Below are 57,671 nucleotides of genomic sequence, written 5' to 3' on the forward strand. Positions count from 1 at the left end.
GATGTAGAACGGAATCATCGGCAGATTGTTGGTGCTGTAAGAGGTCGCCGCTGCCAGCCAGGAACACCCTGCGCCCAGCTCGTTGATCCCTTCCTGCAGAATCTGACCTTTCTCGTCTTCTTTATAGTAAGCAACCTGCTCGCGGTCCTGCGGGATGTACTGCTGACCGTTCGGGCTGTAAATACCAATCTGACGGAACAGACCTTCCATACCGAAAGTACGCGCTTCGTCGGCGATGATCGGTACCAGACGATCTTTGATCGACTTGTTCTTCAGCATTACGTTCAGGGCACGAACGAAAGCGATAGTGGTAGAGATCTCTTTGCTCTGCTCTTCCAGCAGCGCGCCGAAGTCTTGCAGGCTCGGCAGCTCAAGCTTCTCGGTGAAGTTCGGCTGACGGCTTGGCAGATAACCGTGCAGTTTCTGACGCTGTGCGTGCAGATAGGTATGCTCTTCAGAACCTTCCGGGAAGGTGATGTACGGCAGTTTTTCGATATCTGCATCAGACACCGGCACATTGAAACGGTCGCGGATGTGACGCACGCCGTCCATGTTCATTTTCTTAACCTGGTGCGCGATGTTTTTACCTTCAGCCGCGTCGCCCATGCCGTAACCTTTAATGGTATGAGCAAGGATTACTGTCGCTTTGCCTTTGGTTTCCTGCGCTTTCTTGAATGCAGCGTAGATTTTCTTCGGATCGTGACCACCACGGTTCAGTGCCCAGATCTGCTCGTCAGTCCAGTCTGCAACCAGTGCTGCGGTTTCAGGATATTTACCGAAGAAGTGTTCACGAACGTACGCACCATCTTTCGATTTGAAGGTCTGGTAGTCGCCGTCAACGGTTTCGTTCATCAGCTGGATCAGTTTACCGCTGGTATCTTTACGCAGCAGTTCATCCCAACGGCTACCCCACATCACTTTGATAACGTTCCAGCCAGCACCTTCGAAGATGCCTTCCAGTTCGTTGATGATCTTGCCGTTACCGGTGACCGGGCCGTCAAGACGCTGCAGGTTACAGTTGATAACGAAGACCAGGTTATCCAGTTTTTCACGGGTAGCGATGGTGATCGCACCTTTGGATTCCGGTTCGTCCATTTCACCGTCGCCGAGGAACGCGTAAACGGTCTGTTTAGAGGTATCTTTCAGGCCACGGTGTTCCAGATATTTCAGGAATTTAGCCTGGTAAATAGCACCAATCGGCCCCAGACCCATAGATACGGTCGGGAACTGCCAGAATTCCGGCATCAGTTTCGGGTGCGGATAGGAAGAGAGGCCATTGCCGTGAACTTCCTGACGGAAGTTATCCAGCTGCTCTTGAGTCAGACGACCTTCCAGGAAAGCACGAGCGTACACGCCCGGGGAGATGTGGCCCTGGAAGTAAACCAGGTCGCCGCCATCCTGCTCGTTGCGTGCACGGAAGAAGTGGTTAAAGCACACATCATAAATGGTTGCGGAAGACTGGAAGGACGCCATATGGCCGCCCAGTTCGAGGTCTTTTTTCGACGCACGCAGCACCGTCATGATGGCGTTCCAGCGGATAGCTGAACGAATACGGCGTTCCAGTTCCAGATTACCCGGATACTCCGGTTGTTCTTCAACGGGGATGGTGTTGATGTAGTTGCTGATACCTGTGCCTGCGGCTACGTTTACACCGCCTTTGCGGGCTTCAGCAAGCAGTTGGTCGATCAGATACTGAGCACGCTCAACACCTTCTTCACGGATGACCGATTCGATCGCCTGGAGCCAGTCGCGAGTTTCGATCGGATCCACGTCATTTGGGAAACGTTCTGACATGGGTTATTCCTTATCTATCTAATAACGTTGAGTTTTCTGGAACCTGTCCCATTGAACTCTCGCCGGAAAGCTCAATAAGACAGGTTCTACGTTTAGTTGCCGCGCTTTTATATACGCTTGATTTACAACATCTTCTGGATAATTTTTACCAGAAAAATCACTAATTCTTTCGTTGCTCCAGACGACGCAGAGAACGCTCACGGCGGCTCTCTTCACGACTTCTGTCGAGCAAAATTTCTTCGATAAAGGCCAGATGGCGATGCGATGCTTCGCGCGCTTCTTCCGGCTTACCGGCCATAATCGCTTCAAATATGCGGGTGCGGTGACTACTCACCAGCGGCAGCATCTCGCGACGCGAATAGAGCAATTCGAAGTTCTGGCGGACATTCTGGGCCAACATCGGCTCCATACACCTTAGCAGATGAAGCAGAACCACATTGTGGGCCGCTTCGGTGACGGCAATCTGATACTGGAGTACGGCGTTTGATTCCGCGTCCAGATCGCCAGACTGCTGCGCCAGCTCTATGGCGTGGTGGAGTTCACGGATGCGTTCCTTGTCTTCATCGGTACTACGCAGCGCGGCGTAATAAGCGGCGATACCTTCCAGGGCGTGTCGTGTTTCGAGCAAGTCATACTGTGATTCAGGATGGTCGGAGAGCAGCTCCACCAGCGGATCGCTGAAGCTTTGCCATAGGCTGCTCTGGACAAAAGTGCCGCCACCCTGGCGACGAAGCAACAAGCCCTTCGCTTCGAGACGTTGAATCGCCTCACGCAAGGAGGGACGGGAGACGTCGAACTGTTTTGCCAGTTCGCGTTCCGGTGGGAGTTTTTCGCCCGGGCGGAGAGTGCCTTCGAGAATCAAAAACTCCAGTTGCTGCTCAATCACATCGGAGAGTTTTGGTTGGCGGATTTTGCTGTAGGCCATGAGTTCCTGTCTTAAGCCACTTGCCGAAGTCAATTGGTCTTACCAATTTCATGTCTGTGACGCTAAAGTAACAAAGTATTCACCTTATGTCCATACAGGTTTTGATTGAAATCATGAAACTGTGCACATTTTAACAACTTGACATATATAACGTTTCAAAATTGTAACTATGCACAAATGTAGACTTTACGTAGGAAAGGGATTTTTTAACGATTATTAAACTATAAAAATCCGAATTGAACCGATTCACTTACCAATTTTTTGATTTTTAAGTCAATAAAAACGAATTTAAATTCATTCTGCATATTGAGAGGGGTTGAGGCTGAGCTTTACAAACGGTTTCTTTTTAAGCAACTCATCTTCAACCATGCATAAAGCGGGTGCATTCGCTGCCGCATACCATTATTCTTGATCTGACGGAAGTCTTTTTGTAACAATTCAAACTTCTTTGATGTAAAAAAATTAATACAACAAACGGAATTGCAAACTTACACACGCATCACTGCGTAGATCAAAAAAACAATCACCGCACGAGGTTTCATGATGGAAGGTCAACAGCACGGCGAGCAGCTAAAGCGCGGCCTTAAAAACCGCCATATTCAGCTTATCGCGCTGGGTGGCGCGATAGGGACAGGGCTATTCCTGGGTAGCGCCTCCGTAATACAGTCCGCAGGGCCAGGGATTATCCTGGGTTACGCCATTGCTGGTTTTATCGCCTTTCTGATCATGCGTCAGCTGGGTGAAATGGTGGTCGAAGAACCTGTCGCAGGCTCCTTTAGCCACTTTGCTTATAAATACTGGGGCAGTTTTGCCGGTTTCGCCTCTGGCTGGAACTACTGGGTACTGTACGTTTTAGTTGCCATGGCAGAGCTGACTGCCGTGGGTAAATACATTCAGTTCTGGTATCCGGAAATCCCAACCTGGGTTTCTGCCGCCGTATTCTTTGTGGTGATTAACGCCATCAACCTGACCAACGTTAAAGTGTTTGGCGAGATGGAGTTCTGGTTTGCCATTATCAAAGTTATTGCGATAGTAGCGATGATCATCTTCGGCGGCTGGCTGCTGTTCAGTGGCAACGGCGGCCCGCAGGCGAGCGTTAGCAACCTGTGGGATCAAGGTGGTTTCCTGCCGCACGGCTTCACCGGACTGGTGATGATGATGGCGATTATCATGTTCTCGTTCGGTGGTCTGGAACTGGTGGGGATCACCGCAGCAGAAGCTGATAACCCGGAGCAAAGTATCCCGAAAGCGACTAACCAGGTTATCTACCGCATCCTGATTTTCTATATTGGTTCGTTAGCCGTTCTGCTCTCACTGATGCCGTGGACCCGCGTTACCGCCGATACCAGTCCGTTTGTGCTGATCTTCCACGAGTTAGGCGATACCTTTGTGGCGAATGCGCTGAACATCGTGGTACTGACTGCGGCGCTCTCCGTGTACAACAGCTGCGTATATTGCAACAGCCGTATGCTGTTTGGTCTGGCACAACAGGGTAATGCGCCAAAAGCGCTGGCGTCTGTCGATAAACGCGGCGTACCGGTTAACACCATTCTGGTGTCTGCGCTGGTTACAGCATTGTGCGTATTGATTAACTATCTTGCTCCGGAATCCGCATTTGGCCTGTTAATGGCACTGGTGGTATCCGCACTGGTGATCAACTGGGCGATGATCAGTCTGGCGCATATGAAGTTCCGTCGCGCCAAGCAGGAACAAGGCGTGGTAACTCGCTTCCCTGCTCTGCTTTATCCGCTGGGTAACTGGATCTGCCTGCTGTTTATGGCGGCGGTACTGGTGATTATGCTGATGACCCCAGGAATGGCGATTTCGGTATACCTGATCCCGGTATGGCTGATCGTGTTAGGTATCGGCTATCTGTTTAAAGAGAAAACCGCCAAAGCCGTAAAAGCGCATTAATCTCTCTACGCCCTCACCCATGCAGGGTGAGGGCAATAATCTTTACACCAACGCTCCGTAAATCGTCAGTAGCGCAATCACCACCACGACCACGAACGAGGTTTTCTTCGCCATTGAAACCGCTGCCTTCGGCGTCTCCACCTTATCGACATGCGGTTCACGCGCCAGAGAGAACTGCGCCAGACGCGTTAACACCTGATACTGCGAAGTATGGAAGTCACCCAGCGAAGCAAACCAGGCCGGTAACGCTTTCTCCCCATGACCGATCAAGGCATATACCACACCCGCAAGACGAACCGGCACCCAATCCAGTACATGAAGCACGGCATCAATGCCGGACTGTAAACGATGATGCGGCGTCTGGTATCGCGCCAGCCAGTATTGCCATGCACGCAAAAACGCATACCCCATCAGCGTAACGGGTCCCCAGGTTCCCCCCACAATCAACCAGAACAGCGGTGCAAGATAAAAACGAAAGTTAATCCACAGCAATGCATTTTGCAGCTCACGCAAATACTCACGTTCGTCGCAGCCTGCCGGGACGCCGTGAATCATGGTGAGTTCGCCAGCCATCGTGGCACGGGCATGGCTATCATTACGTGAAGCAGCTGTCAGATAAGCATGATAATGAAGACGAACTTTACCTGCGCCAATACACAGCAAACCAATCAGCAGCCACACCAGCAGCGTGGGAACGTTGAACAATACTCCCTGCAATGCGCGTAACAGTAAAAAAGTCACGCCCATCGCAATAATGGTCATGCCTAACGTGCGCCCGAGAGAAAAATGTTTCACCCGCCGAAAGAACGCTTCAAGACGATGATCAAGCTGCCAGTGCTCGCCCAACTTAAACAGGCGCTCGAAAATTAACACCAGTAAGGTTGTAAATAGCGTCATGTTGTCTCCTTGCTGACCAGCGCACGAAACCGTGCCCAATCAAATGCAGGACCGGGATCGGTTTTCCGATCCGGCGCAATATCACAATGGCCCGTCATGTTATTAGCGATATCGGGATAGCGATCTATCAGTGCCCGCGTAACCGCCGCAAGCTGTTGATACTGCGCATCGGTATACGCCAGAGTATCGGTGCCTTCAAGCTCAATCCCAATAGAAAAATCATTGCAGCGTTCACGCCCCTGATACTGAGAGACTCCCGCATGCCAAGCACGTTTATCGAAAGGAACATACTGGACTATTTCACCATCACGGCGAATCAAACAGTGAGCGGAGACGCGCAAATGGGCGATCTCAGCAAAGAAAGGATGTGCCTGCGGATCAATAGTTCCAGTGAATAATGCGTCGATCCACGGACCGCCAAACTCGCCTGGCGGCAGGCTAATATTGTGCACCACCAGCAGGGTGGGTGTTTCGTCATCCGGGCGGCAATCGTAATGTGGTGAGGGAACGCGGCGCGCGCCAACCAGCCACCCCTGTTCTAACAACATGCAGGATCTCCTTATATGTGGTGCTAATACCCGGTTCAGAGTAGCATGTTTCTACCTTATGATTCGTTAGCTATCTGGAGTTTTAACATGCCGCCTCGCCGCTATAACCCTGACACCCGACGTGACGAGCTGCTGGAACGCATTAATCTCGATATCCCCGGCGCGGTGGCCCAGGCGCTGCGGGAAGATTTAGGCGGAACAGTCGATGCCAACAATGACATTACGGCAAAACTTTTACCGGAAAACTCTCGCTCTCATGCCACGGTGAGCACCCGCGAGAATGGCGTATTTTGCGGCAAACGCTGGGTTGAAGAGGTGTTTATTCAACTGGCAGGCGACGATGTCACCATAATCTGGCATGTGGATGACGGCGATGTCATCAACGCCAATCAACCCTTGTTCGAACTTGAAGGCCCATCCCGCGTGCTGTTAACGGGCGAACGCACTGCGCTTAATTTTGTGCAAACCCTTTCAGGAGTTGCCAGTAAGGTACGCCACTATGTCGAATTACTGGAAGGCACCAACACGCAGTTGTTGGATACGCGCAAAACCTTACCTGGCCTGCGTTCAGCTCTGAAATACGCGGTACTTTGCGGCGGCGGAGCGAATCACCGTCTGGGGCTTTCTGATGCCTTCCTGATCAAAGAAAATCATATTATTGCCTCCGGCTCAGTGCGCCAGGCCGTCGAAAAAGCGTCCTGGCTGCACCCGGATGCGCCAGTAGAAGTCGAAGTAGAGAATCTGGAAGAACTTGATGAAGCCCTGAAAGCAGGAGCCGATATCATCATGCTGGATAACTTCGAAACAGAACAGATGCGCGAAGCCGTCAAACGCACCAACGGCAAGGCGCTACTGGAAGTGTCTGGCAACGTCACTGACAAAACACTGCGCGAATTTGCCGAAACGGGCGTGGACTTTATCTCCGTCGGTGCGCTAACTAAACACGTACAAGCACTCGACCTTTCAATGCGTTTTCGCTAATTGCTGACAGATTTATCCGCTCCATCGCGGGCGGATAATCTCCCCTTCCCCAACTTTCTTCGTAACGCCTCGCAAATTTCTTGTCTTTTGCTGCAACGAAATAAAAAACCTCGGAAGCTGCTTTCCCGTTTCGTTTTTTGCCCCTCGCTTGTGCTGATGGCGTTTGCCAAAGTAGCGCCAACCAAATCAAGGAGCGAAACAGATGGACAAGCAACGCGGTTTTACACTTATCGAACTGATGGTGGTTATTGGCATCATTGCCATTTTAAGCGCCATTGGTATTCCCGCTTATCAAAACTACCTGCGCAAAGCTGCACTCACCGACATGCTACAAACCTTTGTGCCTTACCGTACAGCCGTAGAGTTGTGCGCGCTGGAACATGGTGGATTAGATACCTGCGACGGTGGCAGCAATGGCATTCCCTCGCCTACCACCACCCGCTATGTTTCAGCCATGAGTGTGGCAAAAGGCGTGGTGTCGCTGACCGGGCAAGAAAGTCTCAATGGACTAAGCGTCGTCATGACACCGGGTTGGGATAACGCAAACGGCGTCACCGGCTGGGCGCGCAACTGCAATATTCAAAGTGACAGCGCATTGCAGCAAGCCTGCGAAGATGTCTTCCGCTTTGATGACGCCAACTAAGGAGCGGCAATGAATATTCCACAGCTCACCGCCCTGTGTCTGCGTTATCAGGGAGTCTTGCTGGATGCCAGCGAAGAGGTGGTTCATGTTGCGGTAGTCGATGCACCTTCGCATGAGTTGCTGGACGCATTGCATTTCGCTACCACCAAACGTATTGAGATCACCTGCTGGACGCGCCAACAAATGGAAGGCCACGCCAGTCGCACACAACAGACATTGCCCGTAGCTGTTCAGGAGAAGCATCAGCCCAAAGCAGAGTTGCTGACTCGAACGTTACAATCTGCGCTGGAACAACGTGCGTCTGATATTCATATCGAACCAGCGGACAATGCCTACCGCATCCGCTTGCGTATCGACGGCGTATTGCATCCTTTACCGGATGTTTCACCGGATGCCGGAGTCGCATTAACCGCCAGATTAAAAGTGCTGGGAAACCTGGATATTGCGGAACATCGCCTGCCGCAGGACGGGCAATTCACTGTCGAACTGGCAGGAAACGCCGTCTCATTTCGTATTGCGACCTTACCATGTCGGGGTGGTGAAAAGGTGGTATTAAGGTTGTTACAGCAGGTGAACCAGGCACTGGATGTTAACACGCTGGGAATGCAGCCGTTACAACTGGCGGACTTTGCTCATGCCTTGCAACAACCACAGGGACTGGTGCTGGTAACTGGCCCTACAGGCAGCGGCAAAACGGTCACGCTTTATAGTGCCCTGCAAAAGCTGAATACCGCTGACATTAATATTTGTAGCGTCGAAGATCCGGTTGAGATCCCCATAGCCGGACTAAACCAGACGCAAATCCATCCGCGTGCCGGGCTCACCTTTCAGGGCGTTTTGCGTGCGTTATTGCGCCAGGATCCTGACGTCATCATGATCGGAGAGATCCGCGATGGCGAAACGGCAGAAATTGCCATTAAAGCCGCGCAAACCGGTCACCTGGTGTTGTCTACCCTACACACTAATTCCACCTGCGAAACGCTGGTACGTTTACAGCAAATGGGAGTCGCCCGCTGGATGCTCTCATCAGCGCTTACGCTGGTAATAGCCCAGCGTCTGGTACGTAAACTTTGCCCACATTGTCGCCAGCAGCAAGGGGAGCCCATCCATATTCCAGTCAATGTATGGCCGTCGCCGCTGCCCCACTGGCAGGCACCCGGTTGTGTACATTGCTACCACGGTTTTTATGGTCGTACGGCCTTATTTGAAGTTCTGCCCATAACGCCGGTCATTCGTCAGCTTATTTCCGCTAATACCGACGTTGAATCGCTGGAAACGCACGCACGACAGGCGGGTATGCGTACGCTTTTTGAAAACGGCTGCCTGGCCGTGGAGCAAGGCTTAACCACCTTTGAAGAGTTAATCCGCGTACTGGGGATGCCGCATGGCGAGTAAGCAACTCTGGCGCTGGCATGGCATAACCGGCGACGGCAATGCGCAAGATGGGATGCTATGGGCAGAGAGCCGTGCTTTGCTGCTCATGGCACTACAGCAACAGATGGTTACCCCACTTAGCCTGAAGCGAATCGCCATCAATTCTGCGCAGTGGCGAGGAGATAAAAGCGCGGAAGTCATTCATCAACTGGCGACGCTACTCAAAGCCGGGTTAACGCTTTCTGAAGGGCTGGCACTGCTGGCGGAACAGCATCCCAGTAAGCAATGGCAAGCGTTGCTGCAATCGCTGGCGCACGATCTCGAACAGGGCATTGCTTTTTCCAATGCCTTATTACCCTGGTCAGAGGTATTTCCGCCACTCTATCAGGCGATGATCCGCACGGGTGAACTGACCGGTAAGCTGGATGAATGCTGCTTTGAACTGGCGCGTCAGCAAAAAGCCCAGCGTCAGTTGACCGACAAAGTGAAATCAGCGTTACGTTATCCCATCATCATTTTAGCGATGGCAATCATGGTGGTTGTGGCAATGCTGCATTTTGTTCTGCCGGAGTTTGCCGCTATCTATAAGACCTTCAACACCCCACTACCGGCACTAACGCAGGGGATCATGACGCTGGCAGACTTTAGTGGCGAATGGAGCTGGCTGCTGGTGTTGTTCGGCTTTCTGCTGGCGATAGCCAATAAGTTGCTGATGCGCCGACCGACCTGGCTTATAGTGCGGCAGAAATTGCTGTTACGCATCCCGATTATGGGTTCACTGATGCGGGGACAAAAACTCACGCAGATCTTTACGATTCTGGCGCTGACACAAAGTGCAGGCATTACTTTTTTGCAGGGCGTAGAGAGCGTCAGAGAAACAATGCGCTGCCCGTACTGGGTGCAACTTCTGACACAAATCCAGCACGATATCAGTAACGGTCATCCCATCTGGCTGGCGCTAAAAAATACCGGGGAGTTTAGCCCGCTCTGTTTGCAATTAGTGAGAACAGGAGAGGCATCCGGCTCGCTGGACCTCATGTTAGACAACCTCGCCCATCATCATCGGGATAACACAATGGCGCTGGCGGATAACCTCGCAGCCTTACTGGAACCGACGTTGCTGATCATAACGGGAGGAATTATCGGTACGCTGGTGGTGGCGATGTATCTGCCAATTTTCCATTTAGGCGATGCGATGAGTGGGATGGGATAACGCTGGCGTGTTGCTCCACACCAGCGTTGGAAGATTACAGGTTGTTGAAGATGCGGTTTTCTTGTTCCTGCACACGGATAAATGTGGTGCGCTTGGTCAGTTCTTTCAGGCGTGAAGCCCCAACGTATGTACAAGCTGAACGCAGGCCGCCCAAAATATCACGCGCGGTATTTTCAACCGGGCCTCGCAGCGGCAGCTTAACGGTTTTACCTTCTGCTGCGCGATATTCCGCAACGCCGCCAACGTGACGTTTCATCGCAGACTCGGAGCTCATGCCGTAGAACAGCATAAATTTCTCGCCGTTCTCCTCAACGATGCGACCGCCGCTCTCTTCGTGGCCCGCCAGCATGCCGCCAAGCATGACGAAATCGGCACCGCCGCCAAAGGCTTTTGCGACATCGCCCGGCGTGGTGCAGCCACCGTCGCTGACGATCATTCCGCCCAGACCGTGCGCCGCATCGGCACATTCGATTACCGCAGAAAGCTGCGGATAACCGACGCCTGTTTTGACGCGAGTTGTACAAACAGAACCTGGGCCAATGCCAACTTTAACGATATCAGCACCGGAGAGGATAAGCTCCTCACACATTTCACCAGTCACTACGTTGCCAGCACAAATGGTTTTGGTCGGCCACGCTTCACGCGCTTTCGCAACGAACTGCACGAAGTGTTCGGAATAACCATTCGCCACATCAATACAAACGAAGTTTAATGCCGGGTTCAGGTCGAGAATCTGTTTAGTTTTTTCGAAATCCGCATCAGACGTACCGGTAGAAACCATCACATGTTTCAGCACATCAGCGGAAGAATTGTTGATAAACGCTTGCCACTCTTCGACAGAATAGTGTTTATGCACAGCAGTCAAAATATCAAAAGAAGCCAGCGCAGAGGCCATAGAAAATGTACCTACGGTGTCCATATTTGCGGCGATAATCGGCACGCCGGACCAGCTCTGACCTGAATGTTTGAAGGTGAATTGACGTTCCAGTTCAACATCGGAACGGCTTTTAAGAGTGGAGCGTTTAGGGCGGATGAGAACGTCTTTAAAACCTAACTTCAGATCTTCTTCAATACGCATGTGCGGATTCCTGGGGTTAATGGCTATAAGGGTAAGAGCGCAACTCCAGTGACGCTATCATACGCACTAATCAATGCGGCGCAAGACTGCGAAATTGTCTTTTTTTACGCTACAATCCCATAAATTTACCTGGTAAATAGTGAGCGAACGTTTCATCAATTTCGCTTTCGTGCACTCATTTTTAACGTTTTGATAATCATGATGAATTCCCGGGAATATAAATTATGAGGTATATAGTTGCCTTAACGGGAGGCATTGGCAGTGGCAAGAGTACCGTTGCCAATGCGTTTGCTGATCTCGGAATTAACGTCATTGATGCCGATATTATTGCGCGTCAGGTGGTTGAACCAGGTGCACCTGCGCTACATGCCATTGCTGATCACTTTGGCGCTAACATGATTGCTGCTGATGGAACATTGCAGCGCCGGGCCTTGCGCGAGCGGATCTTCGCCAACCCGGAAGAGAAAAACTGGCTTAACGCCCTGCTGCATCCGCTGATTCAGCAAGAGACGCAACACCAGATCCAGCAAGCTACTTCCCCCTATGTACTGTGGGTTGTGCCATTGCTGGTAGAAAACTCACTGTATAAAAAAGCGAATCGAGTGCTGGTGGTGGATGTCAGCCCAGAAACGCAACTTAAGCGCACCATGCAGCGCGATGATGTAACTCGCGAGCATGTCGAACAAATCCTTGCTGCTCAGGCAACGCGCGAAGCCCGCCTTGCCGTGGCAGATGACGTCATTGATAATAACGGCGCACCGGATGCTATCGCATCGGATGTTGCCCGCCTGCACGCACACTATTTGCAGCTTGCGTCGCAGTTTGTCTCACAGGAAAAACCGTAATGCAGACCCAGGTCCTTTTTGAACATCCACTAAATGAAAAAATGCGTACATGGCTGCGCATTGAGTTTTTGATTCAGCAACTCACCGTTAATTTACCCATCGTTGACCACGCTGGCGCGCTGCATTTCTTCCGTAATGTCAGTGAATTACTGGATGTTTTCGAGCGCGGCGAAGTCCGCACTGAGCTGTTGAAAGAACTTGACCGGCAGCAACGTAAACTCCAGACCTGGATTGGCGTGCCTGGCGTGGACCAGAGCCGTATTGAAGCATTAATTCAGCAGTTAAAAGCGGCGGGGAGCGTATTAATTTCCGCGCCGCGTATCGGGCAATTTCTGCGTGAAGATCGTTTGATTGCTCTGGTGCGTCAGCGACTGAGCATCCCAGGCGGCTGTTGCAGCTTTGATTTACCTACATTGCACATTTGGCTGCATCTACCCCAGGCGCAGCGCGACAGCCAGGTAGAAACCTGGATTGCCAGCCTGAACCCGCTCACCCAGGCACTTACCATGGTGCTGGATTTAATTCGCCAGTCGGCCCCCTTCCGTAAACAAACCAGTCTGAATGGTTTTTATCAGGATAACGGTGGCGATGCCGACTTGCTGCGCCTGAATCTGTCGCTCGATTCACAGCTTTATCCGCAAATTTCCGGACATAAGAGCCGTTTTGCCATTCGTTTTATGCCGCTGGACACTGAAAACGGACAGGTACCGGAACGTCTGGATTTCGAACTGGCCTGTTGCTAAGGAGTAAAAATGTCAGAAACTATTACGGTGAATTGCCCAACCTGCGGGAAAACGGTGGTGTGGGGTGAAATCAGCCCGTTTCGGCCATTTTGCTCCAAACGTTGTCAGCTGATCGACCTCGGAGAATGGGCTGCTGAAGAAAAACGAATCCCCAGCAGTGGCGATCTTTCCGAAAGCGATGACTGGAGCGAAGAGCCAAAGCAGTGACATTTGTCTGATGCCGCACGTAGGCCTGATAAGACGCGGACAGCGTCGCATCAGGCATCTTGTGCAAATGTCGGATGCGGCGTGAACGCCTTATCCGACCTACAGACGCTTAAGCTTCGCAATTACCGGTTCATTGGCTGGCGGAAAATCATCGGCATTAAGACCGACTAGCGACATCCACTCACCGGGTTGCCCTTCTTTACCCCACGGCTCCCCTTCCCAGCTTTCGACCAGCCAGAACCACAGAGTTATATGCCTGTCCGGGAATTCATATTCCAGTTTTTCAAATAGCGAAAAATGTTGTGGGGTAATCCCGACTTCTTCCTGAAGTTCACGCACTACCGCCTGTTCCGGCGTTTCGCCCATTTCAATTTTACCGCCGGGAAACTCCAGTTTATTCGCCATGTGCGCATCTGCTGCGCGACGCGTTATAAAGATTTCATTGTTCTCGTTGCGAATAATACCTACCGCAATTTGCAGCTTTTTCATTGTCTTAAACCTATAAAAAAGGCGCAGAATCCTGCGCCTTTTACTTCAACTGTTAGCTTTTATTGCAGGCGACCATGGCACTGCTTGTATTTTTTACCAGAACCGCACGGGCAAGGATCGTTACGTCCTACTTTGCGCTCACCGGTTTGCGCCGCCAGTGCAGCTGCGGCTGCAGAGTCGTCATCCTGATGGCTAAGCTGCTGCATTTGCGCTAAACGCTCGGCTTCCATACGACGCTGTTGTTCCAGCTCCTCAACCTCTTCAGGCATACGTACCTGGACTTTGCTCAGCGTGCTGATAACTTCATATTTTAACGACTCCAGCATCGCTGCAAACATGGAGAACGATTCACGTTTGTATTCCTGCTTCGGATCTTTCTGTGCATAGCCACGCAGGTGGATACCCTGACGCAGATAGTCCATCGCCGCTAGGTGCTCTTTCCACAGAGAGTCGAGAGTTTGCAGCATGACGCCTTTTTCGAAGTGACGCATCATCTCAGCACCAACCACTTCTTCTTTACGCTGATACACTTCGATGGACTGCGCCAGAATTCGCTCACGCAGCGTCTCTTCATGCAGTTCTGGTTCTTTATCCAGCCACTCGGCAATTGGCAAATCGAGGTCGAAATCGTTCTTCAGACGTTCCTGCAGCCCCGGAATATCCCACATTTCTTCCAGTGACTGTGGCGGAATGTAGGCATCAATGGTCGCTTTGAACACATCTTCACGAATGCTGTTGATGGTTTCGCTCACATCGCTGACATCCAGCAGTTCGTTACGCTGGGAGTAAATGGCGCGACGCTGATCGTTAGCCACGTCATCATATTCCAGCAGTTGCTTACGAATGTCGAAGTTACGGCTTTCAACTTTACGCTGGGCGTTGGCAATCGCTTTAGTCACCCACGGGTGTTCAATGGCTTCGCCTGGCTTCATACCCAGTTTACGCATCATGCCGGATACTCGGTCGGAAGCAAAAATACGCATCAGCGCATCTTCCATCGACAGGTAGAAACGGGAAGAACCAGCATCCCCCTGACGACCAGAACGACCGCGCAACTGGTTATCGATACGACGGGATTCGTGACGCTCGGTACCGATGATATGCAGGCCACCTGCTTCCAGTACCGCATCGTGACGTACCTGCCAGTCGGCTTTAATTTTTTCAATTTGCTCTGCGGTCGGATTTTCCAGCGCGGCAACTTCTGCCTGCCAGCTACCACCGAGCACAATATCTGTACCACGACCCGCCATATTGGTCGCGATAGTCACCGCAGCCGGATAACCTGCCTGAGCAACAATCGCCGCTTCGTTGGCGTGGAATTTGGCGTTCAGGACGTTGTGCTTAATACCGGCTTTGGTCAGTTCGTTTGACACCAGCTCCGATTTTTCGATGGAGATAGTACCCACCAGCACCGGCTGGCCTTTCGCAGTACGTTCTTTGATATCTTCAATGATCGCCTGAATTTTTTCCGCTTCAGTCATGTAGACCAGGTCCGGCAGATCTTTACGAATCATTGGACGGTTGGTCGGAACAACGACGGTATCCAGCTTGTAGATGGAGCTAAATTCGAAAGCTTCGGTATCAGCAGTACCGGTCATCCCCGCCAGTTTTTCATACAGACGGAAGTAGTTCTGGAAGGTGATCGAAGCCAGCGTTTGGTTTTCGTTCTGGATCTGCACACCTTCTTTCGCTTCCACAGCCTGGTGCAGACCATCGGACCAGCGACGGCCCTGCATGGTACGACCGGTGTGTTCGTCAACGATGATAACTTCACCATCTTTAACGATGTAGTCGACGTCGCGGGTAAACAGCGCATGAGCGCGCAGCGCCGCCGTTACGTGGTGCATCAGCATGATGTTGGCCGGAGAGTACAGAGACTCCCCTTCATCCATGATGCCCTCTTTCACCAGCAGTTCTTCAATCAGCACCAGACCACGTTCGGTCAGGTTCACCTGGCGAGATTTTTCGTCCACCGAGAAGTGGCCTTCGCCCTGGAAGGTTTCGGAGTCTTCTTTTTCCTGACGGATCAGGTGCGGAATAATTTTATTCACGCGTTTATACATTTCCGAGCTGTCTTCTGCCGGGCCGGAAATGATCAGCGGTGTACGCGCTTCATCGATCAGGATGGAGTCCACTTCGTCCACCAGCGCATAGTGCAGTTTACGCTGTACACGTTCTTCAGGGCTGAACGCCATATTGTCGCGCAGGTAGTCAAAGCCGTATTCGTTGTTCGTACCGTAAGTGATGTCAGCTGCGTAAGCTTCGCGCTTTGCCGGTGCTGGCATGCCCGGCAGGTTGATACCGACAGTCAGGCCAAGGAATTCAAACAGCGGACGGTTGTTTTCGGCGTCACGTTGCGCCAGGTAGTCGTTGACGGTAACTACGTGCACGCCTTTACCGGTTAGTGCGTTCAGGTAAGCAGGCAGCGTTGCGGTCAGGGTTTTACCTTCACCGGTACGCATTTCGGCGATGCAGCGTTCGTTAAGAACCATACCGCCGAGTAACTGAACGTCGAAGTGACGCATACCAAAGACGCGCTTACTTGCCTCACGTACCACGGCGAAAGCTTCCGGGATCAGATTTTCCAGCACTTCGCCTTTTTCCAGACGTGCACGAAACTCTGCGGTTTTCCCTTTCAGTTCTTCGTCGGAGAGTTTTTCCATCTCCGGTTCCATGGCATTGATGATGTTGACCACTTTGCGCATCCGGCGCAGGGTGCGATCGTTACGACTACCGAAAACTTTAGTTAACAATTTGATTAGCATAATAAAATCTCAAACGCCCCGCGTTGCGGAGTTAATAAAATGAAGTAAAGGTTTATTGTTGTTAGGTGAGGCGTTGAGGGCCAGCACGGATGCCTTGCGCCTGGCTTATCCAGACGGGCGTGCTGAATTTTGCTTGTGGGGTAAAATGCGCATAATCAATGCGATAACCCTTTTCAGACGGCGTGCCTTCCTGGGTCAGCAGCGCGCTGAGCGTATCCAGTAATGCAAGATGTTGCGCCTGAAGAGGCAAAGATTCTTCAGCAACGGGCAGTGTTTGCGGTGCCATTGCGAAAGAAAGATGACGGATTACCGTGCGAATGGCATGTTGATGCCAGTAATCAACGGAATAGTTCGAATTCGGGCGGCGTGTGTTCGCTTCCAGCAAGGCCAATTGACCAAAGTTAACTTTGGCTGAAGGCTCGTGGTTGCGGGTTGTCGCTTTTGCGGGCGCGTTTGGTTCGGCGGCGTTGCTGAGCGCAGGCAAACCTAAACTCGCCGCAACCATCCCTAATAAGAGATGCGGCCAGAAGTAGCGTTTACCAAACTGTCGCCAGCGCGTCAGTATTCCACTCACGTTATTGCCATCCCGATCGTATTCAAACGTATTTAGCGCACAAATCTTATCATTAAAGCCTGCAGTCCACAGCACGAATGAAGATAAGTTGTGCGGAAAAGTGCTTAAGAAAACAGCGTTCGCACCGTTTTTTATAGCTCTTATAAAATTCAAAAAAAAATGACTGGTTCACCTGGCCGGAGAGAGTGCCAGATTTGCCAGTCGAATTTTATACGACAGTATAAATGTCGTTATGCCAGTACAGCTGAAGGCGCTTTGAAGGCCAACGGCAGTTCTGCGTCGTCCTGGAAGGTCACATATTCCCAGGCTTCCTGTTTCGCCAGGACAGCCTGCAGCAGTTTGTTATTCAGTGCATGACCGGATTTATAAGCGGTAAATGCACCAATAATATTGTGACCACACATGAACAAGTCACCGATCGCATCGAGCATTTTGTGACGCACAAATTCGTCTTCAAAACGCAGGCCGTCTTCGTTCAGTACGCGATAATCGTCAACAACGATGGCACAATCGAAGCTGCCGCCCAGGCACAAACCACGGGACTGCAGATATTCGATATCACGCATGAAACCGAACGTACGCGCACGGCTGATCTGGCGCATAAACGCATCAGCGGAGAAGTTCATCGCATAGCGCTGGTTGCTGGAATCAATAGCCGGATGGTTAAAATCGATGGTGAAATCCAGCGAAAAACCATTGTACGGCTTAAATTCAGCCCACTTATCGCCATCTTCGACACGAACAGTCTCTTTGATGCGAACAAATTTTTTGGCGCAGTTCAACTCGTCGATACCGGCGTCAAGCAGCAGGTATACAAACGGAGCGGCGCTGCCGTCCATGATCGGGATTTCCGGCGCGTTAACTTCGATAACAATGTTATCGATGCCCAGGCCCGCGAGAGCAGCATTGAGGTGCTCTACGGTTGAAATCCGTACATCATGCTCGTTGACCAGACACGTACAGAGCATGGTATCACGCACAGATTTGGCATCGGCCGGGAAATCTACCGGTGGATTCAAGTCGGTGCGACGATAGATGACCCCGGTGTTGGCCGGCGCAGGGCGTAACGTCAGAGTGACTTTCTTGCCGGTATGTAAACCGACACCCGTCGCCTGAACGATACGTTTAAGTGTCCTTTGTTTGATCATCGTATTATCTCGCCAAATTACCTATCCAACCGAAGTGTACTATACATTCGGCGGGCCAGTTTAGCACAAAGAGCCTCGAAACCCAAATTCCAGTCAATTCTTAATCAGCTTGCTTACGCAGGAATGCTGGGATATCCAGATAATCCGGCTCTTTCGCAGTTTGCGGCGCATTGTCATTCACGACTTTAGCAACCGGCTTCTGCTCCTGGGTCAGCGGAGCCATCCCATGCTGCTGGTAGCGATCCATCACTGGCTGCTGAACCTGCTTATTGGTCACCAGAGTGATTTCAGGACGTTTGTCCATGCCGATACCTGTCGCAACAACGGTTACGCGCAGCTCGTCATTCATATCCGGGTCAAGAGAAGTACCGATAACCACAGTCGCGTTGTCGGAAGCAAATGCACGGATGGTGTTACCTACCGTTTCGAACTCATCCAGACGCAGGTCGAAGCCCGCCGTGATGTTAACCAGCACGCCGCGCGCGCCAGACAGGTCGATATCTTCCAGCAGCGGAGAAGAGATAGCCATTTCAGCAGCTTCTTCCGCACGGTCTTCACCGCTCGCCACGCCAGAACCCATCATTGCGTAGCCCATCTCAGACATTACGGTGCGTACGTCTGCAAAGTCCACGTTCATCAAACCCGGACGAGTAATCAGTTCAGCGATACCTTGCACAGCGCCTTTCAGTACATCGTTCGCTGCGCCAAACGCATCCAGCAGGGAGATACCGCGGCCCAGAACTTTCAGCAGTTTGTCGTTCGGGATAGTGATCAGAGAGTCCACATGCTTGGACAGTTCAGTGATCCCCTGCTCCGCGAATGCCATACGCTTCTTGCCTTCAAAGTTGAAAGGCTTAGTGACGACAGCAACGGTCAGGATACCCAAATCTTTTGCCACTTCAGCGACGACTGGTGCTGCACCTGTACCGGTACCACCACCCATACCCGCAGCAATAAAGACCATGTCTGCACCTTCCAGCGCCGCACGCAATGCATCGCGATCCTCATCAGCCGCATTGCGGCCAACTTCTGGATTAGCGCCAGCGCCCAGTCCTTTGGTGATACCGCTACCGATTTGAATCGTCTGTCCAACCGCTGTTTTACGCAGCGCTTGTGCATCGGTATTTACCGCGAAGAATTCAACACCTTCAATACGCTCGCGCACCATGTGTTCAACAGCATTACCGCCGCCGCCGCCGACGCCGATGACTTTAATCACCGCGTCATTGGTAAGTTCCATTGGTTCAAACATAGTTTCTCTCCGATTTGTGCCTGTCGCCTGAGGCCGTAATCATCGTCGGCCTCATAAAAATTAAAACTCTTTTCGCAGCCAACTATTGAGTCGCTTGATCCACGAGCCAACTGATGCTGTAACACGTTTTTCTACTTCAGCTTCACCGTTAAGATGTGACTCTTTCCCATAGTGAAGCAATCCCACCGCCGTCGAATAATACGGCTCCTGAGCATAATCCGTTAAACCGGTAATGTTCAGCGGCGCGCCGATACGCACTTGCGTATGAAACACGCGCTGAGCACAGGCTGCAAGACCTTCGATCTGCGCTGCGCCACCGGTTAATACAATGCCTGCCGCCAGGTGATGTTTAACCCCTTGTTGGCGAAGCTTTTCCTGCAACTGCAATATCTCTTCGTTGACCAGGTTGAGCAGCTCGGTATAGCGCGGCTCGATCACCTCTGCCAGGGTCTGACGTTGCAGACTCCGTGGCGGACGACCGCCTACGCTCGGCACTTCCACGCTCTCATCTTTTCCAACGATGGAACCCAGCGCACAACCGTGGCGAACTTTAATCGCTTCGGCGTCGCTTGGCGGCGTGCCAAAGGCGTAAGCGATATCACTGGTCACGACATTGCCAGCATAAGGAATTACCTTAGTGTGGCGCAATGCCCCACCGGTATAAACGGCGATATCCATTGTACCACCACCGATATCGACGACGCAGACACCCAGTTCACGTTCATCTTCCGTCAATACCGAATAACTTGATGCCAGTCCGGCAAATATCAGTTGGTCAACTTTCAGCCCACAACGTTCAACCGCTTTGACGATGTTTTTCGCCATATCGTTGTGACATGTGATCAGGTGCACTTTTGCCTGCATCCGCACGCCCGAAAGTCCTACCGGATTCTTGATCCCTTCCTGATAGTCAATCGCATACTCTTGCGGGATCACATGCAGCACACGATGTTCATCGCGCACACGCACCGATTTCGCGGTATGGACGACGTTTTCCACATCTTCTTGCGTCACTTCTTCTTCAGAAATAGGCACCATACCAATTTCATTCTGGCAGCTGATGTGCTTACCAGAAAGCGCCAGATATACCGAAGAGATCTGACAATCTGCCATCAATTCTGCCTGGTCAATGGCGCGTTGTACGCACTTGACCACGGATTCGAGGTCGTTCACCCCGCCTTTATCCATACCACGTGACGGGCAGCTGCCCACGCCAATGATATTGACCATACCGTCGGGCAGAACTTCCCCTACTAAAGCGGCAACCTTCGCGGTACCAATCTCCAGTCCTACTACCAGTTTTCTGTCCGTCGCCTTGATCATTGTTGTTCTGCCTGTGCCTGATTTTGTTGCTGAGTAGATTCCTCTGGCGGCAAGGGCGCCCAGCCTACTGCCGCTCCAGAGTCATAACGCAAATCAACGTAGCTAATCCGTTTGCCATCGGTTTGCGCCTGCTGCTGTAAAACCGGATAAAGTTCTACAAAGCGAGCCAAACGTTTCATCGTATCGCCCCGGCCAAGATTGAGCTTAATATCGTTATTCAGCGTCAACTGCCAGGAACGCCGCGCGGTCATCGCCGCTTCCTTCAGAGTAAATCTGTCCTTTGCCAGCATCTGCCCCATTTCGCGATAGCCCTGCAACACTTCATTGGCGCTGCCTTCCGGGCCATACAGCATTGGAAGCACCTGCTTGCTGGTGCGATCTGGCGGCACGCTGAAGGTGTTTCCTTCCGCGTCTACCATATGTTGATCATTCCACCGCGCAATCGGCACATATTCAACCAGATGAATCTTCAATTCATCAGGCCACTGCTTTCTGACGCTCACCTGCTTAATCCACGGCAGGCGTTGTTCTATTTGCGTCTGGATGATGTTGACATCCTGGGTCATAAAGGTACCCGGCTCACCCAATGCCAGGATCGACTGCCGGATATCGTCATTACGCGTGTAATGGCGTTCACCGGTCAACACCAGCTTTGAGAGCGGCAGGCGTTGCGCATCTTCCATCCAGCCCAACACGACCCAGCCGCTCACCAACACTGTCGTTAAAACGGTCAGCAGGAAAAGGATCCCCGCCAGACGCGTTCCATTATTGCGGCGAGAAGAAACCTCTTCTTCGCTATTTCGCGTGTTCAGAGCAGCCTGCGACATATTAGTCCGCCAGTTCCAGAATTCGTACTACCAACTGCGAGAAGCTCATACCTGCCTGACGTGCCGCCATCGGCACCAGGCTGTGGCTGGTCATACCCGGTGAGGTATTGGCTTCCAGCAGATAAAACTGTCCATCGCTGTCCAGCATAACGTCAATACGTCCCCATCCTTTGCAACCTAACGTCGTCCATGCTTTCAGCACTAATGCCTGCAAATTGGCCTCTTGTGACGCTTCCAGACCTGCGGGGCAGAAATACTGTGTCTCATCAGAGAGATACTTCGCCTCATAATCATAGAAGGTTCCGGACGGTTGAATACGTATTGACGGTAAAATTTCTTCACCGAGTATCGCAACCGTGAACTCCGGCCCACTTAGCCATTTTTCAATCAATACTTCTTCATCGTGCTGAAATGCCAATCTTAATGCATCTTGTAGAGCATTTTCTGCTACTACTTTTGACATTCCCACACTGGAACCTTCGCGGCTCGGCTTAACGATAACCGGCAAACCCAGAGCAGAAATTTCTGCTAACTGCTTATCGCTCAGGCCTTTTTCAAACTCTGCGCGGGTTAACGCTACCCACGGCGCGACCGGTAAACCGGCACCTTGCCACAGCAGTTTGCTGCGTAGTTTATCCATTGAAAGCGCAGATGCCATCACTCCGCTGCCGGTATAAGGCAAGCCCATCAGCTCAAGCATGCCCTGCAGCGTACCATCTTCACCGCCGCGACCGTGTAGCGCGATAAACACTTTCTGAAAACCCATCGACTTCAGTTGCGTCACGTCGACTTCTTTCGGGTCGACAGGATACGCATCAATACCGCCTTCACGCAGCCCGGCTAACACCGCTGCGCCAGAATTCAGAGAAACTTCCCGCTCAGCGGAAGTCCCGCCCAACAGGACCGCAATTTTATCAGTCATGTTGTTCTTCCTCCGGAGTTTGCGGCTTCAGTTTGATTTCAGCTAAAGAACGGGCAATTTTTCCGATATTACCAGCCCCCTGAACGAGAATCAGGTCGTTACCGATTAATACCGGTGCCAGCATCTCGGCTACCTGCGCAGGGTCCGGCACCAGAATGGGATCAATTTTCCCACGTCCACGAATTGTGCGACACAGCGAACGGCTGTCCGCTCCCGGAATTGGCGCTTCGCCAGCCGGATACACTTCCAGCATCAACAGGGTATCAACCTGCGTCAGCACATTGGCGAAATCATCATACAGGTCGCGCGTACGGGTAAAACGGTGCGGCTGAAACAGCATTACTAGGTTTTTATCCGGCCAGCCTGCGCGCGCCGCTTTAATGGTGGCGTCAACTTCCGTCGGGTGGTGGCCGTAGTCATCGACCAGCATTGCCGTACCGCTTTTACCATTCACTGGCTCCAGCGGGAATTCACCGAGGAAATCAAAACGGCGACCAGTCCCCTGGAAGCTCTCCAGCGCACGCAAAATAGCCTCGTCGTCAATTCCCTCTTCCGTAGCAACCGCAACCGCAGCTGCGGCGTTCAGCGCGTTATGACGGCCTGGCGCATTCAGGGTGACGCGCATCGGCTCTTTGTCCTGGCGCAGCAGCGTAAAGTGCCCCTGCGGGCCAATCTGCTGATAATCTTCTACACGCACGTCGGCATCTTCGCTGAAGCCGTAAGTCGTGGTCTGACGTCCCACACGCGGTAACAATTCGCGGATCACCGGATCATCAACACACATCACCGCACGACCGTAAAACGGCAGGTTGTGCAGAAAATTAATAAAAGTCTGTTTTAAATTCTCAAAGTCGCCCTGGTAGGTATCCATGTGGTCGGCTTCGATATTGGTGACAATCGCCACCATCGGTTGCAGATGCAGGAACGATGCATCACTCTCATCTGCTTCGGCAATCAGGTACCGACCATGCCCCAAACGCGCATGAACCCCCGCCGCTTTTACCAGCCCGCCGTTAACGAAGGTTGGGTCGAGCCCCGCTTCTGCGTAGATGCTGGAAACCATCGCGGTGGTTGTCGTTTTGCCGTGCGTTCCTGCAATGGCGATGCCATGACGAAAACGCATTAACTCAGCCAGCATTTCGGCACGACGGATCACCGGAATACGCGCTTCATGAGCTGCGACAATTTCCGGGTTATCGGCAGAAATGGCGCTGGAAACAACGACCACGCTGGCATCACGTACGTTTTCCGGGCGATGGTTGAAATAAATCGTCGCTCCCAGATTCATTAACTGCTGCGTGACCGGATTTGGCGCTAAATCGGAACCACTGATCTGATAACCTTCATTGGCCAGAACTTCGGCAATACCGCCCATACCGGCACCACCGATGCCGACAAAATGTATGTGCCGAACGCGACGCATTTCGGGCACGATGGAACGCAGTTTTGCCAATTGTTGTGTATTCATTCTTTACGCCATTAACTTCTTAAATTCATACGATGCAAAAGGCATCGCTACAATTACGCCCGGGCAGCCCGGCTCACTTCATTTGCCACTCGCTCGGTGGCATCCGGAATGGATGCAGCGCGGGCGCGTTCTGCCATGGTTAATAAGGTTTCTCGCGACCACCCGGCCAGGGTGTTGGCGACAGCATCCACGCTAAGCTGTGGCTGCTCGATAATTTTGGCTGCGCCCGCTTTTTCCAGCGGTAGCGCATTCCAGTATTGCTGGCGGTCTTTATGTTGAAACGGCACAAACAACGCCGGTAGTCCTGCCGCGGCGATTTCACTCACCGTTAAAGCACCGGAGCGGCAAACGACGACATCCGCCCACGCATACGCCGCCGCCATATCATCAATAAATTCCGTCACTTTATGCTGCGGTTGCCCCGCTTCGGCATACGCCTGTTCAACGGATTGTTGCGAACCTTTACCGCTCTGATGCCAGATAGTGACTGAATCACCCAGTTTCGCAGCAACCTGCGGCATTGTCTGGTTAAGAATGCGTGCGCCCTGGGAACCACCCACTACCAGCACACGAACCGGACCTTCACGTCCAGCCAAACGTTGCTGCGGCAACGGCAGCGCCAGCACATCGGTACGCACCGGGTTACCCACCACTTCCGCATTAGGGAAAGCGCCTGGAAACGCCTGCATCACTTTGGTGGCAATCTTCGCCAGCCATTTATTGGTTAAGCCCGCAATACCGTTTTGTTCATGAAGTACAACCGGAATGCCTAACGACCACGCGGCCAGACCACCTGGACCTGATACATAGCCGCCCATACCGAGTACCACGTCAGGTTTGTACGCTTTCATAATCGCCCGCGCCTGACGCCAGGCGTTGAAGATACGCAGCGGCGCAGCTATCAGTGCTTTTATACCTTTTCCACGCAGACCAGAGATACGAATGAAATCAATTTCGATGCCATGTTTTGGCACTAAGTCCGCTTCCATACGGTCGGCAGTCCCCAGCCAGCGAACTTGCCAACCCTGAGCCATTAGATGGTGCGCAACCGCCAGTCCCGGGAATACATGTCCACCGGTTCCGCCTGCCATCACCATTAATCGCTTTCCTTGACCACTCATCGTGAACCTCGTACAAACGCCTGCGCTTTCTCCAGACGCGTTTCATAATCAATACGCAACAGCATCATGATGGCTGTCGACATAATCAGTAAGCTCGAACCACCGTAACTGATCAGCGGCAATGTCAGACCTTTGGTCGGTAACATCCCCGCCGCCGCGCCTACGTTAACCAGCGCCTGGAAGCTAAACCAGATGCCAATAGAACAGGCGAGAAAACCGGAAAAACGGTGGTCAATTTCTAACGCTTTGCGGCCAATCGACATCGCGCGAAAAGCGACGAAGAATACCATTAAAAGTGCCAGCACCACACCGACATACCCCAGTTCTTCGCCGATAATGGCGAAAATAAAGTCAGTGTGCGCTTCCGGCAGATACTCCAGTTTTTGTACCGAGTTACCTAAACCTTGTCCCCAAAGTTCGCCGCGACCAAACGCCATCAGCGATTGCGTTAACTGATAGCCGCTGCCAAAGGGATCTTCCCACGGGTTCCAGAATGCGGTAACACGGCGGATACGGTACGGTTCGGCGAGTATCAGCAACACAACCGCTGAAATGCCCATACCGATAATGGCAATGAACTGCCACAATTTCGCTCCCGCCAGGAACAACATCGCCAGCGTAGTCACAAACAACACCACCACCGTACCAAGGTCTGGCTGTGCCAGCAGTAACACTGCCAACACCAGAATCACGCCCATCGGTTTCAGGAAGCCGCGCAGGTTATTACGTACTTCGTCGCCTTTACGCACCAGATAGTTGGCGATATAACAAAACAGCGACAGTTTTGTCAGCTCCGCAGGCTGGATACGCAGCAAACCGAGATCGATCCAACGCGATGCCCCTTTAACCGAGCTACCCACTACCAGCACGATCATCAGCAGGATGATAGATCCGAGCAGCATCGTGGCACTGTAGCGTTGCCAGAACTCCATCGGCAGACGCAGCGTAATGATCGCCAGAATGAATGCCAGGATCAGATAGACGCCATCACGCTTCGCGAAGAAGAACGGATCGTTGGTTAAGCGTTGCCCTATGGGCATTGACGCCGAGGTCACCATGATAAAGCCAATCGCCGCAAGGCCGAAGGTCAGCCACAGTAAGGTGCGATCGTACATGATCAGGCTGTCGGTATCTTTTTCCCGCGAGCCCATCACCCAGCCTTTTAGCGCCGTGGAGATCCAGACCAGGATACTGAATCCTGGCAGGCGCGGCATTTTCAGGCGAGGGAGAGATAAACGCATCAACCTAACTCCTTCGCCAGACGGGCAAACTCATTGCCTCGTTGTTCAAAGTTCTTGAACTGATCAAGGCTGGCACAGGCCGGGGAGAGCAGAACCATATCGCCCAGCTGAACACGCGGAGCCAGCAAGCGCATCGCTTGTTCCATGGTTTCGGTTTGTTCTGCCACTTCCGGGCGTAGCGCCGCCAGCTGCGCACCGTCACGACCAAAACAGTACAAACGCACGTTGTCGCCATTCAGATAGCGCGCCAGTGGACTGAAGTCCGCCGATTTACCATCGCCGCCCAGCAACAAATGCAGCGTGCCGTCTACCTGCAAGCCATTCAACGCCGCTTCCGTACTGCCGACGTTAGTGGCTTTCGAATCGTTAATCCAGCGTACGCCATTGTGCTCCAGCACCACTTCAAAGCGATGCGGCAGACCGGTGAAGGTGGTTAACGCTTTCAGGCTGCTGGCGCGCGGCAAACCAGCTGCGTCTGCCAGTGCCAGTGCTGCCAGCGCATTGGTGTAGTTATGCTGCCCGGAAAGTTTCATCTCTTTCACATTCAGCACTTTCTCGCCTTTAACCCGCAGCCAGGTTTCGCCCTGCTGATGATTCAGGTGATAGTCACCCATGTTGACGCCAAAGCTGACGCAGCGTTCATCAGCACCGCGAATCGGCATTGTTAAGGCATCATCAGCATTGACGACACAAACTTTCGCATTTTCGTAAATACGCAATTTTGCCGCACGGTATTGCTGCAAACCAAACGGATAGCGGTCCATATGATCTTCAGTCACGTTCAGAATGGTCGCCGCCACCGCCTGTAAGCTGGAAGTGGTTTCCAGCTGGAAGCTCGACAGTTCCAGCACGTACAGTTCGCACTCAGCATCAAGCAGCATCAACGCTGGCAGGCCAATATTGCCACCCACACCAACGTTAACCCCCGCCGCTTTCGCCATTTCACCCACTAGCGTGGTGACCGTGCTTTTGCCGTTAGAACCGGTAATCGCCACAATCGGTGCTTGTGCTTCGCGACAGAACAGCTCGATATCGCCAACGATTTCGATTCCGGCATCAGCGGCAGCGCTTAAGGATGGATGCGCCTGTGCAATACCGGGACTGGCGACAATCAGATCTGCCGCCATCAGCCATTCATCATTCAGACTGCCCGTGTGGCGTTCTACGGCTTCGGGTAATTTATCCAGGCCAGGCGGTGTCATACGCGTATCCATAACGCGCGGCGTCACACCGCGAGCGAGGAAAAAGTCCACGCAGGAAAGCCCGGTGAGGCCCAGGCCGATAATGACGACATTTTTACCCTGATAATCAGCCATGATTAACGTACCTTCAGCGTTGCCAGACCAATCAGAACCAGCATCAGCGAAATAATCCAGAAACGCACAATGACGCGCGGTTCCGGCCAGCCTTTCAGTTCATAGTGGTGATGAATCGGTGCCATGCGGAAAATACGTTGTCCGCGCAGTTTAAAGGAGCCGACCTGCAGGATGACAGAAAGCGTTTCTACCACGAACACGCCCCCCATAATCACCAGCAGGAATTCCTGACGTAGCAGTACGGCGATAATGCCTAACGCACCACCTAACGCCAGCGAACCTACATCGCCCATAAAGACCTGCGCCGGATAGGTGTTAAACCACAGGAAGCCCAGTCCTGCCCCGACTATCGCCGTGCAGACAATGACCAGTTCCCCTGCGTGTCGCAGATACGGTATATGCAAGTAGCTGGCAAAGTTCATATTGCCGGTCGCCCACGCCACCAGCGCAAAACCACCGGCGACAAATACGGTCGGCATAATTGCCAGGCCGTCGAGACCATCGGTCAGGTTTACCGCGTTGCCAGTACCCACAATGACGAAGTAAGCCAGCAGAATGTAGAACAGCCCCAGCTGCGGCATCACATCTTTAAAGAATGGGACCACCAGCTGCGTTGCGGGCGTGTCTTTGCCGGCAAGGTACAGGGCGAAGGCGACACCCAGCGCAATGACCGACATCCAGAAATACTTCCAACGAGCGATCAACCCTTTGGTGTCTTTACGCACCACTTTGCGATAATCATCAACAAAGCCAATAACACCGTAACCTACCAGCACCACCAACACGCACCAGACGTACGGATTGGACGGGTAAGCCCACAGCAGTACGGAGATCACAATCGCCGTCAGGATCATAATCCCGCCCATGGTCGGCGTACCGCGCTTGCTGAAGTGTGATTCAGGACCGTCGTTACGCACCACCTGACCAAAGGAAAGTTTTTGCAAATGAGCTATCATACGCGGGCCCATCCACAATGAGATGAACAGCGCGGTCAGCAGGCTGACGATGGCGCGAAACGTCAGATAGGAAAAGACGTTAAAGCCGGAATAATATTTGACCAAATGTTCGGCCAGCCAAACTAACATGTCCCATTCTCCTGTAAAGCGCGTACTACCTCTTCCATGGCGGCACTACGTGAACCCTTAACTAAAATCGTAATTACCTGTTGCTCAGCAATCAGTGATTTAAGACGCGTAATTAACGCAGTTTTATCAGCAAAATGTTCGCCAACGCCGCTGGCGGTGCTGATAGCATGGCTTTGTTTACCCACGCTTAACACGCGGTCAATACCAGCAGCTTTTGCCGCCTCGCCCACCTGTACATGGCAGGCTTCGCTTTCAGCGCCCAGTTCCGCCATATCGCCCACCACCAGCACGCGGTAGCCCGGCATTTCAGCCAGTACCTGAACAGCGGCGGTCATTGAACCGACATTGGCGTTGTAGGAGTCGTCGAGCAGCAACTGGTTTTCTGCCAGTTGGATGGGGAACAGACGGCCTGGAACAGCTTTCAGATTTGCCAGCCCCGCTTTGATAGCATTAAGCGTTGCGCCCACGGACATGGAGAGCGCAGCGGCTGCCAGCGCATTCGCAATATTGTGACGCCCCGGCAACGGCAGCAGAACATCGACGCTACCGGTTGGGGTTTGTAGGGTAAATTCCGTACCGTGCGAGGTCACATGGATATTGGTGGCGGTGAAATCGCTGTTGGCGGCATTGGGTGAGAAACGCCACACTTTGCGTGAGCCAATTACGCTCTGCCAGTTCAGCCAGTCGTTGTTGTCGGCGTTCATAATGGCGATACCGTTTTCCGGCAGGCCGCTAAAGATTTCACCTTTCGCTTTCGCGACACCCGCAAGCGAGCCAAAACCTTCCAGATGCGCCGCTGCCAGGTTGTTGACCAGCGCAGCTTCCGGGCGAGTCAGACTCACAGTCCAGGCTATTTCGCCCTGATGGTTCGCGCCAAGTTCAATAACTGCGTAATCGTATTCCGGCGTTAAGCGCAACAACGTCATCGGTACACCGATGTCGTTGTTGAGATTGCCTGCCGTATAAAGCGTGTTGCCGCACTGGCTTAAAATCGCCGCCGTCATCTCTTTAACGGAGGTTTTGCCGGAGGAACCTGTCAGAGCAACCACGCGCGCCGGAACTTGCTGGCGAACCCATGCAGCCAGTTCACCAAACGCCAGACGCGTATCCTTGACGATTAACTGCGGCAGGTCGATATCCAGCGGACGGCTGACCAGTAGTGCGCCCGCGCCGCCAGCTTTCGCCTGGTCGGCAAAATCATGAGCATCGAAACGTTCGCCTTTCAGGGCAACAAACAGGCAGCCCGGCGTCAGTTTTCGGGTATCAGTGGTTACAGCATCAAGGGTGATATCTGCACCTTGCAGTTCACCGTTGAGAATGTCGGTAAGTTGGCTAAGGGTTACGCTAATCATGCAATCACCCCCAGCAGACGCGCCACCGTGACGCGATCGGAGTAGTCCAGACGCTGATTGCCAACAATCTGGTAATCTTCATGGCCTTTGCCCGCGACCAGTACCACATCATTCTCTTTAGCCTGCATAACGGCGCAAGTCACCGCTTCAGCACGGCCTTCCATCACTTTGGCATGTCCGGCATCTAACATTCCCGCCAGAATATCGTTGATGATGGCACGCGGTTCTTCGGTACGCGGGTTATCGTCCGTCACCACCGCCACGTCAGCAAACTCTTCGGCAATTGCGCCCATCAGTGGACGCTTACCTTTATCGCGATCGCCACCACAGCCAAAGACGCACCACAGCTTGCCCGCACAGTGCAGGCGCGCCGCCTGTAAGGCTTTTTCCAGTGCATCCGGCGTATGCGCGTAATCCACCACCACCGTCGGTTTGCCTGGCGCAGTGAACACTTCCATACGTCCGCAAACCGGTTGCAGACGCGCGGCGGTTTTCAGCAGATCAGCCAGTGGATAGCCGAGTGCCAGCAGTGTCGCCAGCGCGAGCAGCAGGTTGCTGACGTTAAAAGCGCCCATCAGATGGCTTTCAATTTCGCCATCGCCCCAACTTGAGCTAAAGCGAATCGTCGCACCGCTGTCGTGATAGTTCACGTCGATCGCTTTTAACCAGCGTCCGTGACAGTTCGGATTAATATGATCTTCCATTGATACCGCAACCGCGTCCGGCAGTTTTGCCAGCCAGCGGCGGCCCACTTCATCGTCGGCGTTAATAATCGCCTGACCGCAATGATGTTCAGAATAAAGCAGCCATTTCGCAGCTTCGTAGTGTTCCATATCACCATGATAATCAAGGTGATCGCGGCTTAAGTTGGTAAAGACCGACGCCGCAAATTTCAATGCCGCCACACGGTGCTGTACCAGCCCGTGGGAGGAAACTTCCATTGCGCAAAACGTCGCGCCCTGCTCCACCAGCCCCGCCAGCTCATGCTGAACATCGACTGCGGAACCGGTAGTATTTTCTGTCGGGATCACTTTCCCAAGCAGACCGTTACCAACGGTGCCCATTACCGCGCTGGTTTCGCCAAGCAGTTGGCTCCACTGCGCCAGCAGCTGGGTAGTCGTGGTTTTGCCGTTGGTGCCCGTTACGCCTACGAGACGTAAATTGTCAGAGGGTTCATGGTAAAAGCGGCCCGCCAGTGCAGATAAACGCTCATTGAGCTGGCTGAGATAGATGACCGGTACGCCGTGCATTTCACGGATTTCACCGTCGGTCGCCTCATCTTTCGCTTTCGCCTCTGCAATAATGGCAGCCACACCTTGCGCTATCGCCTGCGGGATATATCGACGCCCGTCCGCCTGATGACCTACTACAGCTACAAAGAGATCGCCCGCCGCAGCCACACGGCTGTCGAGTGTCATCTCTCGCAGTGCTCGCGAAGGTGCGTCTGGCACCCACGGAGCAAGAAGGTCGCGCAAATTACGATCTGCCACCTGTCCCCTCGCCTTGATTAATCACAAATTCATTTTTATCGCCCGTTGTCAGCGCATCCGGCTCGATGTTCATGGTACGCAATACGCCGCCCATGATGGCACCAAAGACCGGCGCGGAAACGGCGCCGCCGTAGTATTTACCCGCCTGCGGATCGTTGATAACAACAACCAGCGCGAAGCGCGGCTGACTCGCAGGCGCAACGCCTGCGGTATAAGCAATATATTTATTGATGTAGCGACCGTCCGGCCCGACCTTTTTCGCGGTACCGGTTTTAATGGCGATACGATAGCCTTTAATCGCCGCCTTCACGCCGCCGCCGCCTGGTAGCGCCACGCTTTCCATCATATGCACCACAGTGCGGACAATGGATCCCGGGAAGACACGTTCACCGGGAACCGGGGGGTCAACTTTGGTAATCGACAGTGGGCGATAAATGCCGTAGCTGCCGATAGTTGCGTAGACTCGCGCTAACTGTAACGGTGTTACCATTAGCCCGTAGCCGAAAGAGAAGGTGGCCCTCTCTATGTCAGACCACCGTTGTTTTTGAGGATATAAGCCACTGCGTTCTCCGACCAACCCCAAATTGGTCGCTTTTCCCAGTCCAAAACGTGAGTAAGTATCTACTAACGCTGAGGACGGCATCGCTAACGCCAGCTTGGAAACACCGACGTTACTCGACTTCTGTAATACCCCGGTCAGGGTTAATTCGCTGTAGCGTGCCACGTCTTTGATTTCGTGGCCGTTAATTCGATAAGGAATGGTATTGAGTACCGAGTTTTCCCGCACCACGCCACGTTGCAACGCGGTCATTACCACCATCGGTTTAACCGTTGAGCCCGGTTCAAACACGTCGGTGATGGTACGGTTACGCATCGCCTCTTTCGGCGTGCCGCTCAGATTGTTAGGGTTGTATGACGGGCTGTTAGCCATCGCCAGCACTTCACCGGTGTTGACATCCACCAGCACGGCGCTACCAGATTCAGCCTTGTTAAAGGCCACCGCGTTGTTCAGTTCGCGATAAACCAGCGCCTGCAGGCGTTCATCAATACTCAGCGCCAGGTTGTGCGCTGCCTGGCTGTCAGTAGAAGAAATATCTTCAATTACGCGACCATAGCGGTCTTTACGCACAATGCGCTCACCCGGCTGCCCGGTAAGCCATTTATCGAAACTCTTCTCAACGCCCTCAATCCCTTGACTATCGACGTTAGTAAAGCCGATGAGGTGAGCAGTCACTTCGCCGGACGGATAGTAACGGCGAGACTCTTCACGCAGATGAATCCCCGGCAGTTTCAGTTTTTTGATGTAGTCCGCCATGTCAGGGTTCACCTGACGCGCCAGATAAATAAAGCGCCCTTTCGGGTTGGCGTTAATGCGGGCTGAAAGCTGATCCAGCGGAATATTGAGCGCGTTAGCCAGCGCCTTCCAGCGGTCACCGACGCTGATACCGCCAGCGTCATGCACTTCTTTCGGGTCAGCCCAAATCGCTTTTACCGGCACGCTCACCGCTAACGGGCGACCAGAACGGTCAGTAATCATGCCGCGGGAGGTGGAAACTTGCTGAACGCGAAGAGAACGCATGTCGCCCTCTTTCACCAGCATATCCGGGGAGATAACTTGTAACCACGCTACGCGTCCGAGCAGAAAAGCCAGCGCCAGGAGAATACAGCCGCATAACAACGCAAAACGCCAACTGATAAAGTTGGCATGTTCTTCCTGACGTTTTGGTTTCTGCGTTTTCGCCGCTGCTTTCATGCGTCGCGTTTATCCTTATTTTTGCACTACGATATTTTCTTGTGACGGATCAACATGCTGCATTTGCAGCTTTTCCGTGGCGATCCTTTCCACCCGGCTATGGTCGCCGAGCGCATTCTCTTCAAGGATCAGGTTGCGCCATTCAATGTCTAAAGCATCTCGCTCCAGCACCAGTTGTTCGCGCTGAGCGGTCAGTAAACGGGTATGGTGCGCCGTGGTTACCACAGTCACCGCCGTCAAAATAATGCAAATGAACAGGCAGAGTGGCAGCTTCCCAAATCGCAAAAGATCGTCACCGATAACACCAGGCAATGCATGGCGCTCGTGGCTTCCCATCGATCCTTTAACTTTGCTTAGAGCTTCTGTCACTCTGCTGATCATGCATTCGTCCTCTCTGCAATACGCAGAACTGAACTACGGGCACGAGGGTTCTCAGCCACCTCTTCTTCGCCCGGCATTAACTTGCCTAGTGCTCGCAGCTGACGGCCACCCAGTTTTTTGAGCTGCTCTTCAGTCATCGGTAACCCTGCCGGAACTTGCGGACCGCGGCTGTTTTCACGCATAAAACGTTTCACAATACGGTCTTCCAGCGAGTGGAAGCTGATGATCGAAAGCCGCCCACCCGGGGCCAGCACGTTGAGCGAGCTTTTTAGCGCCTGCTCTATCTCCTCCAGTTCACTGTTTACCCAAATGCGCACCGCCTGGAAGGTACGGGTCGCGGGATGTTTAAACTTATCTTTCACCGGCGTTGCAACAGCCACGACTTCCGCCAGTTCTTTGGTGCGGGTCATCGGCTGTTCGCGGTTACGCTCGACAATGGCGCGGGCAATGCGTTTGGCAAAACGCTCTTCACCATAGGTTTTCAATACCCAAGCGATATCGGCTTCTTCTGCGGTTTGTAGCCATTCAGCGGCTGACTGCCCACGGGTTGGGTCCATACGCATGTCCAGCGGACCATCGCGCATAAAGGAAAAGCCGCGCTCAGCATCATCAAGTTGCGGTGAAGAGACGCCAAGATCGAGGAGAATGCCGTCGATCTTGCCGATAAGATCGCGCTCGGCAACGTATTCGCCCAGCGCGGAGAAAGGTCCGTGGATGATGGAGAAGCGCGGATCATCAATAGTCTTCGCAACGGCGATAGCCTGCGGGTCGCGATCGATCGCCAGCAAACGCCCCTCTTCGCCAAGCTGCGAGAGGATCAGACGTGAGTGACCACCGCGACCAAAAGTCCCATCAATGTAGATGCCATCAGGACGGATATTGAGGCCATTAACGGCTTCATCCAGCAGCACCGTAGTATGTTTATAGTTTTCCATCATTTTATAGAGACAAGTCCTGCAGTCGCTCCGATAAGTCTCCGGTAGCCAACTGCTCTGCGTCGATATCTTCCTTGACCTGTTGATGCCAGGTTGTTTCATCCCACAGCTCAAACTTGTTGAACTGTCCAACCAGCATCACTTCTTTTGTCAGCCCGGCATGTTGCCGCAGTACTGGCGCGATTAACAATCGACCTGCGCCATCCATCTGACATTCGCTGGCATGACCTAACAGTAGGCGCTGCACACGGCGCTCAACCGGGTTCATGCTCGACAGACGCGATAATTTTTGCTCGATAATTTCCCATTCAGGCAGGGGGTAAAGCAGCAGGCACGGGTGATGAATGTCAATGGTGCAAACCATTTGACCGACAGCGTTCTCAAGCAGCTGTTCCCGGTAACGGGTAGGCACTGATAAGCGCCCTTTGCTGTCGAGATTGACTAACGTTGCTCCCCGGAACATGCCAGCCTCACCCCTTATTCCCACTTTGCCCCACAATTTCCCACTGAAAGGAGTTTACGGAGCGGAGGAAAAGCTTGTCAAGCCAGTCACAAGGCATACCGAGGTAAAAAACCCGATGTTTACGGCTAATATCAGCGTTGTTTATTTTACGTCCAACGTGCGCAGCAAATTAACGTTATGAATAGCTGTAAGAAAAAATCCCTCATCGTCATCACCGTTTTAAAATGACTCACTATTTTCCACAGCAAATATAAAGTGTCAGTTTGCGACGCGAGCGGCATTTTAGGACATATCTTCCCCGGTTAACAGTCCCTGTTGCGTCTGTGTGGCGCTTGATGCCAGCGGGTTTGCGCAAAAGCAAAGAAAAGTGCTTGTTAAATCGGCAATTCATCTCTGCATGTAACAAAATAATGCAAAAACGCGCTGTCGATATCACTTAATTATTGTGAATTTCAGCTGGTGAGTTAATTAACGGGCGGGTTTAAAAGAACTTATCAATAATAGTCAGGAATAGTCTTATTTACTTTAAGGATATTGATGTCCATTCCCGTACTCTACGCGCCAGGTAATGACTCCAACTTATTGATAGTGTTTTATGTTCAGATAATGCCCGATGACTTTGTCATGCAGCTCCACCGATTTTGAGAACGACAGCGACTTCCGTCCCAGCCGTGCCAGGTGCTGCCTCAGATTCAGGTTATGCCGCTCAATTCGCTGCGTATATCGCTTGCTGATTACGTGCAGCTTTCCCTTCAGGCGGGATTCATACAGCGGCCAGCCATCCGTCATCCATATCACCACGTCAAAGGGTGACAGCAGGCTCATAAGACGCCCCAGCGTCGCCATAGTGCGTTCACCGAATACGTGCGCAACAACCGTCTTCCGGAGACTGTCATACGCGTAAAACAGCCAGCGCTGGCGCGATTTAGCCCCGACATAGCCCCACTGTTCGTCCATTTCCGCGCAGACGATGACGTCACTGCCCGGCTGTATGCGCGAGGTTACCGACTGCGGCCTGAGTTTTTTAAGTGACGTAAAATCGTGTTGAGGCCAACGCCCATAATGCGTGCAGTTGCCCGGCATCCAACGCCATTCATGGCCATATCAATGATTTTCTGGTGCGTACCGGGTTGAGAAGCGGTGTAAGTGAACTGCAGTTGCCATGTTTTACGGCAGTGAGAGCAGAGATAGCGCTGATGTCCGGCAGTGCTTTTGCCGTTACGCACCACCCCGTCAGTAGCTGAACAGGAGGGACAGCTGATAGAAACAGAAGCCACTGGAGCACCTCAAAAACACCATCATACACTAAATCAGTAAGTTGGCAGCATCACCTACGCGCCAGAGGGAAATTCACCTGGCGCGTATTTTTGTTCGCGGCTTAGCTACGGCTGAGCACACCGCGGCGATAGAGATTACGTTTAATGCGCGTTAAACCAGGTTTTGGCTTACGCGGTTCGTCCAGGCTTGCCAGGACAATCTCCAGCACACGCTCTGCGACATCGCGGTGACGTTGAGCCACTGCCAGCACCGGGCACTGTAAGAAGTCGAGCAGTTCGTTATCGCCAAAGGTGGCAATTGCCAGGTCAGAAGGCAGTTTACCATCGCGACGTAGCGTGACATCCATCACCCCTTGCAACAACGCAAACGACGTTGTGAACAGCGCCTGCGGCATCGGATGCGTTTCCAGCCATTTTTCGAATAACTGGGCAGCCACCTCCCGCTCATAGCTGTTGGCATACAGGAAATGCACTTCGCGCGGATCATCTTTCCAGGCAGTACGGAAACCTTGTTCACGCAGGAAGCTGACAGAAAGCTCCGGCAGCGCGCCAAGATAAAGCACCGTCTCGGCGGGAAACTTACGTAACTCTTCCGCCAGCATTTCGGCATCATCCTGATCGGCACCAACCACGCTGGTGAAGTGTTCACGATCGAGGGCGCGGTCCAGCGCGACAATCGGGAACGGGTCGTTAGCCCAGCGTTGATAAAAAGGATGCTCAGGAGGCAACGACGTCGAAACAATAATGGCATCGACCTGACGCTGTAAAAGGTGCTCAATACAGCGCATTTCGTTGTCTGGCTGATCTTCTGAGCAGGCAATTAGCAGTTGATAACCCCGTTGCCGCGCCTGGCGTTCAAGATAGTTAGCGATGCGGGTATAGCTGGTGTTCTCCAGATCGGGGATCACAAGACCAATAGAACGTGTGCGTCCAGCACGAAGCCCAGCTGCCACGGCGTTCGGGTGGTAATTGTGCTCACGCACCACAGCCATGACTTTTTCAACGGTTTTGTCGCTCACACGGTATTGCTTCGCTTTGCCGTTAATAACATAGCTTGCAGTGGTCCGCGACACTCCCGCCAGCCGAGCGATTTCATCCAGTTTCACAATTGCCCCTTGCGTAAAATGTAAAAACCATAGCCATTGTACTGGTATGGGTTAAATTCATTAACATCTAAGCGCATAAAATTAACTGCGGCAACTGCTTTTATTCCAGGTTCCCACTGATTTCGCAAAAAAAGCCCAACGTGACATGTTGGGCTGCAAATTGCGCATTCAGATCATTCTCAACGCATTATTTTATCGCCGCGCGAAAGTCCGACCACACCAGAACGAGCAACTTCCACAATTTTCGCCACCTCGCGAATCGATGCTAAAAATGCATCAAGCTTATCGCTGGTGCCTGCTAATTGAACGGTATAAAGCGAGGGTGTGACATCGATAATTTGCCCACGGAATATTTCCGTATTACGTTTCACTTCGTCACGCCCGTAACCGCTGGCCTGAATTTTCACCAGCATGATTTCCCGCTCAACATGCGCGCCCTGCCCCAACTCACTCACGCGCAAGACATCGACCAGCTTGTGTAATTGCTTTTCGATCTGCTCAAGTACTTTTTCATCGCCCACGGTCTGGATGGTCATACGCGATAATGTCGGATCATCGGTTGACGCAACGGTCAGGCTTTCAATGTTGTAGCCACGCTGGGAAAAAAGGCCAATCACGCGGGATAACGCGCCTGATTCATTTTCGAGTAAGACTGATAATATCCGGCGCATAATCAGGTTCTCTCCGTTTTGCTTAACCACATTTCATCCATTCCGCCCCCGCGAATCTGCATCGGGTAGACGTGCTCGCTGCCATCGACGGTAACATCAACAAACACCAGGCGATTATTGTGCACCTGTTCCAGCGCCTCGCTAAGTTTGCTTTCCAGCTCATGCGGATGAGAAATCTGGATCCCGACGTGACCATAGGCTTCCGCCAGACGGACGAAATCGGGTAGCGATTGCATATAAGATTGTGAATGACGGCCGGAATAGATCATGTCCTGCCACTGCTTCACCATCCCCAGATAGCGGTTATTGAGATTCACCACCAGTACGGGCAACTCGTATTGCAACGCGGTAGACAGTTCCTGGATGTTCATCTGAATACTGCCGTCGCCAGTGACGCAAACCACGGTTTCTTCTGGCAACGCCATTTTGACGCCCAGTGCCGCAGGTAAACCAAAACCCATCGTGCCGAGGCCACCGGAATTGATCCAGCGACGCGGTTTGTCGAATGGATAATAAAGTGCAGCAAACATCTGGTGCTGCCCGACATCGGACGTCACGTAAGCGTCTCCCTTCGTCAACCGCCAAAGAGTCTCGATCACCGCCTGCGGTTTAATCTTTTCACTGTGAGTGTCATATTTCAGGCACTGACGAGCGCGCCACTGTTCAATTTGCTGCCACCAGTCGCGGATCTCATCCAGTGGTTGATGGGCGGATTCTTGCGACAAGAGTTCAAGCATTTGTTCGAGGACCTGGCGAGCATCCCCCACAATCGGGATATCCGCAGTCACGGTTTTAGAAATGGAAGTAGGATCAATATCGATATGCAGAACAGTGGCATTTGGGCAGTACTTTGCCAGATTGTTCGTCGTTCGGTCATCAAATCGTACCCCGACGGCGAAAATCACATCCGCGTTATGCATCGTCATATTGGCTTCGTAGGTACCGTGCATTCCCAGCATGCCCAGTGCCTGACGATGCGTTGCCGGAAACGCTCCCAGCCCCATCAATGAGGAAACAACGGGCAGATTCAACGCCTCCACCGTTTCTTTCAACTGCTGATGGCAGCCCGCCGTGATTGCCCCACCGCCTACGTAGACAACCGGTTTTTTTGCCGCTACCAGCGTTTGCAGAGCGCGCTTAATTTGCCCTTTATGTCCGGTAGTAGTGGGATTGTAAGAACGCATACTGACCGACTCCGGCCAGACATAGGGTAATTTGTTCGCCGGATTAAGAATATCTTTCGGTAAATCAACGACTACTGGTCCAGGACGACCACTTGCCGCCAGCCAGAAAGCCTTTTTCAGCACCTGCGGAATGTCTTCCGTTTGCTTAACCAGAAAACTGTGTTTAACCACTGGTCGCGAAATCCCCACCATGTCGCACTCCTGAAAGGCATCGTAACCTATCAACGAGGTCGCTACCTGCCCGGAAAGGACAACTAATGGAATGGAATCCATATAAGCGGTGGCGATGCCAGTAATCGCATTGGTCGCCCCTGGACCCGACGTTACCAGCACGACGCCGACTTCCCCGGTCGCGCGCGCCAGACCATCGGCCATATGCACTGCCGCCTGCTCATGACGAACTAAAACATGATCGATACCACCCACGGTATGCAATGCATCGTAAATATCAAGGACTGCGCCTCCGGGATAACCGAATACTTGTTTAACGCCCTGATCGATAAGCGATCGGACGACCATCTCGGCTCCAGACAACATCTCCATGGCCTGCCTCACTGTTTGACGGAAAAAATGTGTAAAACACATTAACCGTCCGATCTTGCTTAAGCAATTGGCAGCCAGAGACATAAACGCAGGGTAATAAGAATAAACAGGAGGAAAGGTGAAAAGAAACGATAAAATCCTCCATTACGAAGGATTAAATTGATAATAAATCGGCTGAATCCCACAACTTACAGCAATTTCTCTATTTTTTTAATTAATCCTAAAATAGAGAGCCCACACATTCAGAATAAAATTCTACATTCAATAAAAAATACAGAATAAACCAGACATTCATGTCTGACCTATTCTGCATTCAGTTAGCGTTTGCAAATTGAGACTAATTGCTCTTCCATCCACTGATGGCCTTTATCGCGCCCGGCAGCTTCATGCCAGGAGAGATAACAGGTTCTGCTATTTTGTTTTAACGGCAGCGGTAATACCTGTAATTCTAAGGATTCAGCGAACTCTTCAGCCAGCCAACGCGGCGCAATAGCGACCAAATGCGTTTGCGACACCACGCTAAGTACGCTCATCATTGCCATGCCCTGATACGCGATACTGGCTTGCTTATCTACCGTGTCATACCAAGGTTGACTAAATGACGCGAAACGATCGAGCGAAACCGCCGCATGTTGTTCGTTATAAACATCATGTTTCAGTAACGGGCCCTTAATTGTTGGATGATTTTTGCTGGCTACCAGCACCATTTCATCTTTAAATAATGGCACGCTGGTAAATTCAGGACGATGGAAGTCTTCATAACTAATCACAAACTCCGTTTCCTGATAACGCAGCTGATGTTCAGTGTTCTGATTTAATGAAGACTTGAACATAACATGTATATTTGGCGCAATCTGCTCAATGTGATTATAAATCTGCGAGGTCAGAATGCTGTCTAACGGGCTGCAAACACAAAGATGAAATACACGTTCACTGCTCGCGGGTTCAAAACCTGAACCAGGCAATTCATTTTGTACTAGTTGCAATGCCTGACGAACTGAGCCAAAAAGTTGAAATGCGCGAGCAGTCGGTTGAATACCACGGCCATAACGAACAAAAAGCTCGTCATTAAACATCACCTTCAGGCGTGCAACAGCGTTACTGACCGCAGGTTGCGACATACCCAGAACATGAGCGGCACGGGTAATGTTTTGCTCCTGCATCACGGCATCGAAAACGGTTAATAAGTTGAGATCGACCATGCGTAGCTGTGGCTTGCTTAACTCCGCCGTCTCTGAATGATCTGTTTGTACCTCTGGCATACTTAACTCCACTGTCACACTTAACTCCCTTTCCCTTATTGGAATGCAGAGAAATAATCCTGAAGAATATGATTTATCATGCATATAAAATAAGAAAAAGCAAAATGAGTAAAATTCGGAAAACATAAAGATACGGGTTCTGATAAAAACAGAATCCATTGCCGTGGAATGAGTCATTTACCACAGCATAAGAATCCATAATGTTTTTGTTGCGAAAACAATCTAATCATAACTACCGCGAATACTCAATCATCTACAAAATGGATTAAATGTGCTTATTTAATAATTAATTTATATATTTAATGCATTAATTCTTAACATTAATTGATCAATAATATTCACCAAATCAATATCAAAAAAAATCGCAAAACATATAATTCAATACAAATCATCAGGATAGGTTTTGCAACGCGTGCATTTTGTCCCCTTTTTCCTCGTTGATTAGATGCAAAAATTTATGCTGAAATATGTCAACCGATGAAAAGCGTCGGTAGTTAAGCAGAAATTAATATCGCTTACTTTAACCACCGCAGCACAATTAGCTAATTTTACGGATGCAGAACTCACGCTGGCGGGACGTTTTTATTGCGTCAGGGTTGACATCCGTTTTTGTATCCAGTAACTCTAAAAGCATATCGCATTCATCTGGAGCTGATTTAATGACTCACATCGTTCGCTTTATCGGTCTACTACTACTAAACGCATCTTCTTTGCGCGGTAGACGAGTGAGCGGCATCCAGCATTAAGCCAGCACGCAGTCAAACAAAAAACCCGCGCCATTGCGCGGGTTTTTTTATGCCCGAAGCGAGGCGCTCTAAAAGAGACAAGGACCTAAACCATGAGCCAGCAAGTCATTATTTTCGATACCACATTGCGCGACGGTGAACAGGCGTTACAGGCAAGCTTGAGTGTGAAAGAAAAACTGCAAATTGCGCTGGCCCTTGAGCGTATGGGTGTTGACGTGATGGAAGTCGGTTTCCCCGTCTCTTCGCCGGGCGATTTTGAATCGGTGCAAACCATCGCCCGCCAGGTTAAAAACAGCCGCGTATGTGCGTTAGCTCGCTGCGTGGAAAAAGATATCGACGTGGCGGCCGAATCCCTGAAAGTCGCCGAAGCCTTCCGTATTCATACCTTTATTGCTACCTCCCCAATGCACATCGCCACCAAGCTGCGCAGCACCCTGGACGAGGTGATCGAACGCGCTATCTATATGGTGAAACGCGCCCGTAATTACACCGATGATGTTGAATTTTCTTGCGAAGATGCCGGGCGTACACCCATTGCCGATCTGGCGCGAGTGGTCGAAGCGGCGATTAATGCCGGTGCCACCACCATCAACATTCCGGACACCGTGGGCTACACCATGCCGCTTGAGTTCGCCGGAATCATCAGCGGCCTGTATGAACGCGTACCTAACATCGACAAAGCCATTATTTCCGTACATACCCACGACGATTTAGGCCTGGCGGTCGGCAACTCACTGGCGGCGGTACATGCCGGTGCACGCCAGGTGGAAGGTGCAATGAACGGGATCGGCGAGCGTGCCGGTAACTGTTCGCTGGAAGAAGTCATCATGGCGATTAAAGTTCGTAAGGATATTCTCAACGTCCACACCGCCATTAATCACCAGGAGATATGGCGCACCAGCCAGTTAGTTAGCCAGATTTGTAATATGCCGATCCCGGCAAACAAAGCCATTGTTGGCAGCAGCGCATTCGCTCACTCCTCCGGTATCCACCAGGATGGCGTGCTGAAAAACCGCGAAAACTACGAAATCATGACACCAGAATCTATTGGTCTGAACCAAATCCAGCTGAATCTGACCTCTCGTTCGGGGCGTGCGGCGGTGAAACATCGCATGGATGAGATGGGGTATAAAGAAAGTGAATATAATTTAGACAATTTGTACGATGCTTTCCTGAAGCTGGCGGACAAAAAAGGTCAGGTGTTTGATTACGATCTGGAGGCGCTGGCCTTCATCGGTAAGCAGCAAGAAGAGCCGGAGCATTTCCGTCTGGATTACTTCAGCGTGCAGTCTGGCTCTAACGATATCGCCACCGCCGCCGTCAAACTGGCCTGTGGCGAAGAAGTCAAAGCAGAAGCCGCCAACGGTAACGGTCCGGTCGATGCCGTCTATCAGGCAATTAACCGCATCACTGACTATAACGTCGAACTGGTGAAATACAGCCTGACCGCCAAAGGTCACGGTAAAGATGCGCTGGGTCAGGTGGATATTGTCGCCAACTACAACGGTCGCCGCTTCCACGGCGTCGGCCTGGCCACCGATATTGTCGAGTCCTCCGCCAAAGCCATGGTGCACGTACTGAACAATATCTGGCGTGCCGCAGAAGTCGAAAAAGAGTTGCAACGCAAAGCTCAACACAACGAAAACAACAAGGAAACCGTGTGATGTCGAAGAATTACCATATTGCCGTATTGCCGGGGGACGGTATTGGTCCGGAAGTGATGACCCAGGCGCTGAAAGTGCTGAATGCCGTGCGCAACCGCTTTGCGATGCGCATCACCACCAGCCATTACGATGTAGGCGGCGCAGCCATTGATAACCACGGGCAACCACTGCCGCCTGCGACGGTTGAAGGTTGTGAGCAAGCCGATGCCGTGCTGTTTGGCTCGGTAGGCGGCCCGAAGTGGGAACATTTACCACCAGACCAGCAACCAGAACGCGGCGCGCTGCTGCCTCTGCGTAAGCGCTTCAAATTATTCAGCAACCTGCGCCCGGCAAAACTGTATCAGGGGCTGGAAGCATTCTGTCCGCTGCGTGCAGACATTGCCGCTAACGGCTTCGACATCCTGTGCGTGCGCGAACTGACCGGCGGCATCTATTTCGGTCAGCCAAAAGGCCGCGAAGGTAGCGGACAATATGAAAAAGCGTTTGATACCGAGGTGTATCACCGTTTTGAGATCGAGCGTATTGCCCGCATCGCGTTTGAATCTGCTCGTAAACGTCGCCACAAAGTCACCTCAATCGACAAAGCTAACGTGCTGCAATCCTCTATTTTATGGCGTGAAATCGTCAACGAGATCGCCACGGAATACCCGGATGTCGAACTGGCGCATATGTACATCGACAACGCCACCATGCAGCTGATTAAAGATCCATCACAGTTTGACGTTCTGCTGTGCTCCAACCTGTTTGGCGACATTCTGTCTGACGAGTGCGCAATGATCACTGGCTCGATGGGGATGTTGCCTTCCGCCAGCCTGAACGAGCAAGGTTTTGGTCTGTATGAACCGGCAGGCGGCTCAGCACCAGATATCGCAGGCAAAAACATCGCCAACCCGATTGCGCAAATTCTGTCGCTGGCACTGCTGCTGCGCTACAGCCTGGATGCCGATGATGCGGCTTGCGCCATTGAACGCGCCATTAACCGCGCATTAGAAGAAGGCATTCGCACCGGGGATTTAGCCCGTGGCGCTGCCGCCGTTAGTACCGATGAAATGGGCGATATCATTGCCCGCTATGTGGCAGAAGGGGTGTAATCATGGCTAAAACGTTATACGAAAAATTATTCGACGCTCACGTAGTGTACGAAGCCGAAAACGAAACCCCGCTGTTATATATCGACCGCCACCTGGTGCATGAAGTGACCTCACCGCAGGCGTTCGATGGTCTGCGCGCCCACGGTCGCCCGGTACGTCAGCCGGGCAAAACCTTCGCCACTATGGATCACAACGTCTCTACCCAGACGAAAGACATTAATGCCTGTGGTGAAATGGCGCGCATCCAGATGCAGGAGCTGATTAAAAACTGCAAAGAATTTGGCGTCGAACTGTATGACCTGAATCACCCGTATCAGGGGATCGTCCACGTAATGGGGCCGGAACAGGGCGTCACCTTGCCGGGGATGACCATTGTCTGCGGCGACTCGCATACCGCCACCCACGGCGCGTTTGGCGCACTGGCCTTTGGTATCGGCACTTCCGAAGTTGAACACGTACTGGCAACGCAAACCCTGAAACAGGGCCGCGCAAAAACCATGAAAATTGAAGTCCAGGGCAAAGCCGCGCCGGGCATTACCGCAAAAGATATCGTGCTGGCAATTATCGGTAAAACCGGTAGCGCAGGCGGCACCGGGCATGTGGTGGAGTTTTGCGGCGAAGCAATCCGTGATTTAAGCATGGAAGGTCGTATGACCCTGTGCAATATGGCAATCGAAATGGGCGCAAAAGCCGGTCTGGTTGCACCGGACGAAACCACCTTTAACTATGTCAAAGGCCGTTTGCATGCGCCGAAAGGCAAAGATTTCGACGACGCCGTTGCCTACTGGAAAACCCTGCAAACCGACGAAGGCGCAACTTTCGATACCGTTGTCACTCTGCAAGCAGAAGAAATTTCACCGCAGGTCACCTGGGGCACCAATCCAGGCCAGGTGATTTCCGTGAACGACAATATTCCCGATCCGGCTTCGTTTGCCGATCCGGTTAAACGCGCGTCGGCAGAAAAAGCGCTGGCCTATATGGGGCTGAAACCGGGCATTCCGCTGACCGAAGTGGCTATCGACAAAGTGTTTATCGGTTCCTGTACCAACTCGCGCATTGAAGATTTACGCGCGGCAGCGGAGATCGCCAAAGGGCGAAAAGTCGCGCCAGGCGTGCAGGCACTGGTGGTTCCCGGCTCTGGCCCGGTAAAAGCCCAGGCGGAAGCGGAAGGTCTGGATAAAATCTTTATTGAAGCCGGTTTTGAATGGCGCTTGCCTGGCTGCTCAATGTGTCTGGCGATGAACAACGACCGTCTGAATCCGGGCGAACGTTGTGCATCCACCAGCAACCGTAACTTTGAAGGCCGCCAGGGGCGCGGCGGGCGCACGCATCTGGTCAGCCCGGCAATGGCTGCCGCTGCTGCTGTGACCGGACATTTCGCCGACATTCGCAACATTAAATAAGGAGCACACCATGGCAGAGAAATTTATCAAACACACAGGCCTGGTGGTTCCGCTGGATGCCGCCAATGTCGATACCGATGCAATCATCCCGAAACAGTTTTTGCAGAAAGTGACCCGTACGGGTTTTGGCGCGCATCTGTTTAACGACTGGCGTTTTCTCGATGAAAAAGGCCAACAGCCAAACCCGGACTTCGTGCTGAACTTCCCGCAGTATCAGGGCGCTTCCATTTTGCTGGCACGAGAAAACTTCGGCTGTGGCTCCTCGCGTGAGCACGCGCCCTGGGCATTGACCGACTACGGCTTTAAAGTGGTGATTGCGCCGAGTTTTGCTGACATCTTCTACGGCAATAGCTTTAACAACCAGCTGCTGCCGGTGAAATTAAGCGATGCAGAAGTGGACGAACTGTTTGCGCTGGTGAAAGCCAATCCGGGGATCCATTTCGACGTGGATCTGGAAGCGCAAGAGGTGAAAGCGGGAGAGAAAACCTATCGCTTTACCATCGATGCCTTCCGCCGCCACTGCATGATGAACGGTCTGGACAGTATTGGGCTTACCTTGCAGCACGACGACGCCATTGCCGCTTATGAAGCAAAACAACCTGCGTTTATGAATTAATCCCCTTGCCCGGTCAAATGACCGGGCTTTCCGCTATCGTCCACGTCATCAAACGTCTTTAACCTTTGCGGTTAAAAATAATGCGACAACAGAAATAACCGCAATTACCCAGTAGACAGCGGTAATGACTCCAACTTATTGATAGTGTTTTATGTTCAGATAATGCCCGATGACTTTGTCATGCAGCTCCACCGATTTTGAGAACGACAGCGACTTCCGTCCCAGCCGTGCCAGGTGCTGCCTCAGATTCAGGTTATGCCGCTCAATTCGCTGCGTATATCGCTTGCTGATTACGTGCAGCTTTCCCTTCAGGCGGGATTCATACAGCGGCCAGCCATCCGTCATCCATATCACCACGTCAAAGGGTGACAGCAGGCTCATAAGACGCCCCAGCGTCGCCATAGTGCGTTCACCGAATACGTGCGCAACAACCGTCTTCCGGAGACTGTCATACGCGTAAAACAGCCAGCGCTGGCGCGATTTAGCCCCGACATAGCCCCACTGTTCGTCCATTTCCGCGCAGACGATGACGTCACTGCCCGGCTGTATGCGCGAGGTTACCGACTGCGGCCTGAGTTTTTTAAGTGACGTAAAATCGTGTTGAGGCCAACGCCCATAATGCGTGCAGTTGCCCGGCATCCAACGCCATTCATGGCCATATCAATGATTTTCTGGTGCGTACCGGGTTGAGAAGCGGTGTAAGTGAACTGCATTTGCCATGTTTTACGGCAGTGAGAGCAGAGATAGCGCTGATGTCCGGCAGTGCTTTTGCCGTTACGCACCACCCCGTCAGTAGCTGAACAGGAGGGACAGCTGATAGAAACAGAAGCCACTGGAGCACCTCAAAAACACCATCATACACTAAATCAGTAAGTTGGCAGCATCACCTAGACAGCAAAGTGCCCCCAACTTTGTGCAATTGCTCCCTGAATAACGCCAGCCAGAATTACCCCGGTAGAAATACTGTTAGTAAATAAGGTGGTAGCTGCCCCCGCTCTTCCAGGCATTAAATCCTGAAACCATAGCATCCCAATACCCGCAACAATGCCGATAAATACAGCGTTAAAAAGTTGCAGCGTCATCAACGCCATACGGCTATGAAAGAAAATCAATCCGGTGTAAAACAGTACTCCTGCCGCCACTGCTATGACCATCATTCGCCGCTTACCATAACGTTTGACATAGTAGCCAGCCAGAATCATTGCTGGTATTTCCAGTCCAGCTGCCGTCCCCATCAGGAAACCCGCCAGTTTGTCTGGCAATCCTAACTCGCTACTGATCCACAACGGCATATCAATAATGTACATGGTGTTGCAGGTCCACATTAACGTCGAGGCGACAAATAACATCCGTACGTTACTATCCTGCCAGCCACCTTGCATTGATAAAGCATTTTCCGACGGCAGTTCTACCCGCGCCACAGACGGAAGCATAAATGCAATCAATACCAGACTGAGTGTGAATATCCCGGCGGCAATCGAAAACATCACCGTAAAGCCGTAATTCAACGCCAGCATAAAGGCCAACGGTGGACCGATAACCCATGCCAGAGAAAGCTGCGCACGCATCACCGAGCTAAACATCACCACTTCTCGCGCCGAGTTATCCGCATATTCCCGCGCCAGAGCAAATAACTGTGGCATTGCCGTATTGGCCAGAGATGCCAGAAGCACACCACAGGTGATAAGCGTCAGATAATGACGATTAAATGCAAACAATAGCGCATTGCCGATAGCCATCAAACAGCAAAATATAATCAGTTTTCGCCGATCGCCCTGACTGTCAGAACGTTTTGCCAACCAGAGGCTTACGCCGATCCCAGCAATAGCATTCACCGTATAAAAGAGTCCGATCCAGAAAGGTTGCGCGCCAACCTCACGACTCAGAAATAAGCTCAATGTAGGAGCCTGTAGCGCCCCGGCCACCCCCATCATAAAAGCGACCAGCATAAATGCCGCGTAAACACCGTTCATACGGCGAGCCATCGTCATTATCCAGATCATACGTTCCCTTTTTAGCGCGGCGAGAATAAAAAAAACCAGCAGGTATAATCTGCTGGCGGGTGATTTTACACCAATACTCAGTCACACATGATGCAGGCAAGTCAACTTTCAGAATTGCGGTCATCCCACTGCATCAGTCCTTCAAGCATGGTTAATCGTTGTGGGACGCTTAACCAACGCAACCAGCACAACTTCGCTGTCGCGGTAAAATAGTGCTGATAAAACTGACGCATGGGGCACCTCCTTGCTTCATCGTTAGGAATTATTGACTTAATATAGGGAAAATAAAATTGCTGTCTTTTGCGCAGGAGTTCCCCTTTTATGCCATCTGCTCGTCTGCAACAACAGTTCATCCGCCTGTGGCAATGCTGCGAGGGTAAATCGCAGGACACAACGCTCAACGAACTGGCAGCGTTATTGAGCTGCTCGCGTCGTCATATGCGTACCCTGCTCAACACCATGCAGGATCGCGGCTGGCTGACGTGGGAAGCGGAAGTCGGGCGCGGTAAACGCTCGCGTCTGACATTCCTCTATACCGGGCTGGCGCTTCAGCAACAGCGGGCGGAAGACCTGCTGGAGCAGGATCGTATCGACCAACTAGTGCAGTTGGTTGGCGACAAAGCGACTGTGCGGCAAATGCTGGTTTCTCATCTGGGCCGCAGCTTCCGCCAGGGGCGGCACATCCTGCGCGTGCTCTACTATCGTCCGTTGCGTAATCTGCTACCTGGCAGCGCATTGCGCCGTTCCGAAACCCATATTGCCCGGCAAATCTTCAGTTCCCTAACGCGCATAAATGAGGAAAATGGGGAACTGGAAGCAGACATCGCCCACCACTGGCAGCAAATATCACCGCTTCACTGGCGTTTCTTTTTGCGTCCAGGAGTCCATTTTCATCATGGTCGTGAACTGGAAATGGACGACGTGATCGCCTCTTTAAAACGAATCAATACGCTGCCGCTCTATTCGCATATTGCGGACATTGTGTCGCCGACGCCCTGGACGCTGGATATCCATCTCACGCAACCGGACCGCTGGTTACCGTTACTGCTGGGGCAAGTTCCGGCGATGATCCTGCCGCGCGAATGGGAAACCCTCAGTAACTTTGCCAGCCATCCCATCGGCACCGGTCCGTATGCGGTGATCCGCAACACCACCAATCAACTGAAAATTCAGGCATTCGATGACTTCTTCGGTTACCGGGCATTAATCGATGAAGTTAACGTCTGGGTTCTGCCGGAAATTGCCGACGAGCCAGCTGGAGGTCTGATGCTAAAAGGTCCACAGGGTGAGGAAAAAGAGATTGAAAGCCGCCTGGAGGAAGGTTGCTACTATTTACTATTCGACAGCCGCACCCATCGCGGGGCGAATCAGCAAGTCAGGGACTGGGTAAGCTATGTGCTTTCTCCAACTAATCTGGTCTATTTCGCTGAGGAACAGTACCAGCAACTGTGGTTCCCGGCTTATGGACTGCTCCCCCGTTGGCACCATGCCCGCACCATAAAGAGCGAAAAACCGGCTGGCCTGGAAAGCCTCACCCTGACCTTTTATCAGGATCACAGTGAGCATCGGGTGATTGCCGGGATCATGCAGCAGATTCTGGCAAGTCACCAGGTCACGCTGGAAATCAAAGAGATCAGCTACGATCAGTGGCATGAAGGAGAGATCGAGAGCGATATCTGGCTTAACAGCGCCAACTTTACGCTGCCGCTGGATTTTTCGCTGTTCGCGCACTTGTGCGAGGTGCCGCTGCTCCAACACTGTATTCCGATCGACTGGCAAGCCGACGCCGCCCGCTGGCGCAATGGCGAAATGAACCTGGCGAACTGGTGCCAGCAACTGGTCGCCAGCAAAGCAATGGTGCCGCTTATCCACCACTGGCTGATCATTCAGGGGCAACGCAGTATGCGCGGCCTGCGCATGAACACCCTCGGCTGGTTCGATTTTAAATCAGCGTGGTTTGCGCCACCGGATCCATGATTGCTGGTAGATAACAAAATCACTACACTAACGCCGTTCTCAACGGGGTGCCACGCAAACGCGTGCGCTGAGAAAATACCCGTCGAACCTGATCCGGATAACGCCGACGAAGGGATTTGAGGCTCCTTCTCAAGTCCTTTGCCACTCTTTTTTGAGGTGCAAAGTGTTAAAAAAATGTCTTCCCCTGCTGTTGCTGTGCACAGCGCCCGTTTTCGCTAAACCCGTTCTGACTGTTTATACCTACGATTCCTTCGCCGCCGACTGGGGGCCTGGTCCAAAGATCAAAAAAGCTTTTGAAGCCGACTGTAACTGCGAACTGAAACTGGTGGCGCTGGAAGATGGCGTTTCGCTTCTCAACCGTCTACGGATGGAAGGCAAAAATAGTAAAGCCGATGTGGTGCTGGGGCTGGATAACAATCTGTTAGACGCCGCCAGTAAAACCGGACTATTTGCCAAAAGCGGTGTGGCAGCGGATGCCGTTAACGTTCCCGGCGGCTGGAATAATGACACTTTCGTCCCGTTTGATTACGGCTATTTCACCTTCGTCTATGACAAGAACAAACTGAAAAACCCGCCGCAAAGCCTGAAAGAATTGGTTGAGAGCGATCAGAACTGGCGGGTGATTTATCAGGATCCGCGTACCAGCACGCCGGGGCTGGGTCTGCTGTTGTGGATGCAAAAAGTCTATGGCGATGACGCCCCACAAGCCTGGCAGAAACTGGCGAAGAAAACTGTCACGGTCACCAAAGGCTGGAGCGAAGCCTATGGCCTGTTTTTAAAAGGCGAAAGCGATCTGGTACTGAGTTACACCACCTCTCCGGCTTATCACATTCTCGAAGAGAAGAAAGATAACTACGCCGCCGCGAACTTCAGCGAAGGTCACTATCTGCAGGTGGAAGTCGCCGCCCGCACCGCTGCCAGCAAGCAGCCGGAGCTGGCGCAAAAATTCCTCCAGTTTATGGTTTATCCGGCTTTTCAGAATGCGATCCCAACCGGCAACTGGATGTATCCGGTGGCAAACGTCACGCAGCCTGCCGGTTTTGAACAATTGACCAAACCAGCAACCACGCTGGAGTTCACGCCAGCCGAAGTGGCGGCACAACGTCAGGCATGGATTAGCGAATGGCAACGCGCCGTCAGCCGTTAATTCCCGGCTGGTTAATTCCAGGTGTAAGCGCCGCCACGCTGGTGGTAGCGGTTGCGCTCGCGGCGTTTCTCGCCCTGTGGTGGAACGCGCCGCAGGGTAACTGGGTAGCAGTCTGGCAGGACAGCTACCTGTGGCATGTGGTGCGCTTCTCCTTCTGGCAGGCGTTTCTCTCGGCGCTACTCTCTGTCGTACCCGCGATATTCCTCGCCCGCGCCCTCTATCGCAGGCGCTTTCCGGGTCGGCTGGCGCTGTTGCGTCTGTGCGCAATGACCTTGATCCTCCCGGTGCTGGTTGCTGTTTTCGGCATTCTTAGCGTCTATGGTCGTCAGGGCTGGCTGGCATCGCTCTGCCAATCGCTCGGTCTGGAGTGGACCTTTTCGCCCTACGGCCTGCAAGGCATTTTGCTGGCCCATGTGTTTTTTAATCTGCCGATGGCGAGCCGTTTATTACTTCAGGCACTGGAAAACATTCCCGGCGAACAACGTCAACTTGCCGCCCAGCTTGGAATGCGTGGCTGGCACTTCTTTCGTTTCGTCGAATGGCCGTGGTTACGGCGACAAATCCCGCCAGTTGCTGCGCTTATCTTTATGCTCTGTTTCGCCAGCTTCGCCACCGTACTGTCGCTAGGCGGCGGTCCGCAAGCGACCACTATCGAGCTGGCTATTTATCAGGCGCTGAGTTACGACTACGATCCTGCCCGCGCGGCGATGCTGGCGCTGATCCAGATGATGTGTTGCCTTGGGCTGGTGCTGTTGAGTCAGCGATTGAGTAAGGCCATTGCGCCCGGCACCACGCTGCTGCAAGGCTGGCGCGACCCGGACGATCGTCTGCATAGCCGCATTTGCGACACGGTGTTAATAGTGCTGGCGCTGCTGCTGTTGTTGCCACCGTTGCTGGCGGTGATCGTCGATGGGGTAAATCGCCAGTTGCCGGAAGTGCTGGCACAATCGGTGCTGTGGCAGGCGCTGTGGACCTCGTTGCGTATTGCGCTGGCGGCAGGTGTATTGTGCGTAGTGCTGACCATGATGCTGCTATGGAGCAGTCGCGAACTTCGGGCGCGGCAGAAAATGCTGGCGGGTCAGGCGCTGGAGATGAGCGGCATGTTGATCCTCGCCATGCCGGGGATTGTGCTGGCTACCGGCTTCTTTTTACTGCTCAACAACACTATCGGCCTGCCACAATCTGCTGACGGCATTGTGATTTTCACCAATGCGTTAATGGCGATCCCTTACGCGCTGAAAGTACTGGAAAACCCGATGCGCGATATCACCGCCCGCTACAGCATGTTGTGTCAGTCGTTGGGCATTGAAGGCTGGTCACGCTTAAACGTGGTGGAGCTGCGCGCCCTGAAACGCCCACTGGCGCAGGCGCTGGCCTTTGCATGCGTGCTGTCGATTGGTGATTTTGGCGTGGTGGCGTTGTTCGGTAACGATGATTTCCGCACCCTGCCGTTTTATCTCTACCAGCAAATTGGCTCCTATCGCAGCCAGGACGGCGCGGTCACCGCGTTAATTCTGCTACTACTCTGTTTTCTGCTGTTTACCGTGATTGAAAAACTACCGGGGCGAAATGTTAAAACTGACTGATATCACCTGGCTTTACCACCATTTGCCGATGCGTTTTAGCTTAACGGTAGAACGCGGCGAGCAGGTGGCGATCCTCGGGCCAAGCGGCGCAGGTAAAAGTACCCTGCTGAATTTGATTGCCGGTTTTCTGACGCCAGCCAGCGGTTCGCTGACTATCGACAGCGTTGATCACACCACGACGCCGCCGTCACGCCGTCCGGTATCGATGCTGTTTCAGGAGAACAACCTGTTCAGCCACCTGACGGTCGCGCAGAACATCGGGCTGGGGCTTAATCCGGGATTGAAGCTGAACGCGGCGCAGCAGGAGAAAATGCACGCTATCGCCCGCCAGATGGGGATTGATAATTTAATGGCGCGGTTACCGGGCGAGCTTTCCGGCGGTCAGCGACAGCGCGTGGCGTTAGCGCGTTGTCTGGTACGCGAGCAGCCGATTTTATTGCTCGATGAACCGTTCTCTGCGCTCGATCCGGCGCTACGCCAGGAGATGTTGACGCTGGTGAGCACGAGCTGCCAGCAGCAAAAAATGACGTTATTGATGGTGTCGCACAGTGTGGAAGATGCCGCGCGGATCGCCACGCGCTCGGTGGTGGTCGCCGACGGGCGCATCGCCTGGCAGGGTAAAACCGATGAATTGTTAAGCGGTAAGGCGAGTGCTTCGGCGCTGTTGGGAATTACAGGTTAAAAGCGCACGGACAGTCCCCTCGCCCCTCTGGGGAGAAGGGAACAAACCAGCGCCGATGCAAACTATCCCCTAAACCCCAACCACTTTACGCAAAATATCGATATACACCGGCATCAACGGGTGGCGAATTAACACCACCAGCGCCACCACGCCGATGGCAGAAATCAACGGCGTCAGCCACAACAAACGACCGCGGGACAAATAATGACTCAAACGGTCAGTCGCTTTACCACTGCGCCATAACCGCCAGCACAGCCAGCCACCAACCCACAAAAATACCGCCGTCGCCAGCAGCAACCATTTAAACTCACCGCTCTGCATCCCGGCAGGAATATCGATCGCCGCGCCCGCCAGAATCCCTGGCAGGAAGTAAAACGGCGGCCACAGCAGGCAGCCGATAATATTCGGCGTGATAAATTTTGCCACTGGCAGATCCAGCATTCCCGCCACCATTGGCACCAGCGGACGCGTCGGGCCAACAAAACGACCGACCAGAATGGTGAACATGCTGTGTTGATGCAACGCATGTTCAGTTTTATCAAGTAGTGCTTTGTTTTTCTTCAGAAATGACCAGCGATGCAACGGCTTTTTAAAACGCCAGCCCAGCCAGAAGGAGATCCAGTCGCCCAGCAGGCAACCGACAATCCCCGCCATCCACGCGTGCCAGAAACTTAACTCGCCGCTGCCAATCAGCGCTCCCAGCCCCGCCATCAGCACCGTACCGGGTAGAATCAAACCGACCAGCGCCAGCGACTCCAGAAAGGCCACCAACACCACCGCCATCAATGAATACACGGTGGATTGGGTAATAAAGTGTTCCAGCAATGCTTGCATAATGTGCCTGTCAAATGGACGAAGCAGGGATTCTGCAAACCCTATGCTACTCCGTCAAGCCGTCAATTGTCTGATTCGTTACCAATTATGACAACTTGACGGCTACATCATTCACTTTTTCTTCACAACCGGCACGGAACTCGCTCGGGCTGGCCCCGGTGCATTTTTTAAATACCCGCGAGAAATAGAGTTGATCGTCAAAACCAACATTGCGACCGACGGTGGCGATAGGCATCCGGGTAGTGCTCAAAAGCAGCTTCGCCTGACTAATGCGTTGGTCCTCGCGCCAGCTTAAGACGCTAATCCCTAACTGCTGGCGGAAAAGATGTGACAGACGCGACGGCGACAAGCAAACATGCTGTGCGACGCTGGCGATATCAAAATTGCTGTCTGCCAGGTGATCGCTGATGTACTGACAAGCCTCGCGTACACGATTATCCATCGGTGGATGGAGCGACTCGTTAATCGCTTCCATGCGCCGCAGTAACAATTGCTCAAGCAGATTTATCGCCAGCAGCTCCGAATAGCGCCCTTCCCCTTGCCCGGCGTTAATGATTTGCCCAAACAGGTCGCTGAAATGCGGCTGGTGCGCTTCATCTGGGCGAAAGAAACCCGTATTGGCAAATATTGGCGGCCAGTTAAGCCATTCATGCCAGTAGGCGCGCGGACGAAAGTAAACCCACTGGTGATACCATTCGCGAGCCTCCGGATGACGACCGTAGTGATGAATCTCTCCTGGCGGGAACAGCAAAATATCACCCGGTCGGCAGACAAATTCTCGCCCCTGATTTTTCACCACCCCCTGACCGCGAATGGTGAGATTGAGAATATAACCTTTCATTCCCAGCGGTCGGTCGATAAAAAAATCGAGATAACCGTTGGCCTCAATCGGCGTTAAACCCGCCACCAGATGGGCGTTAAACGAGTATCCCGGCAGCAGGGGATCATTTTGCGCTTCAGCCATACTTTTCATACTCCCGCCATTCAGAGAAGAAACCAATTGTCCATATTGCATCAGACATTGCCGTCACTGCGTCTTTTACTGGCTCTTCTCGCTAACCCAACCGGTAACCCCGCTTATTAAAAGCATTCTGTAACAAAGCGGGACCAAAGCCATGACAAAAACGCGTAACAAAAGTGTCTATAATCACGGCAGAAAAGTCCACATTGATTATTTGCACGGCGTCACACTTTGCTATGCCATAGCATTTTTATCCATAAGATTAGCGGATCCTACCTGACGCTTTTTTTCGCAACTCTCTACTGTTTCTCCATACCCGTTTTTTTGGATGGAGTGAAACGATGGCGATTGCAATTGGCCTCGATTTTGGCAGTGATTCTGTGCGAGCTTTGGCGGTGGAATGCGCTACCGGTGAAGAGATCGCCACCAGCGTAGAGTGGTATCCCCGTTGGCAGAAAGGGCAATTTTGTGATGCCCCGAATAACCAGTTCCGCCATCATCCGCGTGACTACATTGAGTCAATGGAAGCGGCGCTGAAAATCGTGCTTGCAGAGCTTAGCGCCGAACAGCGCGCAGCTGTGGTCGGGATTGGCGTTGACACAACCGGCTCGACGCCCGCACCGATTGACGCCGACGGTAACGTGCTGGCGCTGCGCCCAGAGTTTGCCGAAAACCCAAACGCGATGTTCGTATTGTGGAAAGACCACACTGCGGTTGAAGAAGCGGAAGAGATTACCCGTTTGTGCCACGCGCCGGGCAACGTTGACTACTCCCGCTATATTGGCGGTATTTATTCCAGCGAATGGTTCTGGGCAAAAATCCTGCATGTGACTCGCCAGGACAGCGCCGTGGCGCAATCTGCCGCATCGTGGATTGAGCTGTGCGACTGGGTGCCAGCTCTGCTTTCCGGTACCACCCGCCCGCAGGATATTCGTCGCGGACGTTGCAGCGCCGGGCATAAATCTCTGTGGCACGAAAGCTGGGGCGGCTTGCCGCCAGCCAGTTTCTTTGATGAGCTGGACCCGATCCTCAATCGCCATTTGCCTTCCCCGCTGTTCACTGACACCTGGACTGCCGATATTCCGGTGGGCACCTTATGCCCGGAATGGGCGCAGCGTCTCGGCCTGCCTGAAAGCGTGGTGATTTCCGGCGGCGCGTTTGACTGCCATATGGGCGCAGTTGGCGCAGGCGCACAGCCTAACGCACTGGTAAAAGTTATCGGTACTTCCACCTGCGACATTCTGATTGCCGACAAACAGAGCGTTGGCGAGCGGGCAGTTAAAGGTATTTGCGGTCAGGTTGATGGCAGCGTGGTGCCTGGATTTATCGGTCTGGAAGCAGGCCAATCGGCGTTTGGTGATATCTACGCCTGGTTTGGTCGCGTACTCGGCTGGCCGCTGGAACAGCTTGCCGCCCAGCATCCGGAACTGAAAGCGCAAATCAACGCCAGCCAGAAACAACTGCTTCCGGCGCTGACCGAAGCATGGGCCAAAAATCCGTCTCTGGATCACCTGCCGGTGGTGCTCGACTGGTTTAACGGTCGTCGCACGCCAAACGCTAACCAACGTCTGAAAGGGGTGATTACCGATCTTAACCTCGCTACCAACGCTCCGCTGCTGTTCGGCGGTTTGATTGCTGCCACCGCCTTTGGCGCACGCGCAATCATGGAGTGCTTTACCGATCAGGGGATCGCCGTCAATAACGTGATGGCGCTGGGCGGCATCGCGCGGAAAAACCAGGTCATTATGCAGGCCTGCTGCGACGTGCTGAATCGCCCGCTGCAAATTGTTGCCTCTGACCAGTGCTGTGCGCTCGGTGCGGCGATTTTTGCTGCCGTCGCCGCGAAAGTGC

The 57,671-nt window shown here is 52.6% G+C and carries 54 protein-coding genes, 2 pseudogenes and 1 riboswitch (2 of these 57 cut by a window edge); of the genes and pseudogenes, 19 read left to right on the forward strand and 37 right to left on the reverse strand.

The genetic code is table 11. The annotated features are described in order from the left end of the window. Positions 1 to 1,794, reverse strand: the 5' portion of a protein-coding gene (gene aceE / locus C1P89_RS15065) for a pyruvate dehydrogenase (acetyl-transferring), homodimeric type (RefSeq protein WP_000003815.1). The gene continues 870 nt to the left of window position 1, outside the view; only the first 1,794 of its 2,664 coding nucleotides appear in the window; the start codon lies at positions 1,792 to 1,794; its stop codon lies beyond the left edge, outside the window. A gap of 160 nt (positions 1,795 to 1,954) precedes the next feature. Further along, on the reverse strand, positions 1,955 to 2,719 hold the full coding sequence (gene pdhR, locus C1P89_RS15070) for a pyruvate dehydrogenase complex transcriptional repressor PdhR (RefSeq protein ID WP_000331776.1): 765 nt from the start codon (positions 2,717 to 2,719) through the stop codon (positions 1,955 to 1,957). A gap of 540 nt (positions 2,720 to 3,259) precedes the next feature. On the opposite strand from pdhR, the gene aroP reads away from it, so the two are divergent. Then, the gene (aroP, locus tag C1P89_RS15075; protein ID WP_011310135.1) at positions 3,260 to 4,633 is read left to right on the forward strand and encodes an aromatic amino acid transporter AroP; all 1,374 of its coding nucleotides are present in this window, start codon (positions 3,260 to 3,262) and stop codon (positions 4,631 to 4,633) included. A gap of 42 nt (positions 4,634 to 4,675) precedes the next feature. On the opposite strand, the gene ampE is transcribed toward aroP, so the two are convergent. Further along, on the reverse strand, positions 4,676 to 5,530 hold the full coding sequence (gene ampE / locus C1P89_RS15080; protein ID WP_000172005.1) for a beta-lactamase regulator AmpE: 855 nt from the start codon (positions 5,528 to 5,530) through the stop codon (positions 4,676 to 4,678). Next, on the reverse strand, positions 5,527 to 6,078 hold the full coding sequence (gene ampD / locus C1P89_RS15085) for a 1,6-anhydro-N-acetylmuramyl-L-alanine amidase AmpD (protein ID WP_000923726.1): 552 nt from the start codon (positions 6,076 to 6,078) through the stop codon (positions 5,527 to 5,529). The genes ampE and ampD overlap by 4 nt, the downstream gene beginning before the upstream one ends. A gap of 87 nt (positions 6,079 to 6,165) precedes the next feature. On the opposite strand from ampD, the gene nadC reads away from it, so the two are divergent. The 4 genes from nadC (at position 6,166) to hofC (ending at position 10,289) form a co-directional block, all read left to right on the forward strand. Continuing rightward, the gene (nadC, locus tag C1P89_RS15090; RefSeq protein WP_001135184.1) at positions 6,166 to 7,059 is read left to right on the forward strand and encodes a carboxylating nicotinate-nucleotide diphosphorylase; all 894 of its coding nucleotides are present in this window, start codon (positions 6,166 to 6,168) and stop codon (positions 7,057 to 7,059) included. A 202-nt stretch (positions 7,060 to 7,261) separates the two neighbouring features. Beyond that, entirely contained in the window at positions 7,262 to 7,702 is a 441-nt protein-coding gene (gene ppdD, locus C1P89_RS15095; RefSeq protein ID WP_000360900.1) for a prepilin peptidase-dependent pilin, read from the forward strand. A gap of 9 nt (positions 7,703 to 7,711) precedes the next feature. After that, positions 7,712 to 9,097: a type II secretion system protein GspE gene (gene gspE, locus C1P89_RS15100; protein ID WP_001025185.1), complete on the forward strand. Its 1,386-nt coding sequence runs from the start codon at positions 7,712 to 7,714 to the stop codon at positions 9,095 to 9,097. After that, complete coding sequence (gene hofC, locus C1P89_RS15105) at positions 9,087 to 10,289, forward strand: protein transport protein HofC (RefSeq protein ID WP_000157235.1); 1,203 nt, start codon at positions 9,087 to 9,089, stop codon at positions 10,287 to 10,289. Before gspE ends, hofC begins: the two co-directional genes overlap by 11 nt. Before the next feature lie 34 nt (positions 10,290 to 10,323). Here the strand turns inward: hofC and guaC are convergent, their stop codons facing one another. Together guaC and C1P89_RS26020 are read right to left on the reverse strand one after the other, a co-directional pair. After that, positions 10,324 to 11,367 carry a GMP reductase gene (gene guaC / locus C1P89_RS15110; RefSeq protein ID WP_001217338.1) on the reverse strand — a complete coding sequence of 348 codons (1,044 nt, stop codon included), beginning with the start codon at positions 11,365 to 11,367 and terminating at the stop codon, positions 10,324 to 10,326. A 155-nt stretch (positions 11,368 to 11,522) separates the two neighbouring features. After that, positions 11,523 to 11,567, reverse strand: a complete 45-nt coding sequence (locus C1P89_RS26020) for a protein YacM (RefSeq protein ID WP_120795372.1) — start codon at positions 11,565 to 11,567, stop codon at positions 11,523 to 11,525. Between the two features lie 24 nt (positions 11,568 to 11,591). On the opposite strand from C1P89_RS26020, the gene coaE reads away from it, so the two are divergent. From coaE to yacG, 3 genes are read left to right on the forward strand one after another with little or no spacing between them, the layout of a single operon-like run. Continuing rightward, positions 11,592 to 12,212: a dephospho-CoA kinase gene (coaE, locus tag C1P89_RS15115; RefSeq protein WP_001269520.1), complete on the forward strand. Its 621-nt coding sequence runs from the start codon at positions 11,592 to 11,594 to the stop codon at positions 12,210 to 12,212. Next, positions 12,212 to 12,955, forward strand: a complete 744-nt coding sequence (gene zapD / locus C1P89_RS15120; RefSeq protein ID WP_001194734.1) for a cell division protein ZapD — start codon at positions 12,212 to 12,214, stop codon at positions 12,953 to 12,955. The genes coaE and zapD overlap by 1 nt, the downstream gene beginning before the upstream one ends. 9 nt (positions 12,956 to 12,964) lie before the next feature. Further along, entirely contained in the window at positions 12,965 to 13,162 is a 198-nt protein-coding gene (yacG, locus tag C1P89_RS15125; RefSeq protein WP_000005042.1) for a DNA gyrase inhibitor YacG, read from the forward strand. A 99-nt stretch (positions 13,163 to 13,261) separates the two neighbouring features. Here the strand turns inward: yacG and mutT are convergent, their stop codons facing one another. The 24 genes from mutT to ilvI form a co-directional block, all read right to left on the reverse strand. Further along, positions 13,262 to 13,651, reverse strand: a complete 390-nt coding sequence (mutT, locus tag C1P89_RS15130) for an 8-oxo-dGTP diphosphatase MutT (RefSeq protein ID WP_000736013.1) — start codon at positions 13,649 to 13,651, stop codon at positions 13,262 to 13,264. Positions 13,652 to 13,710: 59 nt separating this feature from the next. Continuing rightward, complete coding sequence (gene secA, locus C1P89_RS15135) at positions 13,711 to 16,416, reverse strand: preprotein translocase subunit SecA (RefSeq protein ID WP_000905789.1); 2,706 nt, start codon at positions 16,414 to 16,416, stop codon at positions 13,711 to 13,713. A gap of 61 nt (positions 16,417 to 16,477) precedes the next feature. Beyond that, the gene (gene secM / locus C1P89_RS15140; RefSeq protein ID WP_000014321.1) at positions 16,478 to 16,990 is read right to left on the reverse strand and encodes a secA translation cis-regulator SecM; all 513 of its coding nucleotides are present in this window, start codon (positions 16,988 to 16,990) and stop codon (positions 16,478 to 16,480) included. A 230-nt stretch (positions 16,991 to 17,220) separates the two neighbouring features. Further along, the gene (gene lpxC / locus C1P89_RS15145) at positions 17,221 to 18,138 is read right to left on the reverse strand and encodes a UDP-3-O-acyl-N-acetylglucosamine deacetylase (protein ID WP_000595482.1); all 918 of its coding nucleotides are present in this window, start codon (positions 18,136 to 18,138) and stop codon (positions 17,221 to 17,223) included. Positions 18,139 to 18,238: 100 nt separating this feature from the next. Next, on the reverse strand, positions 18,239 to 19,390 hold the full coding sequence (ftsZ, locus tag C1P89_RS15150; protein WP_000462776.1) for a cell division protein FtsZ: 1,152 nt from the start codon (positions 19,388 to 19,390) through the stop codon (positions 18,239 to 18,241). 60 nt (positions 19,391 to 19,450) lie between these two features. Then, on the reverse strand, positions 19,451 to 20,713 hold the full coding sequence (ftsA, locus tag C1P89_RS15155) for a cell division protein FtsA (protein WP_000588474.1): 1,263 nt from the start codon (positions 20,711 to 20,713) through the stop codon (positions 19,451 to 19,453). Further along, complete coding sequence (gene ftsQ / locus C1P89_RS15160; protein ID WP_000075744.1) at positions 20,710 to 21,540, reverse strand: cell division protein FtsQ; 831 nt, start codon at positions 21,538 to 21,540, stop codon at positions 20,710 to 20,712. Before ftsQ ends, ftsA begins: the two co-directional genes overlap by 4 nt. Before the next feature lies 1 nt (position 21,541). After that, positions 21,542 to 22,462, reverse strand: coding sequence for a D-alanine--D-alanine ligase (ddlB, locus tag C1P89_RS15165; protein ID WP_000130056.1), 921 nt, complete (start codon positions 22,460 to 22,462; stop codon positions 21,542 to 21,544). Continuing rightward, positions 22,455 to 23,930, reverse strand: coding sequence for a UDP-N-acetylmuramate--L-alanine ligase (gene murC, locus C1P89_RS15170; RefSeq protein WP_001096046.1), 1,476 nt, complete (start codon positions 23,928 to 23,930; stop codon positions 22,455 to 22,457). The genes ddlB and murC overlap by 8 nt, the downstream gene beginning before the upstream one ends. 53 nt (positions 23,931 to 23,983) lie before the next feature. After that, on the reverse strand, positions 23,984 to 25,051 hold the full coding sequence (murG, locus tag C1P89_RS15175) for an undecaprenyldiphospho-muramoylpentapeptide beta-N-acetylglucosaminyltransferase (protein WP_000016559.1): 1,068 nt from the start codon (positions 25,049 to 25,051) through the stop codon (positions 23,984 to 23,986). Further along, positions 25,048 to 26,292 (reverse strand): cell division protein FtsW, encoded by a 1,245-nt coding sequence (gene ftsW, locus C1P89_RS15180; RefSeq protein WP_001295532.1) that lies wholly within the window; start codon positions 26,290 to 26,292, stop codon positions 25,048 to 25,050. Before ftsW ends, murG begins: the two co-directional genes overlap by 4 nt. Beyond that, positions 26,292 to 27,608, reverse strand: coding sequence for a UDP-N-acetylmuramoyl-L-alanine--D-glutamate ligase (murD, locus tag C1P89_RS15185; RefSeq protein WP_000796487.1), 1,317 nt, complete (start codon positions 27,606 to 27,608; stop codon positions 26,292 to 26,294). The genes ftsW and murD overlap by 1 nt, the downstream gene beginning before the upstream one ends. A 2-nt stretch (positions 27,609 to 27,610) precedes the next feature. Next, a complete protein-coding gene (gene mraY / locus C1P89_RS15190; RefSeq protein WP_000964131.1) occupies positions 27,611 to 28,693 on the reverse strand; it encodes a phospho-N-acetylmuramoyl-pentapeptide-transferase in 1,083 nt (360 codons plus the stop codon). Further along, positions 28,687 to 30,045, reverse strand: a complete 1,359-nt coding sequence (murF, locus tag C1P89_RS15195; RefSeq protein WP_000626695.1) for a UDP-N-acetylmuramoyl-tripeptide--D-alanyl-D-alanine ligase — start codon at positions 30,043 to 30,045, stop codon at positions 28,687 to 28,689. Before murF ends, mraY begins: the two co-directional genes overlap by 7 nt. Beyond that, positions 30,042 to 31,535: a UDP-N-acetylmuramoyl-L-alanyl-D-glutamate--2,6-diaminopimelate ligase gene (gene murE, locus C1P89_RS15200; RefSeq protein ID WP_000775089.1), complete on the reverse strand. Its 1,494-nt coding sequence runs from the start codon at positions 31,533 to 31,535 to the stop codon at positions 30,042 to 30,044. The genes murF and murE overlap by 4 nt, the downstream gene beginning before the upstream one ends. Beyond that, positions 31,522 to 33,288 (reverse strand): peptidoglycan glycosyltransferase FtsI, encoded by a 1,767-nt coding sequence (gene ftsI, locus C1P89_RS15205; RefSeq protein WP_000642200.1) that lies wholly within the window; start codon positions 33,286 to 33,288, stop codon positions 31,522 to 31,524. Before ftsI ends, murE begins: the two co-directional genes overlap by 14 nt. Before the next feature lie 15 nt (positions 33,289 to 33,303). After that, positions 33,304 to 33,669, reverse strand: a complete 366-nt coding sequence (gene ftsL / locus C1P89_RS15210) for a cell division protein FtsL (protein WP_000625658.1) — start codon at positions 33,667 to 33,669, stop codon at positions 33,304 to 33,306. Then, the gene (gene rsmH, locus C1P89_RS15215; protein WP_000970486.1) at positions 33,666 to 34,607 is read right to left on the reverse strand and encodes a 16S rRNA (cytosine(1402)-N(4))-methyltransferase RsmH; all 942 of its coding nucleotides are present in this window, start codon (positions 34,605 to 34,607) and stop codon (positions 33,666 to 33,668) included. Before rsmH ends, ftsL begins: the two co-directional genes overlap by 4 nt. 1 nt (position 34,608) lies before the next feature. Then, positions 34,609 to 35,067: a division/cell wall cluster transcriptional repressor MraZ gene (gene mraZ / locus C1P89_RS15220; protein WP_005139306.1), complete on the reverse strand. Its 459-nt coding sequence runs from the start codon at positions 35,065 to 35,067 to the stop codon at positions 34,609 to 34,611. A 579-nt stretch (positions 35,068 to 35,646) separates the two neighbouring features. Then, positions 35,647 to 36,344, reverse strand: a protein-coding gene (locus tag C1P89_RS15225; protein ID WP_094096600.1) for an IS1-like element IS1A family transposase whose coding sequence is annotated in 2 segments (ribosomal slippage) — positions 35,647 to 36,095 and positions 36,095 to 36,344 — 699 coding nt in all. Because the reading frame shifts where the segments join, the coding sequence is not laid out codon by codon here. A gap of 101 nt (positions 36,345 to 36,445) precedes the next feature. After that, entirely contained in the window at positions 36,446 to 37,450 is a 1,005-nt protein-coding gene (gene cra, locus C1P89_RS15230; RefSeq protein WP_000762404.1) for a catabolite repressor/activator, read from the reverse strand. Positions 37,451 to 37,531: 81 nt separating this feature from the next. Further along, positions 37,532 to 37,618: a fruR/shl operon leader peptide gene (locus tag C1P89_RS15235; RefSeq protein WP_001303787.1), complete on the reverse strand. Its 87-nt coding sequence runs from the start codon at positions 37,616 to 37,618 to the stop codon at positions 37,532 to 37,534. Between the two features lie 11 nt (positions 37,619 to 37,629). Next, positions 37,630 to 38,121 (reverse strand): acetolactate synthase small subunit, encoded by a 492-nt coding sequence (ilvN, locus tag C1P89_RS15240; RefSeq protein ID WP_005139299.1) that lies wholly within the window; start codon positions 38,119 to 38,121, stop codon positions 37,630 to 37,632. Between the two features lie 2 nt (positions 38,122 to 38,123). Beyond that, positions 38,124 to 39,848: an acetolactate synthase 3 large subunit gene (ilvI, locus tag C1P89_RS15245; protein WP_000425667.1), complete on the reverse strand. Its 1,725-nt coding sequence runs from the start codon at positions 39,846 to 39,848 to the stop codon at positions 38,124 to 38,126. 118 nt (positions 39,849 to 39,966) lie between these two features. Here ilvI and C1P89_RS26025 point away from each other — a divergent pair, with 118 nt between their 5' ends. After that, positions 39,967 to 40,011, forward strand: a complete 45-nt coding sequence (locus tag C1P89_RS26025) for a hypothetical protein (RefSeq protein ID WP_128566915.1) — start codon at positions 39,967 to 39,969, stop codon at positions 40,009 to 40,011. Between the two features lie 154 nt (positions 40,012 to 40,165). Here C1P89_RS26025 and leuO read toward each other — a convergent pair whose 3' ends face one another. Beyond that, positions 40,166 to 41,110, reverse strand: a complete 945-nt coding sequence (gene leuO, locus C1P89_RS15250) for a transcriptional regulator LeuO (protein WP_001297362.1) — start codon at positions 41,108 to 41,110, stop codon at positions 40,166 to 40,168. A 659-nt stretch (positions 41,111 to 41,769) separates the two neighbouring features. Between leuO and leuL the strand changes: the two genes are divergently transcribed. From leuL to leuD, 5 genes are all read left to right on the forward strand, one after another. After that, entirely contained in the window at positions 41,770 to 41,856 is an 87-nt protein-coding gene (gene leuL, locus C1P89_RS15255; protein WP_001300467.1) for a leu operon leader peptide, read from the forward strand. Positions 41,857 to 41,948: 92 nt separating this feature from the next. Beyond that, the gene (leuA, locus tag C1P89_RS15260) at positions 41,949 to 43,520 is read left to right on the forward strand and encodes a 2-isopropylmalate synthase (protein WP_000082861.1); all 1,572 of its coding nucleotides are present in this window, start codon (positions 41,949 to 41,951) and stop codon (positions 43,518 to 43,520) included. Beyond that, positions 43,520 to 44,611: a 3-isopropylmalate dehydrogenase gene (gene leuB, locus C1P89_RS15265; RefSeq protein WP_000042385.1), complete on the forward strand. Its 1,092-nt coding sequence runs from the start codon at positions 43,520 to 43,522 to the stop codon at positions 44,609 to 44,611. Before leuA ends, leuB begins: the two co-directional genes overlap by 1 nt. A 2-nt stretch (positions 44,612 to 44,613) precedes the next feature. Beyond that, positions 44,614 to 46,014, forward strand: coding sequence for a 3-isopropylmalate dehydratase large subunit (gene leuC, locus C1P89_RS15270; RefSeq protein WP_001140659.1), 1,401 nt, complete (start codon positions 44,614 to 44,616; stop codon positions 46,012 to 46,014). Between the two features lie 10 nt (positions 46,015 to 46,024). Next, positions 46,025 to 46,630, forward strand: coding sequence for a 3-isopropylmalate dehydratase small subunit (leuD, locus tag C1P89_RS15275; protein ID WP_000818228.1), 606 nt, complete (start codon positions 46,025 to 46,027; stop codon positions 46,628 to 46,630). Between the two features lie 48 nt (positions 46,631 to 46,678). Here leuD and C1P89_RS26490 read toward each other — a convergent pair. The 4 genes and pseudogenes from C1P89_RS26490 to sgrT all read right to left on the reverse strand — a co-directional run. Further along, positions 46,679 to 46,766 (reverse strand): annotated as a pseudogene (locus C1P89_RS26490) (hypothetical protein); the annotation flags it as partial. Next, a protein-coding gene (locus C1P89_RS15285; RefSeq protein ID WP_237158176.1) for an IS1-like element IS1A family transposase occupies positions 46,766 to 47,463 on the reverse strand; the annotation gives its coding sequence in 2 pieces (ribosomal slippage) (positions 46,766 to 47,214 and positions 47,214 to 47,463; 699 coding nt in all). The gene C1P89_RS15285 and the pseudogene C1P89_RS26490, both read right to left, overlap by 1 nt. Positions 47,464 to 47,520: 57 nt before the next feature. Continuing rightward, positions 47,521 to 48,633, reverse strand: a pseudogene (gene setA / locus C1P89_RS15290) (sugar efflux transporter SetA); the annotation flags it as partial. 101 nt (positions 48,634 to 48,734) lie between these two features. Next, a complete protein-coding gene (gene sgrT, locus C1P89_RS15295; RefSeq protein WP_001248770.1) occupies positions 48,735 to 48,866 on the reverse strand; it encodes a glucose uptake inhibitor SgrT in 132 nt (43 codons plus the stop codon). Between the two features lie 88 nt (positions 48,867 to 48,954). On the opposite strand from sgrT, the gene sgrR reads away from it, so the two are divergent. The 4 genes from sgrR to thiQ all read left to right on the forward strand — a co-directional run bounded on the left by sgrR (position 48,955) and on the right by thiQ (position 54,025). Further along, positions 48,955 to 50,610 (forward strand): DNA-binding transcriptional regulator SgrR, encoded by a 1,656-nt coding sequence (gene sgrR / locus C1P89_RS15300; RefSeq protein ID WP_001297366.1) that lies wholly within the window; start codon positions 48,955 to 48,957, stop codon positions 50,608 to 50,610. Between the two features lie 33 nt (positions 50,611 to 50,643). Continuing rightward, positions 50,644 to 50,743, forward strand: a riboswitch (TPP riboswitch). 30 nt (positions 50,744 to 50,773) lie between these two features. Next, positions 50,774 to 51,757, forward strand: a complete 984-nt coding sequence (gene thiB, locus C1P89_RS15305; RefSeq protein ID WP_005141399.1) for a thiamine ABC transporter substrate binding subunit — start codon at positions 50,774 to 50,776, stop codon at positions 51,755 to 51,757. Then, positions 51,733 to 53,343: a thiamine/thiamine pyrophosphate ABC transporter permease ThiP gene (gene thiP / locus C1P89_RS15310; RefSeq protein WP_000235699.1), complete on the forward strand. Its 1,611-nt coding sequence runs from the start codon at positions 51,733 to 51,735 to the stop codon at positions 53,341 to 53,343. Before thiB ends, thiP begins: the two co-directional genes overlap by 25 nt. After that, positions 53,327 to 54,025 carry a thiamine ABC transporter ATP-binding protein ThiQ gene (gene thiQ, locus C1P89_RS15315; protein ID WP_000916308.1) on the forward strand — a complete coding sequence of 233 codons (699 nt, stop codon included), beginning with the start codon at positions 53,327 to 53,329 and terminating at the stop codon, positions 54,023 to 54,025. The genes thiP and thiQ overlap by 17 nt, the downstream gene beginning before the upstream one ends. Positions 54,026 to 54,094: 69 nt before the next feature. Here the strand turns inward: thiQ and C1P89_RS15320 are convergent, their stop codons facing one another. Further along, a complete protein-coding gene (locus C1P89_RS15320) occupies positions 54,095 to 54,859 on the reverse strand; it encodes a DedA family protein (RefSeq protein ID WP_001148421.1) in 765 nt (254 codons plus the stop codon). A gap of 85 nt (positions 54,860 to 54,944) precedes the next feature. Next, positions 54,945 to 55,823 carry an arabinose operon transcriptional regulator AraC gene (gene araC / locus C1P89_RS15325; protein WP_005139276.1) on the reverse strand — a complete coding sequence of 293 codons (879 nt, stop codon included), beginning with the start codon at positions 55,821 to 55,823 and terminating at the stop codon, positions 54,945 to 54,947. Positions 55,824 to 56,161: 338 nt separating this feature from the next. Between araC and araB the strand changes: the two genes are divergently transcribed. Continuing rightward, on the forward strand, positions 56,162 to 57,671 hold the 5' portion of the coding sequence (gene araB / locus C1P89_RS15330) for a ribulokinase (protein ID WP_000951878.1). Its footprint extends 191 nt past the window's final position; 1,510 of the gene's 1,701 nt are visible here — the first part of the coding sequence; it begins with the start codon at positions 56,162 to 56,164; its stop codon lies off the right edge, out of view.

Source organism: Shigella sonnei (assembly GCF_002950395.1).
GTDB lineage: Bacteria > Pseudomonadota > Gammaproteobacteria > Enterobacterales > Enterobacteriaceae > ECMA0423.

Coding starts and splice junctions, on each gene's coding strand:
- mraY (WP_000964131.1), bottom strand. CDS start 28,693: ATGTTAGTTTGGCTGGCCGAACATTTGGTCAAATATTATTCCGGCTTT.
- coaE (WP_001269520.1), top strand. CDS start 11,592: ATGAGGTATATAGTTGCCTTAACGGGAGGCATTGGCAGTGGCAAGAGT.
- mraZ (WP_005139306.1), bottom strand. CDS start 35,067: ATGTTCCGGGGAGCAACGTTAGTCAATCTCGACAGCAAAGGGCGCTTA.
- leuB (WP_000042385.1), top strand. CDS start 43,520: ATGTCGAAGAATTACCATATTGCCGTATTGCCGGGGGACGGTATTGGT.
- nadC (WP_001135184.1), top strand. CDS start 6,166: ATGCCGCCTCGCCGCTATAACCCTGACACCCGACGTGACGAGCTGCTG.
- murD (WP_000796487.1), bottom strand. CDS start 27,608: ATGGCTGATTATCAGGGTAAAAATGTCGTCATTATCGGCCTGGGCCTC.
- ilvI (WP_000425667.1), bottom strand. CDS start 39,848: ATGGAGATGTTGTCTGGAGCCGAGATGGTCGTCCGATCGCTTATCGAT.
- murC (WP_001096046.1), bottom strand. CDS start 23,930: ATGAATACACAACAATTGGCAAAACTGCGTTCCATCGTGCCCGAAATG.
- leuA (WP_000082861.1), top strand. CDS start 41,949: ATGAGCCAGCAAGTCATTATTTTCGATACCACATTGCGCGACGGTGAA.
- yacG (WP_000005042.1), top strand. CDS start 12,965: ATGTCAGAAACTATTACGGTGAATTGCCCAACCTGCGGGAAAACGGTG.
- guaC (WP_001217338.1), bottom strand. CDS start 11,367: ATGCGTATTGAAGAAGATCTGAAGTTAGGTTTTAAAGACGTTCTCATC.
- hofC (WP_000157235.1), top strand. CDS start 9,087: ATGGCGAGTAAGCAACTCTGGCGCTGGCATGGCATAACCGGCGACGGC.
- ftsI (WP_000642200.1), bottom strand. CDS start 33,288: ATGAAAGCAGCGGCGAAAACGCAGAAACCAAAACGTCAGGAAGAACAT.
- murF (WP_000626695.1), bottom strand. CDS start 30,045: ATGATTAGCGTAACCCTTAGCCAACTTACCGACATTCTCAACGGTGAA.
- secA (WP_000905789.1), bottom strand. CDS start 16,416: ATGCTAATCAAATTGTTAACTAAAGTTTTCGGTAGTCGTAACGATCGC.
- leuL (WP_001300467.1), top strand. CDS start 41,770: ATGACTCACATCGTTCGCTTTATCGGTCTACTACTACTAAACGCATCT.
- ampE (WP_000172005.1), bottom strand. CDS start 5,530: ATGACGCTATTTACAACCTTACTGGTGTTAATTTTCGAGCGCCTGTTT.
- leuD (WP_000818228.1), top strand. CDS start 46,025: ATGGCAGAGAAATTTATCAAACACACAGGCCTGGTGGTTCCGCTGGAT.
- thiP (WP_000235699.1), top strand. CDS start 51,733: ATGGCAACGCGCCGTCAGCCGTTAATTCCCGGCTGGTTAATTCCAGGT.
- leuC (WP_001140659.1), top strand. CDS start 44,614: ATGGCTAAAACGTTATACGAAAAATTATTCGACGCTCACGTAGTGTAC.
- ftsW (WP_001295532.1), bottom strand. CDS start 26,292: ATGCGTTTATCTCTCCCTCGCCTGAAAATGCCGCGCCTGCCAGGATTC.
- pdhR (WP_000331776.1), bottom strand. CDS start 2,719: ATGGCCTACAGCAAAATCCGCCAACCAAAACTCTCCGATGTGATTGAG.
- gspE (WP_001025185.1), top strand. CDS start 7,712: ATGAATATTCCACAGCTCACCGCCCTGTGTCTGCGTTATCAGGGAGTC.
- ftsL (WP_000625658.1), bottom strand. CDS start 33,669: ATGATCAGCAGAGTGACAGAAGCTCTAAGCAAAGTTAAAGGATCGATG.
- murG (WP_000016559.1), bottom strand. CDS start 25,051: ATGAGTGGTCAAGGAAAGCGATTAATGGTGATGGCAGGCGGAACCGGT.
- araC (WP_005139276.1), bottom strand. CDS start 55,823: ATGGCTGAAGCGCAAAATGATCCCCTGCTGCCGGGATACTCGTTTAAC.
- ddlB (WP_000130056.1), bottom strand. CDS start 22,462: ATGACTGATAAAATTGCGGTCCTGTTGGGCGGGACTTCCGCTGAGCGG.
- ampD (WP_000923726.1), bottom strand. CDS start 6,078: ATGTTGTTAGAACAGGGGTGGCTGGTTGGCGCGCGCCGCGTTCCCTCA.
- zapD (WP_001194734.1), top strand. CDS start 12,212: ATGCAGACCCAGGTCCTTTTTGAACATCCACTAAATGAAAAAATGCGT.
- sgrT (WP_001248770.1), bottom strand. CDS start 48,866: ATGCGTCAGTTTTATCAGCACTATTTTACCGCGACAGCGAAGTTGTGC.
- C1P89_RS15320 (WP_001148421.1), bottom strand. CDS start 54,859: ATGCAAGCATTGCTGGAACACTTTATTACCCAATCCACCGTGTATTCA.
- ftsZ (WP_000462776.1), bottom strand. CDS start 19,390: ATGTTTGAACCAATGGAACTTACCAATGACGCGGTGATTAAAGTCATC.
- ilvN (WP_005139299.1), bottom strand. CDS start 38,121: ATGCGCCGGATATTATCAGTCTTACTCGAAAATGAATCAGGCGCGTTA.
- thiQ (WP_000916308.1), top strand. CDS start 53,327: ATGTTAAAACTGACTGATATCACCTGGCTTTACCACCATTTGCCGATG.
- aroP (WP_011310135.1), top strand. CDS start 3,260: ATGATGGAAGGTCAACAGCACGGCGAGCAGCTAAAGCGCGGCCTTAAA.
- leuO (WP_001297362.1), bottom strand. CDS start 41,110: ATGCCAGAGGTACAAACAGATCATTCAGAGACGGCGGAGTTAAGCAAG.
- ftsQ (WP_000075744.1), bottom strand. CDS start 21,540: ATGTCGCAGGCTGCTCTGAACACGCGAAATAGCGAAGAAGAGGTTTCT.
- ftsA (WP_000588474.1), bottom strand. CDS start 20,713: ATGATCAAGGCGACGGACAGAAAACTGGTAGTAGGACTGGAGATTGGT.
- lpxC (WP_000595482.1), bottom strand. CDS start 18,138: ATGATCAAACAAAGGACACTTAAACGTATCGTTCAGGCGACGGGTGTC.
- sgrR (WP_001297366.1), top strand. CDS start 48,955: ATGCCATCTGCTCGTCTGCAACAACAGTTCATCCGCCTGTGGCAATGC.
- mutT (WP_000736013.1), bottom strand. CDS start 13,651: ATGAAAAAGCTGCAAATTGCGGTAGGTATTATTCGCAACGAGAACAAT.
- ppdD (WP_000360900.1), top strand. CDS start 7,262: ATGGACAAGCAACGCGGTTTTACACTTATCGAACTGATGGTGGTTATT.
- rsmH (WP_000970486.1), bottom strand. CDS start 34,607: ATGATGGAAAACTATAAACATACTACGGTGCTGCTGGATGAAGCCGTT.
- C1P89_RS15235 (WP_001303787.1), bottom strand. CDS start 37,618: ATGCGCAATTTGCAGCCCAACATGTCACGTTGGGCTTTTTTTGCGAAA.